This window comes from Pseudomonas sp. P110(2024) (assembly GCF_057480795.1).
Window position 1 is genome coordinate 114,028 of record NZ_JBLIYT010000015.1, and the last position, 45,914, is coordinate 159,941.

45 protein-coding genes and 1 riboswitch (1 of these 46 running past the window's edge) are annotated in these 45,914 nt (G+C 65.5%); of the genes, 18 read left to right on the top strand and 27 right to left on the bottom strand.

Going from position 1 to position 45,914, the window contains the following annotated elements:
• The 6 genes in view from AC25ND_RS22345 to cobO are tightly spaced (each overlapping or abutting the next) and all read right to left on the bottom strand, a layout consistent with a single transcriptional unit that may run on beyond the window.
• Positions 1 to 238, bottom strand: partial view of a cobyric acid synthase gene (locus AC25ND_RS22345; protein WP_186596717.1) — the 5' portion only. Its footprint begins 1,217 nt before the window's first position; only the first 238 of its 1,455 coding nucleotides appear in the window; its start codon is at positions 236 to 238; its stop codon lies beyond the left edge, outside the window.
• A complete protein-coding gene (gene cobD / locus AC25ND_RS22350) occupies positions 235 to 1,227 on the bottom strand; it encodes a threonine-phosphate decarboxylase CobD (RefSeq protein ID WP_088851798.1) in 993 nt (330 codons plus the stop codon). Before cobD ends, AC25ND_RS22345 begins: the two co-directional genes overlap by 4 nt.
• Positions 1,220 to 2,128, bottom strand: coding sequence for an adenosylcobinamide-phosphate synthase CbiB (gene cbiB, locus AC25ND_RS22355; protein ID WP_088851797.1), 909 nt, complete (start codon positions 2,126 to 2,128; stop codon positions 1,220 to 1,222). Before cbiB ends, cobD begins: the two co-directional genes overlap by 8 nt.
• On the bottom strand, positions 2,125 to 2,775 hold the full coding sequence (bluB, locus tag AC25ND_RS22360; RefSeq protein ID WP_028690901.1) for a 5,6-dimethylbenzimidazole synthase: 651 nt from the start codon (positions 2,773 to 2,775) through the stop codon (positions 2,125 to 2,127). The genes cbiB and bluB overlap by 4 nt, the downstream gene beginning before the upstream one ends.
• Positions 2,772 to 4,067: a cobyrinic acid a,c-diamide synthase CobB gene (locus AC25ND_RS22365; protein WP_028690902.1), complete on the bottom strand. Its 1,296-nt coding sequence runs from the start codon at positions 4,065 to 4,067 to the stop codon at positions 2,772 to 2,774. The genes bluB and AC25ND_RS22365 overlap by 4 nt, the downstream gene beginning before the upstream one ends.
• Entirely contained in the window at positions 4,064 to 4,675 is a 612-nt protein-coding gene (gene cobO / locus AC25ND_RS22370; protein WP_028690903.1) for a cob(I)yrinic acid a,c-diamide adenosyltransferase, read from the bottom strand. The genes AC25ND_RS22365 and cobO overlap by 4 nt, the downstream gene beginning before the upstream one ends.
• A 113-nt stretch (positions 4,676 to 4,788) precedes the next feature.
• A riboswitch (cobalamin riboswitch) is annotated at positions 4,789 to 5,007 on the bottom strand.
• Positions 5,008 to 5,157: 150 nt separating this feature from the next.
• Here cobO and AC25ND_RS22375 point away from each other — a divergent pair.
• Positions 5,158 to 5,736 (top strand): hypothetical protein, encoded by a 579-nt coding sequence (locus AC25ND_RS22375; RefSeq protein WP_028690904.1) that lies wholly within the window; start codon positions 5,158 to 5,160, stop codon positions 5,734 to 5,736.
• A gap of 53 nt (positions 5,737 to 5,789) precedes the next feature.
• On the opposite strand, the gene AC25ND_RS22380 is transcribed toward AC25ND_RS22375, so the two are convergent.
• The 5 genes from AC25ND_RS22380 to AC25ND_RS22400 all read right to left on the bottom strand — a co-directional run bounded on the left by AC25ND_RS22380 (position 5,790) and on the right by AC25ND_RS22400 (position 10,284).
• Positions 5,790 to 6,323: a C40 family peptidase gene (locus tag AC25ND_RS22380; protein ID WP_028690905.1), complete on the bottom strand. Its 534-nt coding sequence runs from the start codon at positions 6,321 to 6,323 to the stop codon at positions 5,790 to 5,792.
• Positions 6,324 to 6,469: 146 nt separating this feature from the next.
• Positions 6,470 to 7,105: a C40 family peptidase gene (locus AC25ND_RS22385; protein ID WP_028690906.1), complete on the bottom strand. Its 636-nt coding sequence runs from the start codon at positions 7,103 to 7,105 to the stop codon at positions 6,470 to 6,472.
• A gap of 125 nt (positions 7,106 to 7,230) precedes the next feature.
• Positions 7,231 to 7,935 carry a DnaA regulatory inactivator Hda gene (gene hda / locus AC25ND_RS22390; RefSeq protein ID WP_028690907.1) on the bottom strand — a complete coding sequence of 235 codons (705 nt, stop codon included), beginning with the start codon at positions 7,933 to 7,935 and terminating at the stop codon, positions 7,231 to 7,233.
• Between the two features lie 208 nt (positions 7,936 to 8,143).
• Positions 8,144 to 9,217 carry an AI-2E family transporter gene (locus tag AC25ND_RS22395; RefSeq protein ID WP_028690908.1) on the bottom strand — a complete coding sequence of 358 codons (1,074 nt, stop codon included), beginning with the start codon at positions 9,215 to 9,217 and terminating at the stop codon, positions 8,144 to 8,146.
• Positions 9,218 to 9,228: 11 nt separating this feature from the next.
• Positions 9,229 to 10,284 carry a DUF2066 domain-containing protein gene (locus AC25ND_RS22400; protein ID WP_186596719.1) on the bottom strand — a complete coding sequence of 352 codons (1,056 nt, stop codon included), beginning with the start codon at positions 10,282 to 10,284 and terminating at the stop codon, positions 9,229 to 9,231.
• Between the two features lie 342 nt (positions 10,285 to 10,626).
• Between AC25ND_RS22400 and purM the strand changes: the two genes are divergently transcribed.
• The 4 genes from purM (at position 10,627) to AC25ND_RS22420 (ending at position 13,424) form a co-directional block, all read left to right on the top strand.
• The gene (gene purM / locus AC25ND_RS22405) at positions 10,627 to 11,685 is read left to right on the top strand and encodes a phosphoribosylformylglycinamidine cyclo-ligase (protein WP_028690910.1); all 1,059 of its coding nucleotides are present in this window, start codon (positions 10,627 to 10,629) and stop codon (positions 11,683 to 11,685) included.
• On the top strand, positions 11,685 to 12,329 hold the full coding sequence (purN, locus tag AC25ND_RS22410; protein ID WP_028690911.1) for a phosphoribosylglycinamide formyltransferase: 645 nt from the start codon (positions 11,685 to 11,687) through the stop codon (positions 12,327 to 12,329). Before purM ends, purN begins: the two co-directional genes overlap by 1 nt.
• 8 nt (positions 12,330 to 12,337) lie before the next feature.
• Positions 12,338 to 13,048, top strand: a complete 711-nt coding sequence (locus AC25ND_RS22415; RefSeq protein ID WP_028690912.1) for a DUF3108 domain-containing protein — start codon at positions 12,338 to 12,340, stop codon at positions 13,046 to 13,048.
• 193 nt (positions 13,049 to 13,241) lie between these two features.
• Positions 13,242 to 13,424 (top strand): hypothetical protein, encoded by a 183-nt coding sequence (locus tag AC25ND_RS22420; RefSeq protein ID WP_028690913.1) that lies wholly within the window; start codon positions 13,242 to 13,244, stop codon positions 13,422 to 13,424.
• 46 nt (positions 13,425 to 13,470) lie between these two features.
• On the opposite strand, the gene AC25ND_RS22425 is transcribed toward AC25ND_RS22420, so the two are convergent.
• The 7 genes from AC25ND_RS22425 to AC25ND_RS22455 all read right to left on the bottom strand — a co-directional run bounded on the left by AC25ND_RS22425 (position 13,471) and on the right by AC25ND_RS22455 (position 21,787).
• Entirely contained in the window at positions 13,471 to 14,010 is a 540-nt protein-coding gene (locus AC25ND_RS22425) for a DUF2058 domain-containing protein (RefSeq protein ID WP_028690914.1), read from the bottom strand.
• Between the two features lie 27 nt (positions 14,011 to 14,037).
• Entirely contained in the window at positions 14,038 to 14,871 is an 834-nt protein-coding gene (gene mazG, locus AC25ND_RS22430; protein WP_028690915.1) for a nucleoside triphosphate pyrophosphohydrolase, read from the bottom strand.
• A 122-nt stretch (positions 14,872 to 14,993) separates the two neighbouring features.
• A complete protein-coding gene (gene relA / locus AC25ND_RS22435) occupies positions 14,994 to 17,234 on the bottom strand; it encodes a GTP diphosphokinase (RefSeq protein WP_028690916.1) in 2,241 nt (746 codons plus the stop codon).
• Positions 17,235 to 17,333: 99 nt separating this feature from the next.
• Positions 17,334 to 18,692 (bottom strand): 23S rRNA (uracil(1939)-C(5))-methyltransferase RlmD, encoded by a 1,359-nt coding sequence (rlmD, locus tag AC25ND_RS22440; protein ID WP_028690917.1) that lies wholly within the window; start codon positions 18,690 to 18,692, stop codon positions 17,334 to 17,336.
• Positions 18,692 to 19,591 (bottom strand): cysteine synthase CysM, encoded by a 900-nt coding sequence (gene cysM / locus AC25ND_RS22445; protein ID WP_028690918.1) that lies wholly within the window; start codon positions 19,589 to 19,591, stop codon positions 18,692 to 18,694. The genes rlmD and cysM overlap by 1 nt, the downstream gene beginning before the upstream one ends.
• Positions 19,592 to 19,672: 81 nt before the next feature.
• Entirely contained in the window at positions 19,673 to 21,067 is a 1,395-nt protein-coding gene (locus tag AC25ND_RS22450; protein WP_186597521.1) for a sensor histidine kinase, read from the bottom strand.
• A 3-nt stretch (positions 21,068 to 21,070) separates the two neighbouring features.
• Positions 21,071 to 21,787 (bottom strand): response regulator transcription factor, encoded by a 717-nt coding sequence (locus tag AC25ND_RS22455; RefSeq protein ID WP_088852499.1) that lies wholly within the window; start codon positions 21,785 to 21,787, stop codon positions 21,071 to 21,073.
• Between the two features lie 219 nt (positions 21,788 to 22,006).
• On the opposite strand from AC25ND_RS22455, the gene AC25ND_RS22460 reads away from it, so the two are divergent.
• The 4 genes from AC25ND_RS22460 (at position 22,007) to AC25ND_RS22475 (ending at position 26,692) form a co-directional block, all read left to right on the top strand.
• Positions 22,007 to 24,763, top strand: coding sequence for a response regulator (locus tag AC25ND_RS22460; protein ID WP_062363783.1), 2,757 nt, complete (start codon positions 22,007 to 22,009; stop codon positions 24,761 to 24,763).
• A 68-nt stretch (positions 24,764 to 24,831) separates the two neighbouring features.
• A complete protein-coding gene (locus AC25ND_RS22465; protein WP_062363785.1) occupies positions 24,832 to 25,821 on the top strand; it encodes a 2-hydroxyacid dehydrogenase in 990 nt (329 codons plus the stop codon).
• Positions 25,822 to 25,852: 31 nt separating this feature from the next.
• Positions 25,853 to 26,287: a hypothetical protein gene (locus AC25ND_RS22470; RefSeq protein WP_028690922.1), complete on the top strand. Its 435-nt coding sequence runs from the start codon at positions 25,853 to 25,855 to the stop codon at positions 26,285 to 26,287.
• Positions 26,288 to 26,692 carry an META domain-containing protein gene (locus tag AC25ND_RS22475; protein ID WP_062363787.1) on the top strand — a complete coding sequence of 135 codons (405 nt, stop codon included), beginning with the start codon at positions 26,288 to 26,290 and terminating at the stop codon, positions 26,690 to 26,692. It abuts the gene before it with no gap.
• 34 nt (positions 26,693 to 26,726) lie between these two features.
• Here AC25ND_RS22475 and AC25ND_RS22480 read toward each other — a convergent pair whose 3' ends face one another.
• Entirely contained in the window at positions 26,727 to 27,194 is a 468-nt protein-coding gene (locus AC25ND_RS22480; protein ID WP_062363789.1) for a TlpA disulfide reductase family protein, read from the bottom strand.
• Between the two features lie 86 nt (positions 27,195 to 27,280).
• On the opposite strand from AC25ND_RS22480, the gene arsC reads away from it, so the two are divergent.
• From arsC to AC25ND_RS22495, 3 genes are read left to right on the top strand one after another with little or no spacing between them, the layout of a single operon-like run.
• Entirely contained in the window at positions 27,281 to 27,634 is a 354-nt protein-coding gene (arsC, locus tag AC25ND_RS22485) for an arsenate reductase (glutaredoxin) (protein WP_028690925.1), read from the top strand.
• Complete coding sequence (gene wrbA, locus AC25ND_RS22490; protein ID WP_028690926.1) at positions 27,631 to 28,236, top strand: NAD(P)H:quinone oxidoreductase; 606 nt, start codon at positions 27,631 to 27,633, stop codon at positions 28,234 to 28,236. Before arsC ends, wrbA begins: the two co-directional genes overlap by 4 nt.
• The gene (locus AC25ND_RS22495; RefSeq protein WP_028690927.1) at positions 28,229 to 28,642 is read left to right on the top strand and encodes a DUF2069 domain-containing protein; all 414 of its coding nucleotides are present in this window, start codon (positions 28,229 to 28,231) and stop codon (positions 28,640 to 28,642) included. Before wrbA ends, AC25ND_RS22495 begins: the two co-directional genes overlap by 8 nt.
• Before the next feature lie 30 nt (positions 28,643 to 28,672).
• Here the strand turns inward: AC25ND_RS22495 and AC25ND_RS22500 are convergent, their stop codons facing one another.
• Positions 28,673 to 29,344, bottom strand: a complete 672-nt coding sequence (locus AC25ND_RS22500) for a DNA-3-methyladenine glycosylase I (protein WP_062363792.1) — start codon at positions 29,342 to 29,344, stop codon at positions 28,673 to 28,675.
• A gap of 4 nt (positions 29,345 to 29,348) precedes the next feature.
• The gene (ttcA, locus tag AC25ND_RS22505; protein WP_011532643.1) at positions 29,349 to 30,173 is read right to left on the bottom strand and encodes a tRNA 2-thiocytidine(32) synthetase TtcA; all 825 of its coding nucleotides are present in this window, start codon (positions 30,171 to 30,173) and stop codon (positions 29,349 to 29,351) included.
• A 263-nt stretch (positions 30,174 to 30,436) separates the two neighbouring features.
• Between ttcA and AC25ND_RS22510 the strand changes: the two genes are divergently transcribed.
• Together AC25ND_RS22510 and AC25ND_RS22515 are read left to right on the top strand one after the other, a co-directional pair.
• Positions 30,437 to 31,036, top strand: a complete 600-nt coding sequence (locus AC25ND_RS22510; RefSeq protein ID WP_028690929.1) for a Yip1 family protein — start codon at positions 30,437 to 30,439, stop codon at positions 31,034 to 31,036.
• Positions 31,037 to 31,176: 140 nt separating this feature from the next.
• On the top strand, positions 31,177 to 31,671 hold the full coding sequence (locus AC25ND_RS22515; protein WP_028690930.1) for a SprT family zinc-dependent metalloprotease: 495 nt from the start codon (positions 31,177 to 31,179) through the stop codon (positions 31,669 to 31,671).
• A 107-nt stretch (positions 31,672 to 31,778) separates the two neighbouring features.
• Here AC25ND_RS22515 and AC25ND_RS22520 read toward each other — a convergent pair whose 3' ends face one another.
• The 4 genes from AC25ND_RS22520 to AC25ND_RS22535 form a co-directional block, all read right to left on the bottom strand.
• A complete protein-coding gene (locus AC25ND_RS22520) occupies positions 31,779 to 33,101 on the bottom strand; it encodes a dicarboxylate/amino acid:cation symporter (protein WP_028690931.1) in 1,323 nt (440 codons plus the stop codon).
• Positions 33,102 to 33,520: 419 nt separating this feature from the next.
• On the bottom strand, positions 33,521 to 34,861 hold the full coding sequence (locus AC25ND_RS22525; RefSeq protein ID WP_028690932.1) for an ATP-binding protein: 1,341 nt from the start codon (positions 34,859 to 34,861) through the stop codon (positions 33,521 to 33,523).
• Positions 34,858 to 35,535, bottom strand: a complete 678-nt coding sequence (locus AC25ND_RS22530) for a response regulator (protein ID WP_028690933.1) — start codon at positions 35,533 to 35,535, stop codon at positions 34,858 to 34,860. Before AC25ND_RS22530 ends, AC25ND_RS22525 begins: the two co-directional genes overlap by 4 nt.
• An 84-nt stretch (positions 35,536 to 35,619) precedes the next feature.
• On the bottom strand, positions 35,620 to 36,225 hold the full coding sequence (locus AC25ND_RS22535) for an outer membrane protein (protein ID WP_028690934.1): 606 nt from the start codon (positions 36,223 to 36,225) through the stop codon (positions 35,620 to 35,622).
• Between the two features lie 123 nt (positions 36,226 to 36,348).
• Between AC25ND_RS22535 and AC25ND_RS22540 the strand changes: the two genes are divergently transcribed.
• Both AC25ND_RS22540 and AC25ND_RS22545 read left to right on the top strand, forming a co-directional pair.
• Positions 36,349 to 37,140, top strand: coding sequence for a dienelactone hydrolase family protein (locus AC25ND_RS22540; protein WP_062363794.1), 792 nt, complete (start codon positions 36,349 to 36,351; stop codon positions 37,138 to 37,140).
• Positions 37,141 to 37,264: 124 nt separating this feature from the next.
• A complete protein-coding gene (locus AC25ND_RS22545; RefSeq protein WP_069017431.1) occupies positions 37,265 to 37,966 on the top strand; it encodes a 4'-phosphopantetheinyl transferase family protein in 702 nt (233 codons plus the stop codon).
• Here the strand turns inward: AC25ND_RS22545 and AC25ND_RS22550 are convergent.
• Both AC25ND_RS22550 and AC25ND_RS22555 read right to left on the bottom strand, forming a co-directional pair.
• Positions 37,963 to 39,567: an ATP-binding protein gene (locus AC25ND_RS22550; protein ID WP_028690937.1), complete on the bottom strand. Its 1,605-nt coding sequence runs from the start codon at positions 39,565 to 39,567 to the stop codon at positions 37,963 to 37,965. The genes AC25ND_RS22545 and AC25ND_RS22550 overlap by 4 nt on opposite strands.
• A complete protein-coding gene (locus AC25ND_RS22555; protein WP_028690938.1) occupies positions 39,564 to 40,259 on the bottom strand; it encodes a response regulator in 696 nt (231 codons plus the stop codon). Before AC25ND_RS22555 ends, AC25ND_RS22550 begins: the two co-directional genes overlap by 4 nt.
• A 783-nt stretch (positions 40,260 to 41,042) precedes the next feature.
• On the opposite strand from AC25ND_RS22555, the gene AC25ND_RS22560 reads away from it, so the two are divergent.
• Positions 41,043 to 43,922 (top strand): ribonucleoside-diphosphate reductase subunit alpha, encoded by a 2,880-nt coding sequence (locus AC25ND_RS22560; RefSeq protein ID WP_062363798.1) that lies wholly within the window; start codon positions 41,043 to 41,045, stop codon positions 43,920 to 43,922.
• Between the two features lie 637 nt (positions 43,923 to 44,559).
• Positions 44,560 to 45,810: a ribonucleotide-diphosphate reductase subunit beta gene (locus AC25ND_RS22565; RefSeq protein ID WP_050704266.1), complete on the top strand. Its 1,251-nt coding sequence runs from the start codon at positions 44,560 to 44,562 to the stop codon at positions 45,808 to 45,810.
• Positions 45,811 to 45,914: the final 104 nt, after the last annotated feature.

Below are 45,914 nucleotides of genomic sequence, written 5' to 3' on the forward strand. Positions count from 1 at the left end.
GCTTGAGCAGCACCGGGTTCATGTCGGTGTGCGGCGCCAGCCGGCAGGCCTGGGCCTGCACCGCCTGGGCGCGGCCGATCTCGCCACCGTCGGCGGTCACGGCGCTGTTGAGCGCCATGTTCTGCGGCTTGAACGGCACCACGGCGATGCCCTGGCGCAGCAGCCAGCGGCACAGGGCGGTCACCAGCGTGCTCTTGCCGGCATCGGAGGTGGTGCCTTGCACCATGAGGGTGGTCATGCCGATTCCTTCTGATAGTCCGCCAGGGCCTGGGCCAGGCGTTGTTCGTCAGCGGCCGTGGCGGGCAGGCCGAAACGCAGCGCGGGCGGCTGATCGAACAGGCGCACCAGAATGCCGCGGCGGGCGAGAAAGTCATGCAGGTGCGCGGCGCGCTCATCACGCACGTACTGGAACAGGTCGCAGCCGCCACTGGGTGGCAGGCCCGCGCCGTCGAGCAACGAGGCCAGGCGCTGGCTGGCCTGGGCGCAACGGGCAATCTGCGCCAGGTGCGCCGCGTCGTCGGCGAAACAGGCCTGCCCCAGCACTCGGGTCGGGCCGCTGACGGCCCAGGGCCCGAGTGCCTCGGCCAGACGTCGCAGCACATCCGCCTGGGCGACGACGAAGCCCAACCGCACACCGGCCAGGCCGAAGAACTTGCCGAACGAGCGCAACACGATCAGGCCAGGTTGCCCGGCCTGCTCGACCACGCTGTGTTCGGGCGTATTGTCCATGAAGGCTTCGTCCACCAGCAGCCAGCCACCGCGCTCGGCCAGACGCGCATGCCAGGCCAGCAGGCGTTCGCGGGTTACCCGACGGCCGGTGGGATTGTTGGGGTTGACCAGCACCAGGACGTCAAGACTGTCGAGCACGTCCTCGACCTCGGTCTCGTCCAGTTCGACCAACGTGTGCCCTGCCCGTGCCCAGGCATGCGGATGCTCGGCATAGCACGGCGACAGGACCCCGACCCGCCCGCTCGGGCGCAGGTGCGGCAAGGCCTGGATCGCCGCCTGGGAGCCGGCCACCGCCAGCAACGGCTGCGCGCCATAGTACTTTCGCGCCGCCGTCTCCAGGCCGTCTTCGGTCTCCGGCAGACGGGCCCAGGCCTCCAGCGGAATCGGCGGTATCGGATAGGACCATGGCGCGATACCGCTGGACAGGTCGAGCCACTGCTCCCGTGGAATGGCGTACTGTTTCACCGCCCGCAGCAGGCGGCCACCGTGTTCAAGCATTCAGATAGGCTCCCACGCAGATCAACAGCACCCACAACCACACGCCGCGCTGCACCAGGCTCCAGCCGCGCTCGATGGCCTGGGCGTCGGCCATCGGCCCTTCACCCAGGCGCGGTCGTTCATGCAGCTCGCCGTGATACACCGCCGGGCCGCCCAGCTCCACGCCCAGCGCGCCGGCACCCGCGGCCATCACCGGGCCGGCGTTGGGGCTATCCCACAGCGGCGCCTGGTTGCGCCAGCAGGCCAGGGCCAGGCGGGTCTTGCCCAGCAGCGCATAGGTCAGCGCCACCAGCCTGGCGGGAATATAGTTCAGCCCATCGTCGATGCGCGCCGCGCACCAGCCAAAGCGTTCGAAGCGCTCGTTGCGATAGCCCCACATGGCATCCAGGGTATTGCTCAGGCGGTACAGCACCACCCCCGGCGCACCGGCCACGACAAACCAGAACAGCGCGGCAAACACCGCGTCGCTGCCGTTTTCCAACACCGACTCGGTGGCCGCCCGGGCCACGGCGGGCTCGTCCAGCTCGCGGGTTTCGCGGCTGACCAGGTAACCGACACGCCGCCGCGCCTCGGCCAGGTCCCCCTGGCGCAAGGCCTGGGCCACCGGCAGCACATGCTCGCCCAGGCTGCGCAGGCCCAGGGCGCAGTACAGCGCAAGCACATCCACCAGCCAGCCGATGTACGGCAGCCAGGACAGGATCAGCGCCAGCAGGGTCAGCGGCACCACCGCCAGGAACCACGCGGTGACGCCATGGCTGCGCCAGCCGCACCCACCGGCGTTGAAACGTTGCTCCAGGCGCGATGCGAAGTTGCCGAAGCCCACCAGCGGATGACGCCGGCGCGGCTCGCCCAGCAGCGCATCCAGGGCCACGCCCGCCACGGTCAGCAAGGCCACGCTCATGGACGCTCTCCCCAATGGTTCTCGTACAGCATCTCGCTCAAGGGCCGCTGTTCGGCCCAGTCTTCCAGCACCAGCATCGGCGCCGGATAGAACTCGGTCACCGGCCCCAGGCACAGCACCGCCATGGGCTTGGCGCCCGCGGGCATGCCCAGCAGTTCGGCCAGGGCCTCGGGGTCGAACAGCGATACCCAGCCCATGCCCAACCCTTCGGCGCGTGCCGCCAGCCACAGGTTCTGGATGGCGCAGGCCAGCGAGGCCAAGTCCATCTCGGGCAGGGTGCGGCGGCCGAAGACATGCGCCTCGCGCTTGTCCATCAACGCGGCCACCAGCACTTCGGCGCAGTCGTTGATGCCTTCGACCTTGAGCTTCATGAATTCATCGGAGCGCTCGCCCAGGGCCTCGGCGGTGCGCACCCGCTCCTGCTCCACCAGCGCCTGGATCCGCTCGCGCAAGGCACGCTGGCTGATACGGATGAACCGCCACGGCTGCATCAGGCCCACGCTGGGCGCCTGGTGGGCGGCGGCGAGCAGGCGTCCGAGCAACTCGGGGGCCACCTCGCCCCCGGCAAAATGGCGCATGTCGCGGCGTTCGCCAATGGCCCGGTAGATGGCCTGGCGTTCGGCTTCGCTGTAGGCGTGTCGGCTCATGGTCGCAGCAGCGCCGCCGCCGCGTCGGGGTTGGAGGGGAAGTAGAAGTGCACGTAGGAGGCGGTCAGACGCCCCAGACGATAGACCGCCTCGTTGCCCCGACCGCCGTTGGGGCTCTGGCCGCGGGCGATCGGCGCAAGCTCCGTGCTGGTCAGCGAGTGGTGGTAGGTGTGGCCTCGCAGGGTGCCTTCGGGTAGTTCGACCGCCTGCAGGGCCAGGGCCGCCAGGCGCTTCTGCATGGTCGCCTCGCCCGGCAGCAGGCCCAGCAGCGTGGCGCGCTCGCCCGCCACGTCGGTCAGCGCGTCGAGCAGGTAGAGCATGCCGCCGCACTCGGCCAGCAACGGCTTGCCGGCGGCATGATGGGCGCGGATCGCTTCCAGCATCGGCGCGTTGGCGGCCAGCGCCTGGTGATGCAGTTCGGGGTAGCCGCCGGGCAGGTAGAGACTGTCCACCACGGGTAGCTCGCGGTCATGCACCGGCGAGAAGAATTCCAGGTGCGCACCGAGGCCACGCAGCAAGTCAAGATTGGCGCCATAGGTGAAGGCGAAGGCCTCATCGCGGGCCACACCGATGCGCGCTCCGGCCAGCGACGCAGTCACATTCACAGGCTCAGGCTCGGCAAAACGGACCGGTGGCGGCAGCGCGGCATCGCAACTGGCGCCCAGGGCTTCGGCGGCGGCATCCAGGCGTGCATCCAGGTCGTTCAACTCGCTGGCCTGGACCAGGCCAAGGTGACGGCTGGGCAGTTCGATGCCGCGCTCGCGGGACAACCCGCCGTACCAGCGCAGGCCTTCGGTCAGGCTGCCTTCGAGCAGTTGCGCATGACGCAGGCTGCCGACCCGGTTGGCCAGCACCCCGGCGAACGGCAGGTCGGGCTGGTAGCGCGCCAGGCCTAGAGCCAAGGCACCAAAGGTCTGGGCCATGGCCGTGCCGTCGATCACCGCCAACACCGGCACGCCGAAGTGGCGCGCCAGGTCGGCGCTCGACGGCGTGCCGTCGAACAGGCCCATCACGCCCTCGATCAGGATCAGGTCGGCCTCGCCCGCCGCTTCCCACAACAGGCGGCGACTCTCCTCGGCGCCGATCATCCACAGGTCGAGCTGGTAGACCGGCGCACCGCTGGCGCGCTCGAGGATCATCGGGTCGAGAAAGTCAGGCCCGCACTTGAACACCCGCACCGTGCGCCCGAGGTTGCGGTGCAGGCGGGCCAGGGCGGCAGTGACCGTGGTCTTGCCCTGGCCCGAGGCCGGGGCCGCGATCAGCACGGCGGGACACTGGCGCGACTCACTCACAGTTCGACGCCCTTCTGCGCGCGGATACCGGCCTGGAAGGCGTGCTTGAGCATGCCCATCTCGGTGACGGTGTCGGCCAGTTCGATCATCTCCGGCTTGGCAGCGCGCCCCGTGACGATCACATGCTGCATCGGCGGACGCGCCTGGATATCCGATAGCACCTGGTCGAGGTCCAGGTAGCCGTGCTTGAGGGCGATGTTCAGCTCATCGAGCACGACGAACTGGATAGAGGGGTCCTGCAGCAACTGCCGCGACACCGCCCAGGCGGCCTCGGCAGCGGCGATGTCGCGCTGGCGGTCCTGGGTTTCCCAGGTAAAGCCCTCGCCCATCACGTGATAACGCACCTGCTCGGGAAATCGGCGGAAAAACAGCTCCTCGCCGGTGCTGTTGCGGCCTTTGATGAACTGCACCACGCCGCACTGCATGCCATGGCCAAGGGCGCGGGCAAGCATGCCGAAGGCCGAGCTGCTCTTGCCCTTGCCGTTGCCGGTCAGCACCAGCAGCAGGCCGCATTCATTGGGGGAATTGGCGATGCGCTCGTCGATGATCGCCTTCTTGCGCTGCATGCGCGCCAGGTGACGTTCGTCGCGTTCGATGGATTCGCTCATCAGGGGTCTCCGCAGGCTGTCGCAGCGGCGGCGACAGGTAAAAGGCAGGCAGACGAGGAGCGCGCAGGAGGCATGGCAAGGGCCACATCGCACCGCGCATCACCCTCCGTGATGCCGTTTGGCAGTGACAGGCCGGTCTCCGGGCTCATGAGCGGGCGCAGGCCCTGGCTACGCGCCTTCCCGGACATGGACATCCAGTGGCCTTGCGTAGCCGTCGACTCATCTACCGTTGCGGGGGCAGCGCCGGACTCGCGCCTACTGGCGCCCACCGGCTTCCCAGTTTCACCCTGCCGAACCGTAGCTCGCGGGGCACCTGAAGCACGCCGCGAAGGTTAGAGGGTTGCACCGGGAGCGTCAATCGAGCGAGGGCCGATCTGGCCTGGATCAATGGCCGATTCACCAGCTTGTGCCACACTCAGAGCAGTGATATCACATAGCTATCACCCGGCCGACCCGGATCACAATGACAAGGAGAGCGCAGCATGCAAGGCCTGATGATCAACAACCCGCGCCTGGAGTTCCTGCGCCCGGCCCTCGAGCGCTGGGTCGACTGCATCGACCGCTTCAACCAGTTGCAGGGCGACAACGAGGCGCCCTACTGGCACGGCACAGCCAGCAACGTCGGCCTGCTCGCCGCTGCCGCCTGGCAGGGTGAGTTGGTGGCGCTGGAACGGCACATGAGCAAGAAACAGCGCGACGAGGGCGAGCGCGACGGGCGCTGCGACCTGTCGATCAGCAGCGCCGAGGAGTCGCTGTACCTGCACGCTGGCCAGCGCTGGCCGCGCATCGCTCGCCTCGACCTGACAGCGGCCCTGCAGGAAACCGCCGCCCTGGCCAAGCCGATCGCGTATGGCAGCCAACTCAAGGCCGGGGCACTGTTCGTCACACCGTGGAAGGCCGGCCAGCATGCCAGCCCCGAGGAACTGCAGGACCTGGTGGACGATCTGCAGAAGCACACGGCCTGTGCGCTTGCCTGGTACTTCCCGTATGCCTACCGCAAGCTGCACAACGAACTGGGGCAGTACTATCCCGGAGTGGCGCTTCTGCTCAAACAGGCTTGATGCCAGCCAGGCAATACTGGACCAAGTTCATACCCTGCCCGCGCCGGTAGGTATCAGGGATTCTGCGCCAGATGCCCCGGCGGCAGCACCCGTTTGGCCTGGAGGTAGGCCTTGGCCCAGTAGCTGTTGGACAGGTAGTCCAGGCGCACGGTGCCGCCCGTCGACGGTGCATGCACGAAGCGCCCTTCACCGACGTAGATGCCGGCATGGCTGACCTGCGACCCGCCGCTGGTGGCAAAGAACACCAGATCACCCGACTGCAGCGAATTGATATCCACATTTGGCGCGCGCATGACGATCATCTCGCGAGTCGAGCGTGGCAGACTGATACCCGCCGCATCACGGTAGACATAGCCGATCAGGCCGCTGCAATCGAACCCGGCATCCGGTGTATTGCCACCCCAGCGATACGGTGTGCCCACCAGGCCGATGGCGCGAAACAATACATCGTCGGCCGCAGGCGACGAAGGCGCCTGATTGAACACCATCGGCTGTTTGGGCGTGGGCGCCGGCGCAGGTGCACGGCTGGAGCAGGCCGCAAGCAGGGCCACCAGGGAAAAGAATGCGAAGCGCGCCAACATCGCCATGATGCGAACGTCCTGTCGAAAATCCGACGGCCACGGCCGAAGGTAAAAAGAGTTGAGAATTTAGATTAGACGCTTTCTGTAAATGCGCACGGCGGCGAGCTTTTCAGCTACGCCGCCGTGCGAGGTTACAGCATTTTGATATCAAATCAATTGCGCGAGATCGTGGTCGGCGCCATGGCGAGCGCGCGTTTGGCCTCGATGAAGGTCTTGCTCCAATAGCGATCGCCCAGGCTGTCGATACGCACACCACCGCTGCGGCGGCTGCTGGAGTGGATGAACTGGTTGTCACCCAGGTAGATGCCGGCATGGCTCACGCGGCCACGGCCGTTGGTGCTGAAGAACAGCAGGTCGCCGGGCTTGAGCTTGTTACGGGCGACCTTGGGCGCGTCGACGTTGATCATCTCGCGGGTCGAGCGCGGCAGGTTCATGCCCGCCTCTTCGCGGAACAGGTAGCCGATGAAACCGCTGCAGTCGAAGCCGGACTTCTCGGAGGTGCCGCCAAAGCGGTAGCGGGTGCCGATCAGGGCCATGCCGCGTTCGAGAATGCTGTCGGCCAGCACAGGCAGCTGGTATGGCTTGCCGTTGCTGGAGAAGGCGTCAAGGTCGTCTTCGCTGGCCAGCTCTTCCTCGGTGAATACGGAAGAGGCGGAAGCCTTGGCCTTGACCGATTGCTCGGCGGCCACGCGGTGGTCCTGCGAGGGTGCGACCGGGCCGGTGGAGGCACAGCCGTAAAGAAGGGTGACAAGTGCAAGTGGCACGAGGGGTGCGAAGCGCTTCAGCATGGGCACGACCGTGTCTGTAGTCCTTTAGAAGGGGGAAACTATGCCTTCTATCGGACCCATTTGCAAATTTTATCGAAAAAGATGTGACTTTTCCGTTTTGATGCTCTGGCACCGTGTTCTCAGGGCTACCAGCCGAGGGTTTCCTTGAGGAACGGGATGGTCAGCTTGCGCTGGGCCTGCAGGGAGGCCTGGTCGAGGCGTTCGAGGAGGTCGAACAACGCGCTCATGCTGCGCGTACCGCGGGTGAGGATGAAGTGGCCGACCTCGTCGGTCAGGTGCAGGCCACGGCGCGAGGCACGCAGTTGCAGGGCGCGCAGCTTGTCCTCATCGGACATCCCACGCATCTGGAAGATCAGCGCCAGGGTCAGCCGCGACTTGAGGTCGGCCAGTTTGATCGGCAGTTCCCGTGGCGAACTGGACGCCGCCAGCAGCAGGCGCCGGCCGCTGTCGCGCAGGCGGTTGAACAGGTGAAACATCGCCTCTTCCCAGTCCGCCTTGCCGGCAATCACATGCAGGTCGTCGATGCACACCAGCTCGTACTGTTCGAGGTAGTCGAGCAGTTCGACGCCGCGATCAAGCAGTTGCGCCAGGGGCAGGTAGACAGCGGGTTGGCCCAACTGCTGGAAACGCTGGGTGGCGGCCTGCAACAGGTGGGTGCGGCCCACGCCCTGCTTGCCCCACAGGTAGATGAGGCTTTCGGTCCAGCCGGCGTCGGCTTCGCACAGCCGCTCGACATAGCCCAGTGCCGCGGCATTGGCGCCGGGGTAGTAGTTGATGAAGGTGGCGTCGTCGCGCAGACGCACACCCAGGGGCAACTGGATCGGTTTCATGCTCGCGGGCGGTCGCGGGGACCACAGGGGGCCTTTGATGAACAGTGTGCAAAGTCTATACCCGCAGCGCGGACGGCACAATCGGCGAGGGAAATAGCGCAAGTAAAATCAAGTAGTTGCACTGTTTCACAAGCATCGCGGGGCAAGCCCGCCCCAACGTTAGAGCCTCTGCCAGGGTAGCGTGGGAGCGGGCTTGCCCCGCGATTGATCATAGGTCGGGGTCGATCTCCCCGGCATACATGTCCGATTCCTTGTACAGGTCATGCACATGCCGCAGCAGCACCATGATCACCGCCGCCACCGGCAACGCCAGCAACACGCCGGTAAAGCCGAACAGCTCGCCGCCGGCCAGGATCGCGAAGATCACCGCCACCGGGTGCAGGCCGATGCGGTCGCCCACCAGCAGCGGTGTCAGCACCATGCCTTCAAGCGCCTGCCCAACCATGAACACCGCGACGATGCCCAGCATCGGGTAGAGCTCGCCGCCGAACTGGAACAACCCGGCGACCAGCGCCGCACCGATGCCGATGATGAAGCCCATGTACGGCACGATCGCCGCCAACCCCGCGAGCATGCCGATCAGCAGGCCCAGCTCCAGGCCCACCAGCATCAGGCCGGTGGAATAGATGACGCCCAGCGCCAGCATCACCAGCAACTGCCCGCGCACGAACGCCCCCAGCACCTCGTGGCACTCGCCGGCCAGTCCCACTACCTGCGGTTCGCGTTGACGTGGCAGCAGGCTGCGCAGCTTGGCCATCATCAGGTCCCAGTCGCGCAGCAGGTAGAAGCCCACCACCGGGATCAGCACCAGGTTGGCCAGCCAGCCAATCAACGCCAGGCTCGAAGCAGTGGCCTGGGACAGCAGCACCCCGACGATGTCGGTGGTCTGGCCCATGTGCTCGCCGATGGCGGCCTTGATCTTGTCGAATTTCCAGAACCCATCGGCCAGGCCCAGGCGGCTCTGCACCCAGGGCAGCGCCACATGCTGCAGCCAGTCGAGCATCTGCGGCGCCAGTTCGTACAGGCGTAGCAACTGCTTGGCCAGCATCGGCACCAGCACCAGCAGCAGGGCCAGGAATATCAGGGTGAACAGGCTGAACACCACCACCACGCCCCAGGTGCGCGACAGGCCGAACCGTTCCAGGCGGTCGACCAGCGGGTCGGCCAGGTAGGCCAGCAGGATGCCCACCAGGAACGGCGAGAGAATGTTGTGCAGGAAGTACAGCAGCACGGCAATCACAAAAGCCGCGCCCAGCCAGATCCAGCGACGCAGGTCAGTCATTCAGCCACTCCTTACCAGCGAAAACGCAAGCCGTCGAACGGCTTGGCGGCGGTGGCCGGCGGCGTGGCGCCGGCCGGGTCCTGCGTGTTTGGCGCAGGTGTCGCGGGCACGGGCTCGGCAGGCAGTTCCTGGAGCTTGGCCAGACTTAACTGCGCGCGCAGTTGCTCACGATTGCCGCTGACGCGGTAGGTCAGGGTGCCGCCATCGGCCATCTGCAGGCGCGCGCCATAGGGCTCCAGGACTCGGCTGAGCTCGGCGTAGCGTTGCAGGTTCATGCCCTGGACCTGCACCTCTAGCTCGCTGCTGGCGCCGGGACGGGTGACGTAACGCGGCGCCAGGCGGTTACTCACCGCCAGCAGCACGGCGTCGGCCAGGGCCGCCTGGTCGGCGCCCTCGGCGCTGCCCTGCTCGCGCTGGTCGCCCAGCCACAACTGCCACTTGCCCTGCCACTTGCCGTCGGCTTCATGGGCATGCACCGCCAGCAGCGCATCGGCGCCATAGCGCTCGGAGGCCTCGCGCAGCGGCGCCGGGTCGTTGCCTTCGAGCAGCTTGGCATTGGCCACCAGTTGCTCCTGCAGGTCGGCTAACGGCAGGCGCAACGGCAGGCCGCGGTGCTGGGCGGCCCGGCGCAGGGGTTCGGCGACAGCCTGGCCATCGCCGACCAGGCTACTGCCCTCGACGCTGTCATTCAGCCACCAGCCAAGAATCGACGGCCGGTTGCTGCCCCACAGCGCCAGGCCAGCTTGGCGCAGGGCGCGCTCGGTGCTGCCGGGGTCGAACTCGACCAGCACCGACTCCGGCGGCCCGGCTTCGGTGCCGACCTGGTTGATGATCTGCTGCGGGTCCTTGCGCAGCGCGGCCAATGCCGGGTTCTGCACCGCCTTGGGATCACCGGTCAGGCGCAGCACCAGGGTATCCAGGGCCTTGCCGGTCGCCTGGGCGCGGGCTTCGCTGCCCTGCCCTTCGACAGGCTCGCGCACCTGATACAAGCCAGAGATGGTTTCGGCCTGGGCCACGGTGCCGGCCACAACCAGGCAGGCGCCAGCGAGGAAATTGAGAAGACGCATTGAGGATTCCTGTCCAGATGACCTTGGGGCGACACGCCCTTGCCTGTCGGCTGTGACCGCGCAACCACGGCAAATACTCCGCGTTGCCGGCCCGTTGCGTGGGTCGCCATGCCTATACCTTATACAGGCACCGGCGCGCCAACCAGTCACAGGGGGTGAAACACGGTTTTTTGCCCAGATTTCCCGCCTGCCCGTCGGCCTGAGGATGGCCGCCTTGGGGCAACCCTGATAAAATCGCGCGCCTTCGCAGACCAGTGACGTACAGGCAGCCGCCGTTTCTGAAACCGGCCTTGGCCGTCCCGGTCGTTTTTCTGAATCCCTCCCTCCTAAAGGCCTGGATCAATGAGCAAGCAACCCTCCCTGAGCTACAAAGACGCCGGTGTAGACATCGACGCCGGCGAAGCACTGGTCGAACGCATCAAGGGCGTCGCCAAGCGCACCGCACGTCCTGAAGTCATGGGTGGCCTGGGCGGCTTCGGCGCCCTCTGCGAGATCCCGGCCGGCTACAAGCAGCCGGTGCTGGTCTCCGGCACCGACGGCGTCGGCACCAAGCTGCGCCTGGCGCTGAACCTGAACAAGCACGACAGCATCGGCCAGGACCTGGTCGCCATGTGCGTCAACGACCTGGTTGTATGCGGCGCCGAGCCGCTGTTCTTCCTCGACTACTACGCCACCGGCAAGCTCAACGTCGACGTGGCCGCCACCGTGGTCACCGGCATCGGCGCCGGTTGCGAACTGGCCGGCTGCTCGCTGGTCGGTGGTGAAACCGCCGAGATGCCTGGCATGTACGAAGGCGAAGACTACGACCTGGCCGGCTTCTGCGTCGGCGTGGTGGAAAAGTCCGAGATCATCGACGGCTCGAAAGTGGTCACCGGCGACGCCCTGATCGCGCTGCCATCCTCCGGCCCGCACTCCAACGGCTACTCGCTGATCCGCAAGATCCTCGAGGTTTCCGGCACCGACATCGACAACACCCAGCTCGACGGCAAGCCGCTGGCCGACCTGCTGATGGCGCCTACCCGCATCTACGTCAAGCCGCTGCTGCAACTGATCAAGCAGACCGGCGCTGTCAAGGCCATGGCCCACATCACCGGTGGCGGCCTGCTGGACAACATCCCGCGCGTACTGCCAAAGGGCGCCCAGGCCGTGGTCGACGTGGCCAGCTGGCAACGTCCGGCGGTGTTCGACTTCCTGCAGGAAAAAGGCAACGTCGACGAGCATGAAATGCACCGCGTGCTGAACTGCGGCGTGGGCATGGTCATCTGCGTGGCTCAGGACCAGGTCGACAATGCCCTCAACGTGCTGCGCGCCGAAGGCGAGCAACCGTGGGTGATTGGCCGTATCGACGTGGCCGCCGAAGGCGCCGCCCAGGTCGAGCTGCAGAACCTCAAGGCACACTGATGCCCTGCAATGTAGTCGTGTTGCTGTCGGGCTCCGGCAGCAACCTGCAGGCACTGATCGACAGCAACAGCGCCAGCGACAGCCCGGCACGCATCCGCGCGGTCATCTCGAACCGTGCCGATGCTTACGGCCTGGAACGTGCCAAGGCCGCCGGCATCGAAACCGCCGTGTTGTCGCACACCGGGTTCGACGGGCGCGAAGCCTTCGACGCGGCGCTGATGGCGCTGATCGACGGCTTCCAGCCCGACCTGGTGGTGCTGGCCGGTTTCATGCGCATCCTCAGTGGCGATTTCGTGCGCCACTACCAGGGCCGCCTGCTGAACATCCACCCGTCACTGTTGCCCAGGTACAAAGGCCTGCACACACACCAGCGCGCGCTGGAGGCGGGCGACGTCGAGCATGGCTGCAGCGTGCACTTCGTCACCGAGGAACTCGATGGCGGGCCTCTGGTCGTACAGGCTGTGGTGCCCGTGGCAACGGATGACACCGCGCAGACGCTCGCCCAGCGCGTGCACCTGCAGGAACACCAGATCTACCCGCTGGCGGTGCGCTGGTTCGCCGAAGGACGCTTGCGTCTGGGCGGACAGGGTGCATTACTGGATGGCCAGCCGCTGGCGGCCAGCGGTCACTTGATTCGATCCTAGGAGAATTTATGCGTCGCGCCCTGCTCTTGGCTCTCGCCGTGCTCGCCCTGCCCCTCCAGGCAGCTGATCTGAAGCCTTTCGCGGCCAGCTACACCGCCGACTGGAAACAGCTGCCGATGAGCGGCACCGCCGCGCGCAGCCTGGAAAAGAACGCCAACGGCACCTGGAGCCTGAACTTCAAGGCTTCGATGATGATCGCCAGCCTGACGGAGCAAAGCACCCTCAAGTTCGACAACGACACCCTGCTGCCGCAGCAGTATCACTTCGAACGTGGCGGCCTGGGCAAGGCAAAGAAGGTCGACCTGAACTTCGACTGGGCCGGCAAGAAGATCACCGGCAGCGACCGTGGCGATGCCATCAACCTGCCGCTCAACCGCGGCGTGCTGGACAAGTCGTCCTACCAGCTGGCCCTGCAGCATGACGTGGCCGCCGGCAAGAAGAGCATGACCTACCAGGTGGTCGACGGTGACGAGATCGACACCTACGACTTCCGCGTGCTGGGCACCGAGAAAGTGACCACCAAGACTGGCCAGGTCGACGCGATCAAGGTCGAACGCGTGCGCGACCCGAGCCAGAGCAAGCGCATCACCGAGCTGTGGTTCGCCAAGGACTGGGACTACCTGCTGGTGCAGCTGCGACAGGTTGAGACCGACGGCAAGGAGTACGTGATCGTGCTGCAGGATGGCACGGTCGATGGCAAGGCGGTCAAGGGTAACTGATACCGCTGCCTGCAACGCCCGAAGCCCCGCCTTGTGCGGGGTTTCTTTTTTGCCGCACACCGCTCCCACAGGGATGCGTTGCCCTTGATGAAACTTGTTTCATCGCTGTTTTATTTACTTAGCCTGCTAACAAATTCTATAAAGGAGTCCTGCGACACAGTGCCGCAGCCAACCCAAGCAGTGGAGTTTGACGATGACAGTCCAGGTAACCGAACGCGACGAATCGAAAATGTCCCACGAAGGCCAGGCCGCTGGCCTGCGGATCTGGGACGTGCATCAGCAAGGCCAATTGGTCGGCATGTTCCATGACGAGCAACAGGCTCACCAGTACCGCATGGAGCTTGAATACCTCGAGCGCCAACGCCCGGCGCAGTGACCCGGCCCTGCAACGAAAAACCCCGCCAAGGCGGGGTTTTTCGTGCTTACCACATCAGATCGTCTGGGATCTTGTAGGCTGCGTACGGATCGTCCTCGTCCGCTTCCTCGACATGGGTGTTGAGCAGCAGGATACGGTTGGGGTCACGCTCCTGGATCTTCACCGCCGCCTCGCGCGGGATCACTTCGTAGCCGCCACCATGGGCGACGATGGCCAGCGCGCCATTGCTCAGCTTGCTGCGCATCAGGGCGTTGACGGCGATGCGCTTGACCTTCTTGTCATCGACGAAGTTGTAGTAGTCCTCGGTGGTCAGCTTGGGCAGACGGGTCGCCTCGATCAGTTGCTTGATCTGCGCGGCACGGGCCTTCTGCTCGGCCTTCTCCTGGACCTGGCGGTTCAGCTCCTGGTCCTTCTTGGCCTTCTCGGCCATGGCTTCCTTGGCCAGGCGTTTCTGGCTGTCGTCCACCTCCACCTGGCCCTTGTGTTCCAGGCGTTTCTGTTTTTTCTCGGCTTTGTTGGTCTGCGAGACCTGTTTCTGGTTGACCAGGCCGGCTTTGAGCAATTGGTCGCGAAGGGAAAGGCTCATGGGTGTTCTACTCACTTATGCATCGGCTCAGCCGCAGCTGGGCAGGTTCTTTTCCTGACGCTTGGCCTCGCCCCACAGGGCGTCCAGCTCGTCGAGGGTACGATCTTGGATGTTCAGGCCCTGCGCGCGCAATGCCTGTTCGATGAATCGGAAGCGCCGCTCGAACTTGCGGTTGGCACGGCGCAAGGCATTTTCCGGGTCGTGCTTGAGGTGCCGGGCCAGGTTGACGGTGGCGAACAGCAGGTCACCCAGCTCGTCCTCCAGCGCGTCGCTGTCGCCATCGGCCATGGCCTGCAGCACTTCGTCGAGCTCCTCGCGGACCTTGTCCAGCACCGGCAGCGCCTCAGGCCAGTCGAAGCCGACCGTGGCGGCGCGCTTCTGCAGTTTGGCGGCGCGGGACAGCGCGGGCAAGGCCGCGGGCACATCGTCGAGCAGCGACAACTGCTCGGGCTCGCTTTTTTCGGCGCGCTCCTCGGCCTTGATCTCCTCCCAGCGCGACTTGATCTGCGCCTCGCTCAACGCCGGGGTCTCCAGCGGCGCGTACAGCTCGCCGGTGGGGAACACATGGGGGTGGCGACGGATCAGCTTGCGGGTGATCGAATCGACGACGCCGTCGAACTCGAAGCGCCCTTCTTCACGGGCCAGCTGGCTGTAATAGACCACTTGGAACAGCAGATCGCCGAGCTCGCCCTGCAGGTGCTCGAAGTCGCCGCGTTCGATAGTGTCGGCGACTTCGTAGGCTTCCTCGAGGGTGTGCGGGACGATACTGGCGTAGTCCTGCTTGAGGTCCCAGGGGCAGCCATATTGCGGGTCACGCAGGCGGGCCATGAGGTGCAGCAGGTCTTCAAGGGTGTAGGTCATATCAAGTCTGTTCCTAGGCGAGGGCTTCGCCCTCGATCACCGGCAAGCCGGCTCCCACAGGGTACAGCGCGATCCTGTGGGAGCCGGCTTGCCGGCGATGGGCCGCACAGCGGCCCCGTTTCTCAAGGGGTGCGATTACGCCGCGTCTCGATGATGTTGGGCAACTGCGAGATCCGCCCCAGCAGACGTCCGAGGGCATCCAGGCCGGGGATCTCGATGGTCAGTGACATGAGCGCGGTGTTGTCTTCCTTGTTCGAGCGGGTGTTGACCGCCAACACGTTGATCTTCTCGTTGAGCAGCACCTGCGACACGTCGCGCAACAGCCCCGGGCGGTCGTAGGCACGGATGACGATGTCGACCGGGTAGGTCTGCACCGGGATCGGCCCCCAGCTGACCTGGATCATACGCTCCGGCTCCTTGCCCGCCAGCTGCAGCACCGAGGCACAATCCTGGCGGTGGATGCTCACGCCACGGCCCTGGGTGATATAGCCGACAATGGCATCGCCCGGTAGCGGCTGGCAGCACCCGGCCATCTGCGTGAGCAGGTTGCCGACGCCCTGGATCTGGATGTCACTGCGCTTGCCCGCGCGGATGCCCCGGGCCTGGCGCGGAATCAGCTCGACCGGTTCCAGGCGCTCGGGTTCGAGCAGTTGCTGGGCGGCGTTGACCATGTGCGCCAGGCGCAGGTCGCCGGCGCCAAGGGCGGCGAACATGTCCTCGGCAGTCTTGACGTTGGCCTTTTCCGCCAGGCGTTCGAAGTCCACCTGGGGCAGGCCCAATCGGCTCAGTTCGCGCTCGATCAGGGTCTTGCCGGCGGCCACGTTCTGGTCGCGGGCCTGCAGCTTGAACCAGTGGACGATCTTGGCCCGGGCCCGCGAGGTGGTCACGTAGCCCAGGTTGGAGTTCAGCCAGTCGCGGCTCGGGCTGCCGTGCTTGCTGGTGATGATCTCCACCTGCTCGCCGGTCTGCAGGCTGTAGTTCAACGGCACGATGCGGCCGTTGATCTTGGCGCCCCGGCAGTTGTGGCCGATCTCGGTGTGCACCCGGTAGGCGAAGTCCAGCGGCGTGGCGCCCTTGGGCAGGTCGATGGCGTGACCGTCAGGGGTGAACACGTAGACCCGGTCCGGCTCGATATCGACACGCAGCTGTTCGGCCAGGCCGCCGATGTCGCCCAGTTCCTCGTGCCACTCCAGCACCTGGCGCAGCCAGGAGATCTTCTCTTCGTAGTGGTTGGAGCTGGGCTTGACGTCGGTGCCCTTATAGCGCCAGTGCGCGCACACGCCCAGCTCGGCTTCCTCGTGCATGGCGTGGGTGCGGATCTGCACCTCCAGCACCTTGCCCTCGGGGCCAATCACTGCGGTGTGCAGGGAGCGGTAGCCGTTTTCCTTGGGGTTGGCGATGTAGTCATCGAACTCCTTGGGGATGTGTCGCCACAGGGTGTGCACGATGCCCAGCGCGGTGTAGCAGTCGCGCACTTCCGGCACCAACACGCGCACTGCGCGCACGTCGTAGATCTGGCTGAATTCCAGGCCCTTGCGCTGCATCTTGCGCCAGATCGAATAGATGTGTTTCGCCCGGCCACTGATGTCGGCGTTGACGCCGGTGGCCAGCAGCTCGTTCTGAAGCTGGTTCATCACGTCGCTGATGAAGCGCTCGCGGTCCAGCCGGCGCTCGTGCAGCAGCTTGGCGATCTGCTTGTACTGGTCGGGCTCAAGGTAGCGGAACGACAGGTCCTCGAGTTCCCACTTGATATGACCGATGCCCAGCCGGTGCGCCAGCGGCGCATAGATGTCGAACACCTCACGTGCCACGCGCAGGCGCTTCTCGTCGTCGGCGCCCTTGACCGCACGAATGGCACAGGTACGTTCGGCGAGCTTGATCAGCGCCACGCGCACGTCGTCGACCATGGCCACCAGCATCTTGCGCAGGTTTTCGACCTGCGCCTGGGAACCAAGTACCAACGACTGGCGCGGACTGAGGCTGGCACTGATGGCCGCCATGCGCAGCACGCCGTCGATCAGCTTGGACACCACCGGGCCAAAGCGCTGACCGACTTCAGCCAGGGTCACCTTGCCTTCGCGCACCGAGCGGTAGATCACCGCGGCGACCAGCGAATCCTGGTCGAGCTTGAGGTCGGCGAGGATTTCGGCGATCTCCAGCCCAGCCTGGAAACTGGAGGTGCCGTCGGCCCAGGAATGCTTGGCTGGATTGCCTTTTTTCTCGACCTCATGGGCGAACTCGCAGGCCTCTTTCAGCCCCGGGCGATCGAGCTGCGAATCGACGCTCACCACATGATCGAGCCATGCTTCGAGATTGATACTGCCGTCGTGGTTGACCGGCTGGTGCACTCTCACCTGTACCATCTTTGTTTTACCTTTCCATACAGCGCACCACGCGGGTGCACTGGCTATCACCTGTGCGCCCCTCACTCCTTGAAGGCCGCACCAAGAGGGCCAGCCCGGCTAGCCCACTTCGAATAACGCCATGGCCTCGACATGCGCCGTCTGAGGAAACATGTCGAGAATCCCGGCCCTTTTTAACCGGTACCCCTGCCCGACCAGCACCTGCGCGTCTCGCGCCAGCGTGGCCGGGTTGCACGATACATAGACCAGCCGCTTCGCACCGAGCCGGGCGATGCCTTGCACCACCTCGAATGCCCCGTCGCGCGGTGGATCCAAGAGTACCGCAGAAAAGCCCTCGGCGACCCATCCGGCGCCCGCCAAAGGCTGCGATAAATCGGCCTGAAAAAACCGAGCGTTATGCACATTGTTGCCGTCGGCGTTGGCGGCGGCGCGCTCGACCATGGCCTGCACGCCCTCCACCGCCACCACTTCGCGCGCCTGGCGGGCCAGGGGCAGGGCGAAGTTGCCCAAGCCGCAGAACAGGTCCAGGACCCGCTCGTGCGCCTCGGGCGCCAGCCAGGCCAAGGCCTGCTGAATCATCAAGGTGTTGACCTGGGCGTTGACCTGGACGAAGTCACCCGGCCGCCAGGCCAGTTCCATGCCCCAAGGCTCCAGGGCAAAGCCCAGTTGCGCCGCGGCATCCACCGGTGCCGGCTCGCCCTCGCCCTGCAGCCACAGCTGGGCGCCGGCCTCGCGGCAGAACGCCTCGAGCCGCGCCAGGTCTTCACTGGACAAGGGCGCCACATGCCGTACCAGCACCGCCTCGGCGGTGCCGCTGAACAGCTCCACGTGCCCCAGCGCCTGCGGCTTGGCCAGGCTGCGCAGCACGGTCGGCAGGTGGCGCATGATCGACTGCAAGGGTTGTACCAGCACCGCGCATTCGTCGATGCCGACGATGTCCTGGCTGGCCTCGGCGCGGAACCCCACGTCCAGTTGGCGCGCCTTGGTGTCCCAGCGTACCGCGACCCGCGCCCGGCGGCGGTAGCCGAATTCCGGTCCGCTCAGGGGAACAGCCCACTCCTCGGGCTGCACGCCGGCCACCCGTTGCAGCTGCTCGGCAAGCAGGCGCTGCTTGAGCGCCAGCTGCCCTTCATGAGGCAGGTGCTGGAGGTTGCAGCCGCCGCAGCGGGCGTAGTGCCGGCAAGGCGCTTCACGGCGCTCGGGGCTGGCCTGGAACACACGCTCCAGGCGCGCCTCTACCACCTTGCCACGCGCCGCGAGCACCCGCGCCTCGACGTCTTCGCCAGCCAGTGCGCCGCTGACGAACCAGGTACGTCCTTCGATGAAAGCGATGCCGCGACCGTCACCGGCCACGCGCTCGATCGACAGGCGCTGCTTCTTGCCCACGGGTACCTGTGCGGCACGGTTGCCGCCGGCCGGCTGGAAACGCAGGCCGGTATTGGTTTTCTTTCTGGACATCAGGTTGGATCGAACAGGCCGGTGGAGAGGTAACGGTCGCCGCGGTCGCAGATGATGGCGACCATCACCGCGTTCTCGACTTCGCGGGACAGGCGTAGCATCGCCGCCACGGCACCGCCGGAGGATACGCCACAGAAAATGCCCTCTTCGCGGGCCAGGCGACGGGTGGTCTGCTCGGCCTCCTGCTGGGACATGTCGACCACGCGATCGACCCGGGTGGCGTCGAAGATCTTCGGCAGGTACTCGTGGGGCCAGCGGCGAATGCCGGGGATGGCCGAGCCTTCCATCGGCTGCAGGCCGACGACCTGTACCGCCGGGTTCTGCTCCTTGAGGTACTGCGAGCAGCCCATGATGGTGCCGGTGGTGCCCATGGAGCTGATGAAATGGGTGATGGTGCCCTGGGTCTGCTGCCAGATTTCCGGGCCGGTGCTGTTGTAGTGGGCGATCGGATTATCGCCATTGGCGAACTGATCGAGGACCAGGCCGCGGCCTTCGGCCTGCATCTTCTCGGCGAGGTCGCGCGCGCCCTCCATGCCCTCTTCCTTGGTCACCAGGATAAGCTCGGCGCCATAGGCAGTCATCGCCGCCTTGCGTTCGGCGGTGGAGTTGTCCGGCATGATCAGGATCATCTTGTAGCCCTTGATCGCCGCGGCCATGGCCAAGGCGATGCCGGTGTTGCCGGAGGTGGCTTCGATGAGGGTGTCGCCGGGCTTGATCTGGCCACGGAGCTCGGCGCGGGTGATCATCGACAGCGCCGGGCGGTCCTTGACCGAACCTGCCGGATTGTTGCCTTCGAGCTTGAGCAGCAAGGTGTTGCTGGTGTCCCCGGCGATGCGCTGCAGGCGAACCAGTGGCGTATGGCCGATGCACTCGGCGATGGTTGGGTACTGCAGGGTCATGGGCGTTTTCGCAATCCGGACGGCAGGGGCACCTATCATACCGGCAAACCCAGCGCGGCCATATCACGCAATTGCTGGATGTTATAACGGGTGGCTATAAGTGCCTGGAGCGGGCTTGTCCCGCGATGGGCTCGACTCCCCCGCAGCCAGGCGCAGGCACAAGCGCAGGCCGCGCTCGCCATTGACCGCCCACACGCGCCCACCCTGGCGGCGGATCGCATTGCGGGCGATGCTCAAGCCCAAGCCGAAACCACCGTCCCCTGGCCGCGAACCCTCCAGCCGGGAAAACGGCGCGAAGATCCGCTCCAGGTCTTCCTCGGCCACGCCACCGCCCTCGTCCTCCAGGTCGATACGCCAATACCCGCCCTCCCGCCAACCGCTCAGGCGCACCACACCCGCCTCGGGTGAATGACGGATGGCATTGCGCAACATGTTCTCCAGCGCCTGGGCCAGGTCATTGAGGCTGCCTTGCACCCAGCAGTCAGCCGGCAGCTCGCAGCGCAGCCGTCGCGGCGCCCAGCCGCTTTCATAGCAGGCGTTCTCGCTGAGCAGATCCCACAGCGCCGCCACCTGGATCGGCTCGAGGTTTACCGGCGCGCGCTCGGCGTCCTGCCAGGCCAGTTGCAAGGTGTCCTCGACCAGTTGCTGCATGCCATCCACCTCACGGTGCAGGCGTTCGCGCAGGCGCTGCAGGTCGGTCTCGCCATCGCAGGCCACGCGCAGGCGGCTGAGCGGCGTGCGCAGCTCGTGGGACAGGTCGCGCAGCAACTGCTGCTGCAGGGCCACGGTACCCTGCAGGCGTTCGGCCATCTGGTCGAAGGCGCGGGCCAGTTCGCCCAGCTCGTCCTTGCGCCGAGTGGTGCGCGAGTCCAGGCGCGCCGCCAACTGGTCGGCACGCCAAGCATTGGCCTGCTCACGCAGTTGGTTGAGCGGCACGATCAGCATGCGGTACAGGCCGACGCACAGCAGCAAGGTGAACAGCCCGGGGATGATGCCGTTGGTGACGATGCGCCAGAACAACCGGTATTGGCCGGGGTTGAAGCGCTCCGGCAGCTCGATCACCAACATGCCCTGCTCCGGCGCGCCGGGGAACGGCAGGCGCAACCAGGGCTGGCCGATGGTGCGCCGACTCATGGGCCAGTCGACGCCACGCAGGCGGGTCAGGCGCTGGGCCTGGCCTGCGCTCAGGTCGGCGCTGCCCAGCGGCTGCAGATCGCCATCGAGCACGCCCACCCAGCCCTGTTCGCGCTCGCGCATCGTGGCCAGCCAGGCATCCACCCCCTCGCGGTCGCCGCTGCGCCAGGCTTGCTCGGCCTCGGCCGCGTAACCGCGCAGGACCTGCCGCGCCGGCTCGGACAGGAAGGCATCCTGGGTTTCCATGTGCCGGCCCCAACTGTAGCTCAGGCCGATCATCAACAGGCAGAAGCCCACCAGCAGGACGGTGAGTTTCCAGAACAACGAGTGACGGTCGAGCATGGTTCAGTCGGCCTCGCCCACGCCGAACACATAGCCTTTGCCCCACACGGTACGCACCTGCCGCTCGTGGTAGCCGATGGCCTTGAGCTTGCGGCGGATCTGGCTGACGTGCATGTCCAGGCTGCGGTCATGCCGCGAGTAACCGCGCTGCAGGACGTGCTGGTAGAGGAAGGGCTTGCTCAGCACCTCATCCTGGCTGCGGTGCAGGGTGTCGAGCAGGCGGTATTCACTGGGAGTCAGACCGGCACAGGCTCCGGCGAAGCTGACATCGGTGGTCTGCTCGTCGAAATGCAGCTGCCCGGTGTCCGCCTCCCGCGGCGCCCGAGCGCGTCGCTCGAAGGCCACCCGACGCAGGATCGCCTCGATTCGCACGCGCAGCTCGGCAAAGCTGAACGGCTTGGGCAGGTAGTCGTCCGCGCCGCGCTCGAAGCCGCTGATGCGGTCGGCCTCGGCGCCCAGCGCCGACATCAGGATCACCGGCGTGGCGCTGCGCCGACGCAGGCTGACCAGGGCGTCCAGGCCGTTGAGGCCGGGCAGCAGGATGTCCATCAGCACCAAGTCGAACACCTGCCGGCCCGCCGCCTCCAGGCCTTCGAGGGCATCGCGGCACCAGGTCACCTGGAAGCCGCCGCGCTGCAGCTCGTCGTGCAGGTAGGCGCCCAGCACGGGGTCGTCCTCGATGGCGAGGATGTTGGTCGCGCGAATAGCTTCAGGATGCATTGGCAACTGCCATCAATTCTCAATTGCGCGATTATTGGACAAGCGGTCCGAACAAGGCAACCGTCGCCCGACTGGCGCGAGGTCAGAGCGGTCGCACCGGCACTGCCATCTGAGAAAAGCAAAAACCATTACAAATCCTGTGCATTCCCCCTCAGCGCAGAGTAACGTTCCCGCTGATGCGCGAACTGCGCCTTTAACAGCACATGACAGGAGACAGGTGTGCTCGACCGTTTGGGAATCCGCAGCCGCGTCCTGCTGCTGGCCTTGCTGCCCGCCAGCCTGATGGCCCTGGTGCTGGGCAGTTACTTCACCTGGCTGCAACAGAACGACCTGCGTACGCAATTGCTGCAGCGCGGCAAGATGATCGCCGAGCAACTGGCACCCCTGGCGGCACCGGCCCTCGCCCGGCAGGCCCCGGCGCAACTGGAGCGTATCGCCACCCAGGCGTTGGAGCAGGCCGATGTGCGCGCCGTGGCGTTCCTCGCCGCCGACCGCACGCGCCTGGCCCACGCAGGTCCGAGCATGCTCAACCAGCCGCCCAGCGGCGGCACCGGCACGCAACTGCTGCAACGCACCGGCAACGACGCCACCCGCTACCTGATGCCGGTGTTCGGCCATCACCGCGACCTGGCCACCGACGCCGTTCCCGCCGAGGCCGAGCGCCTGCTCGGCTGGGTGGAGATCGAGCTGTCCCACGACGGCACCTTGCTGCGCGGCTACCGCAACCTGTTCACCAGCCTGCTGCTGATCCTCGCCTGCCTGAGCCTGACCGCGCTGCTGGCCCTGCGCATGAGCCGTACCATCAACAACCCGATCAACCGCATCAAGCACGCGGTCAACCAGCTCAAGGACGGGCACCTGGACGAACGCCTGCCGGCCATGGGCAGCCATGAACTCGACGAGCTGGCCGCCGGCATCAACCGCATGGCCGAGACCCTGCACAGCGCCCACGAAGAACTGCAGCACAGCATCGACCAAGCCACCGAGGATGTGCGCCAGAATCTGGAGACCATCGAGATCCAGAACATCGAGCTGGACATGGCGCGCAAGGAGGCCCTGGAGGCCAGCCGGATCAAGTCCGAGTTCCTCGCCAACATGAGCCATGAGATCCGTACCCCGCTCAACGGCATCCTCGGCTTCACCCACCTGTTGCAGAAGAGCGAGCTGACCCCGCGCCAGCTTGACTACCTCGGCACCATCGAGAAGTCCGCCGACAACCTGCTGGGGATCATCAACGAGATCCTCGACTTCTCCAAGATCGAGGCCGGCAAGCTGGTGCTCGATAGCATCCCGCTGAACCTGCGCGACCTGATTCAGGACACCCTGACCATCCTTGCCCCGGCCGCCCACGCCAAGCAGCTGGAGCTGCTCAGCCTGGTCTACCGCGACACGCCGCTGTCGCTGGTGGGCGACCCGCTGCGGCTCAAGCAGATCCTCACCAACCTGGTGAGCAACGCCATCAAGTTTACCCGCGAAGGCACCATCGTCGTACGCGCCATGCTTGAGGACGAGCAGGAAGACAGCGTGCAACTGCGCATTAGCGTTCAGGACACCGGCATCGGCCTCTCGCCCCAGGATGTGCGCACCCTGTTCCAGGCCTTCAGCCAGGCCGACAACTCGTTGTCGCGCCAGCCCGGCGGTACCGGCCTGGGGCTGGTGATCTCCAAGCGCCTGATCGAGCAGATGGGTGGCGAGATCGGTGTCGACAGCACGCCCGGCGAAGGCTCGCAGTTCTGGATCAGCCTCAACCTGCCCAAGGCTCACGACGACGCCGAGGAGCAGCCCGCCCAGGCCCTGCTCGGCCGCCGCGTGGCCATCGTCGACAGCCACGACTTGGCACGACAGGCGCTGGAACACCAACTGGAGGACTGCGGCCTGGCGGTCAGCGTGTTCGCGTCCTGCGACCAACTGCTGCAAGGCGCGCAGGCCGCCAGCCAGGCCGGACAACCCTTCGAGTTCGCCGTGCTCGGGGTCAACCTGGGCAGCCTGTCGCCGGAACAGCTGGGCCATTACCACCAGCAGCTTGAGCGCCTAGGCTGCCAGTGCGTGGTGCTCTGCCCGACCACCGAACAGCCGCTCTACCACCCCTACCTGCCCAACGCCCACGGCCAATTGCTGGCCAAGCCGACCTGCACCCGCAAGCTGCGCCGCCTGCTGCTAGAACTGGTGCAACCGCGCCGCCCGGTGTGCGAGCAGCGCAACCACACGGGCCAGCGCATGCCGAAAATCCTCTGCGTCGACGACAACCCGGCCAACCTGCTGCTGGTGCAGACCCTGCTCGAAGGCATGGGCGCCGAGGTGCTGGCGGTGGACAATGGCTACGGCGCGGTACAGGCCGTGCAGGACGAACCGTTCGACCTGGTGCTGATGGATGTGCAGATGCCCGGCATGGATGGCCGCGCCTGCACCGAGCAGATCCGCCAGTGGGAAAGCAGCCAGAGCGGCCCGCCCCTGCCGATCGTGGCCCTCACCGCCCACGCCATGGCCAACGAAAAGCGCGCCCTGCTGCACAGCGGCATGGACGACTACCTGACCAAGCCGATCAGCGAGCGCCAGCTGGCCCAGGTGGTGATGAAGTGGACCGGCCTGAGCCTGGGCGCGCCGCCACCGGAACGCGCCAGCGAACGCCTGGCCGACAGCAGCGAGCTGAAGGTGCTCGACCCGGAGGAAGGCCTGCGTCTGGCTGCCGGCAAGGCGGACTTGGCGGCGGACATGCTGGCCATGCTGCTGGCCTCGCTGGAGTCCGACCGCGAAGCCATCCGGGCCGCGCGCAAAGCCGCCGACCGCACAGCGATGATCGAGCGCGTGCACCGGCTAAACGGTGCCTCGCGCTATTGCGGCGTGCCGCAGTTGCGGGCGGCCTGCCAGCGCAGCGAGACCTTGCTCAAGCAGGATAGCCCCCAGGCATTGCAGGCCTTGGACGAACTGGACCAGGCCATCAACCGCTTGGCCGAACAGGCGCGCCAGAGCGCGTAGGCGACACAGGTCAACGCCCAGGCCAACCATTTGGCTAGACTGGTGGCATTTCAGACAGGACCCCAACCATGCGCGCTCTGTTGTTCAGCAGCCAGCACTACGACCAGGAAAGCTTCACCCGCGCCGCCAGCGCGGGCCCCCTGGAGCTGCACTACCAGCCCGCCCGCCTGACTCTGGACACCGCGCCGCTGGCCCAGGGTTTCGAGGTGGTCTGCGCCTTCATCAACGACGAGCTCGACGCCCCGGTGCTGGAACGCCTGGCCGCCGGCGGCACGCGCCTGATCGCCCTGCGCTCGGCCGGCTACAACCATGTCGACCTGGCTGCGGCACAGCGCCTTGGCCTGACCGTGGTCCGCGTCCCGGCCTATTCGCCCCACGCCGTCGCCGAGCACGCCGTGGCCCTGATCCTGGCCCTCAACCGCCGTTTGCACCGGGCCTACAACCGCACTCGCGAGGGCGATTTCACCCTCCACGGACTGACCGGCTTCGACCTGCACGGCAAGACCGTCGGCGTGGTCGGCACCGGCCAGATCGGCGCCGCCTTCGCCCGCATCATGGCCGGCTTCGGCTGCCAGTTGCTGGCCTACGACCCTTATCCCAACCCCGAGCTGGTCGCCCTCGGCGCGCGCTACCTTGAGCTGCCCGAGCTGCTGCGCCAGGCACGCATCATCAGCCTGCACTGCCCGCTGACCGAGCACACCCGCCACCTGATCAACGCCCGGAGCCTGGCCCAGCTGCAGCCCGGCGCCATGCTGATCAACACCGGCCGCGGCGCGCTGGTCGATACCCCGGCGCTGATCGACGCGCTCAAGAGCGGCCAGCTCGGCTACTTGGGGCTGGATGTGTATGAAGAGGAGGCACAGCTGTTCTTCGAGGACCGCTCCGACCTGCCGCTGCAGGACGACGTGCTGGCACGCCTGCTGACCTTCCCCAACGTGATCGTCACCGCCCACCAGGCCTTCCTTACCCGCGAGGCCCTGGACGCCATCGCCGCGACCACCCTGGACAACATCAACCGCTGGGCGGCAGGCAATCCGCACAATCTTGTAAACGGTTGATGCTAGGATACGCGGCAATTTTGGAGGACCCATGGTCGAACACGATTTCCGCTACACCCTTTTCAACCCGCAACACACCCTGATCGAGTGCCGCGCACTGGTGCCGGGCCGCTACCAGGTCACCGGCAACGGCGGCTCGATCCAAAAAGGCGACGTCCTGCTGGTCACCCTCAAGGGCAGCAAGGACCTGTCCATGCGACTGACCGTCGAGACCGTGCGCCACCTGATCAACCCGCACGGCCAGTGGGTCGCCGTGGCCCAGGGCCCGGCGTTCAACGAGCTTGAGATCCTCAACTGGCAGGTCAAGTGCGACAGCTGCGACGCGGTGCTGGACTTCGAGTTCGCCAACGACGCCAAGCTAGGCAAGAAGGGCCAGGCCCCGGCCGCCAGCGCGCGCATCCAGGAACTGGGCTGGGCGAGCAAGGGCGACAAGCACCTGTGCCCACAGTGCCGGGAGCGTGGTTGAGTGAAACAGCTGCTGACCGGCGCGCTGATCGCCTGCGGCCTGATAGGCTGCGCCGCACAACCCTCGAAGCTGCAGCAGGAGCAGAGCTACGTGCTGGAGTGGATTGGTGAGCGCCCGCTGATCGACTACAGCCACCTGACGCTGACCCTGGCCAGCGATGGTCGCGCCTACGGCAACGGCGGCTGCAACCACTGGTTCGCGCCCTACACGCTGGAGGGCGAGCGCATCAGTTTCGGCAAGGTTGGCAAGACCCGCAAGCTGTGCGCGCCGGCGCTGATGGAGCAGGAAAAACGCTTCCTGCAGGCGCTGGAAACGGTGCAACGCTGGGATGTGTCGCCGATCGAGCAGATCCGTTTCTGGCCGGTTGAAGGCAAGCCACTGCGGTTCTGGCCAGAGGAAGGCTGAAGTATCTGGGGCCGCTGCGCGGCCCCAAGATCGATCAGGCGCCGCCTTTCAAAGCCTTGATCTTCGCCTGCAGCCCTTCGAGCGTCTGCTCGCCCATCAGTTGCTCACGCACCTTGCCCTTGTCGTCGATGATGTAGGTCACCGGCAGCGCCTCGCTGCGCGGCAGCTCGTAACGCTCGGCCGGGTCCTGGGCCAGCACGGTGAAACCGATGCCCAAGGTATCGGCGGCGGCTTTCAGGTCCGGCCCTTGCAGCCCATCGAAGTTCACCCCCACCACGCGAATGCCCTGGGCCTCCCACTGCTTGGCAGCGGCATTGAGTTCAGGGATTTCCGTGCGGCACGGGCCGCACCATTCGGCCCAGTAGTTGAGCACCAGCCAGTGCCCGTCGATCTGTTCGGCCTTTACCGTGTTGCCGTGCTGGTCCACGCCGTAGTCCGCACCGCAGCCGCCGAGCAACAGGCTCGCGGTGATGGCCAGTGCAGCTGCCAAACGCCTTGCCATGGGTCAATCCTTCTCGAAGTTTTCAAGCATTGAAGTCGGTCGCTGTGGTTAGAATAGCCGCCACACCCAGCTGGATGCGACCCGTCATGACCGATCTGACCCTCTATCATAACCCGCGCTGCTCGAAATCCCGCGGCGCCCTGGAACTGCTCGAGGCACGCGGCCTGACGCCGAACGTCGTGCGCTACCTCGAAACCCCGCCAGACGCCGCCACCCTCGAACAGCTGCTTGGCAAGCTGGGCATCAACGCGCGCCAGCTGCTGCGCACCGGCGAAGACGAATACAAGGCCCTGGAGCTGGCCAACCCAGCCCTGAGCGACGACCAACTGATCAAGGCGATGGTCGAGCATCCCAAGCTGATCGAGCGGCCGATCCTGGTGGCCGGTGACAAGGCCGTGGTCGGCCGCCCACCGGAGAAGGTCCTGGAGATCCTGCCGTGAGCGAACCCTACATCCTGGTGCTGTACTACAGCCGCCACGGCTCGACCAGCGAGATGGCCCGGCATATTGCCCGCGGCGTCGAGATGGCCGGCCTGGAGGCGCGCCTGCGCACCGTGCCGGCGATCTCCACCGAGTGCGAAGCCGTGGCCCCGGACATCCCCGCCAGCGGCGCGCTGTACGCCACCCTCGACGACCTGCGCCACTGCGCGGGCCTGGCCATGGGCAGCCCGACCCGCTTCGGCAACATGGCCGCGCCGCTCAAGTACTTCCTCGACGGCACCAGCAGCCTGTGGCTGGGTGGCGAGCTGGTGGGCAAGCCGGCGGCGGTGTTCACCTCCACCGCCAGCCTGCATGGCGGCCAGGAGACCACCCTGCTGTCGATGCTGCTGCCGCTGATGCACCACGGCATGCTGGTCACCGGCCTGCCCTACAGCGAATCGGCGCTGCTGGAGACCCGTGGCGGCGGCACGCCGTACGGCGCCAGCCACCATGCCGGCGCCGACGGCAAGCGCGAGCTGGACCAACACGAGATCGCCCTGTGCCGCGCGCTCGGACAGCGCCTGGCGAAGACGGCCAAGGCCCTGGGTGGCGAACGTGGCTAGAAAGCCCAAGGTCTTGCCGCCACTGGACTGGCTGGCCCCGCGGGTGCGCTTGACCCGCGCCCTGAGCCTGGCCTGCTTCTTCGGCCTGATCGCCCTGCTGGTGGTGAACAACCTGTGGTTCGCCGACCTGCACGGGGCGCGGGTCGAGGTGATCATGGCCATCGAGCTGATCCCCCTGCTGCTGCTGCTGCCGGGCATGCTGATGGGCAGCGCCCGGGCACATGCCTGGACCTGCTTCGTGGTGAACATCTACTTCATCAAGGGCGTGCTGGCGGCGTTCGATCCGGCGCGGGCGCTGTTCGGCTGGGTCGAGGTGCTGGTGAGCCTGGGGTTGTTCGTGGCCGGGCTACTGTATGTGCGCTGGAAGTTTCAGTTCGAGCGGCGCATGGCCGGCGAAGGAAGCTGATTCCGGGGCTGCTTTGCAGCCCCAACGATCTCAGTGGTTGACGGTATGCGCCAGCATCACCGACAACTGGCACAACGGCCGCCCGCTCTCGGCATGCCACTGGTTGAACGCCTGCTGCACCAGCGCCAGGTCACGCTGACTGGTCGGCGGCTTGTCGATGATCTTCTGCGCGATCAGCGCCGCCGCCATATCGTCGGTGGGAATGAAGGTATCCTTGCCGACCATCCGCAGGAACCGCGGCGCCGACAGCCCGCCCAGCTGGCTGCCATGCTTGGCCAGGTACTTCCACAGCCCGACGATATCGGTCGCTGGCCAGTCGGCGATGAACGCGCCGAAACTGCCCTTCTCCTTGACCACGTCCAGCACCATCTGCGCATTGCGCGGCACGCTCTTGAGCTTGCCCAGGTGGCGGATGATGCGCTCGTCGTGCATCAACCGCTCCAGGTGCTCGGCGCCCATCAGCACCACCTTTTCCGGATCGAAACCGAAGAACACCTGCTCGAACGCCGGCCACTTGGCGTCCACCAGGCTGTGCTTGAGCCCGGCGCGGAATACGCGCAGGGCCAGGGTCGACAGGTAGCGGTCGTCAGGGATGTCGCGCAACTGCGCGGGCGTGCGCGGCTGCGGCAGGAAGGCTTCCAGCGCCTGGGCCGAACCGAAGCGGTTCAGGCAGTACTCATGCAACCACTGATAGTCGCGCATGGGCTCAAATGTTCAGCACGTCGAGGAAACGCGGGGTGGCGCTTTCGTCGATCTTCAGGCTGGTGAAGTCGAACAGGTTGCGGTCGGCCAGCTGCGACGGCGCAACGTTCTGCAAGGCGCGGAAGATGCTCTCGGTACGGCCCGGGTGCTTGCGCTCCCACTCCACCAGCATGTCCTTGACCACCTGGCGCTGCAGGTTTTCCTGCGAGCCGCACAGGTTGCATGGGATGATCGGGAATTCCTTCATGTCCGAATAGGCCTGGATGTCCTTCTCGCTGCAGTAGGCCAGCGGGCGGATCACCACGTTGCGGCCGTCGTCGGCGCGCAGCTTCGGCGGCATGCCCTTGAGCGCGCCGTTGAAGAACATGTTGAGGAAGAAGGTCTCGACGATGTCGTCGCGGTGGTGACCCAGGGCCATCTTGGTCGCGCCGATCTCGTCGGCGAAGGTGTACAGGGTGCCGCGACGCAGGCGCGAGCACAGCGAGCAGGTGGTCTTGCCCTCGGGCACCAGCTCCTTGACCACCGAGTAGGTATCCTTCTCGACGATGTGGTACTCGACGCCCAGTTCCTTGAGGTAGGCCGGCAGCACGTGCTCGGGAAAGCCCGGCTGCTTCTGGTCCATGTTCACCGCGACGATGTCGAACTTGATCGGCGCCACCTTCTGCAGGTGCAACAGAACGTCGAGCATGGTGTAGCTGTCCTTGCCGCCGGACAGGCAGACCATGACCTTGTCGCCATCCTCGATCATGTTGTAGTCGGTGATGGCTTCGCCGGCGAGACGACGCAGGCGTTTTTGCAGTTTGTTCTGGTTGACCGAGAGGGTGCCCATAGCGCTTGGATCCGCGAGGTGTGACAAAAGCCGGCTATTTTACGCACAAACCGCACGGCGCAGTAGGTGAATCCGATAAAGACTTCAAGGGAATCAGCACCGCGCCTGACAGCGCGATTTGCTCTAAAAACGCGGTTTTATGCGGGGAACGGCTTCCTATACTGCGACATAAGGCCACATTGGCGCAGCACTTGGTGTCCTGGCCTCGGGCCATAGGCGCTCCATCCGGGGGGCGTTTGGCAACGACGATAGGAGTGACCCGTATGATTCATCACGTTGTTGGGCTGTTCACCCACCCTGACCAGGAGTGGCGGGAGATCCGTGGCGAGGAAGAAAGCATCAGCCACATGTACCTGACGCATACCCTGATCCTGGCGGCGATCCCCGCCGTCTCGGCGTTCATCGGCACCACCCAGGTCGGCTGGGTGATCGGCGAACGGCCGGCGGTGATGCTGACCATGGAAAGCGCGCTGTGGATGAGCATCATGTCGTACCTGGCGATGCTTGCCGGGGTCGCGGTGATGGGCGCCTTCATCCACTGGATGGCGCGCACCTACGACGCCAACCCGAGCATGGCGCAGTGCATCGCCTTCGCCACCTACACCGCCACCCCGCTGTTCATCGGCGGACTCGCGGCGCTGTACCCGCACTTGTGGCTGGGCATGCTGATCGGCACGGCGGCCATCTGCTACACCGTGTACCTGTTGTATGTCGGCTTGCCGACGTTCATGAACATACCGTCGGATGAAGGCTTCCTGTTCTCCAGCTCGGTGCTGGCGGTGGGCCTGGTGGTACTGGTGGCGATCATGGCGGCGACCGTGATCATCTGGGGACTGGGCGTGGGGCCCGTCTACACCAACTGACGCATACCTATCAGATCCAACCAGCACTGGGGCATCACCCGAGGCCGCCGCAAGGCGGCTTCGTTTCGTGTGCCTGACCGGCGGCTCGGCAGCCAGCCTGAGCCTGCGGCATAATACCCGGTCAGGAGAACCATCCCGCCATGCCCGAGCTGCTCAGACAACGCGTCGAAACCTGTTACCAGCAAGCCGAAACCTTCTTCAAACGCCCTTTTCCGCGCCCGCAGGTCAGTTTCAAGCTACGCGGCCAGAAAGCCGGTGTCGCCCACCTGCACGAGAACCTGCTGCGCTTCAACCTGCAGCTGTACCGCGAGAACCAGGAAGACTTCCTGCGCCAGACCGTGGCCCACGAGGTCGCCCATCTGGTGGCCCACCAGCTGTTCGGTGACCGCATCCAGGCCCATGGCGAGGAGTGGCAGTTGATCATGCGCGGGGTGTACGAGCTGCCGCCGAACCGTTGCCACAACTACGAGGTGCAGCGGCGGGTAGCGACGCGCTACATCTACCGCTGTCCGTGCCCGGAGAGCGACTTTCCGTTCACCGCCCAGCGGCACAAGCTGGTGCGCCAGGGGCGCAGGTACCTGTGCCGGCGGTGTCGGGGGATCCTGGTGTACAGCGGCGAGACCCGGGTCGAGTAGATGCCGGGCCGAACGCCCCCACAGGGGTAGGCGTACTATCCCGGGCATTCTGCCAGTTGGCACAAAAAAGCGACCCGAAGGTCGCCTTTTTGCATTTCACACGTCGATCAACGCGCCGGACCTTCGGCCACGCCCAGGTCGTCGGTCGGACGGGTGTCGACCAGGGGCGAGCCACCGGACGCCAGTTCCGCCTGCAGGGTGTCGGTGTCCAGCTCCTTGACCCACTTGGCCACGACCACGGTGGCCACGGCGTTGCCGATCAGGTTGGTCAGGGCGCGGGCCTCGGACATGAAGCGGTCGATACCCAGGATCAGCGCCAGGCCCGCCACCGGCAGGTGGCCGACAGCCGACAGGGTCGCGGCCAGCACGATGAAGCCGGAACCGGTGACGCCCGCGGCACCTTTGGAGGCCACCAGCAGCACCAGCAGCAGGGTGATCTGGTGGGTGATGTCCATGGTGGTGTCGGTGGCCTGGGCGATGAACACCGCAGCCATGGTCAGGTAGATCGAGGTGCCGTCCAGGTTGAACGAATAGCCGGTCGGGATCACCAGGCCAACCACGGATTTCTTCGCGCCCAGGCGCTCCATCTTGGCCAGCATGCGCGGCAGGGCCGATTCGGACGACGAGGTGCCCAGCACGATCAGCAGTTCTTCACGGATGTAGCGGATCAGCTTGATCACGCTGAAACCGTGGGCGCGGCAAATACCGCCCAGCACCACCAGGATGAACAGCACGCAGGTGATGTAGAAGCAGGCCATCAGGTAGCCCAGCTGCACCAGCGAGCCCACGCCGTATTGGCCGATGGTGAAGGCCATGGCACCGAAGGCGCCGATCGGGGCCAGCTTCATGATCATGTTGATGATGTTGAACATCACATGGGCAAAGCGATCGATCAGGTCGAGCACAGGCTTGCCGTAGCTGCCCAGGCGGTGCAGGGCGAAGCCGAACAGCACCGAGAACATCAGCACTTGCAGGATGTCGCCGTTGGCGAAGGCGCCGACCACGGTGTTGGGGATGACGTTGAGCAGGAAGCCCACGGTGGTCTGCTGCGCGCCGGCGGCGGCGTAGGCGGCCACGCTGCTGGCGTTCAGGGTGCTGACGTCGACGTGCATGCCGGCGCCCGGCTGGACCACGTTGACCACGACCAGGCCGATGATCAGGGCGATGGTGGAGACGATCTCGAAGTACAGCAGCGCGTAACCGCCGGTCTTGCCGACCGACTTCATGCTCTGCATGCCGGCGATGCCACTGACCACGGTGCAGAAGATGATCGGGGCAATGACCATCTTGATCAGCTTGACGAAGCCGTCACCCAAGGGTTTGAGGGCTACACCGGTTTCCGGGTAGTAGTGGCCGAGCAGAATACCGATGGTGATGGCGACGATCACCTGGACATACAGCGATTTGTACAGCGGCTGACGAGTCGTCATGGCTAGTTTTTCCTCAAGTGGGCCGGCGCATCCTTCCCAGGATGTCGGGGCACCTGAATCGCGAACCCTCCTGTACCCGGAGGGATTTGTCGTTGTGGGCGAGTGCCTGGGCAGGCCTCTGCCAGCTGAATAGCAAGGGCGATGCCAAAGTGCCCGCTTGAGGTGCACAGCCAATGATTACAGGGTGTGAATGCCCCGGGACGGGGCGCAAAAGCCGGTAGGAAATGGCGGATTTCCGCCCGATGGCGGAAATCGTACAGGGTAGGTTGGCGGGAATCCGCCTCGGAGGTATCCAGTGGTACTACCCGGTGGGAGCGGGCTTGCCCCGCGATCAGGACCGCGCCGGATGGCACCGGCTTCACCGGTATCGCGGGGCTAGCCCGCTCTCACGCACCGCCCCCTGCACTGGAAAGGCAGAATCAATCGAGCCGGAAAGCGATGCGGAACGCAGCCCCGCCCAACGCCGAATCGCCCAGGCTTAGCTCGGCGTCATAGCTGTCGATGATGTCCTTGACCACCGCCAGCCCGATCCCCTGCCCCGGGTGCTGGCGGTCCAGCCGCTCGCCGCGCTCGAGAATCCGCTCGCGTTGATCCGGTGGCACGCCCGGCCCGTCGTCCTCGACGCACAGCTCCAGCAGCCCCGGCGACTGACGCAGGCTCACCCGCACCTGCCCCAGGCACAACCGGTAGGCGTTTTCCAGCAAGTTACCCAAGAGCTCAAGCAAGGCGCCCTGCTCCATCGGTACCCGCGCCAGGGCCGGGATGTCGAGACTGACCTCGACGCGCTTGTCGCGATAGACCTTGGCCAAAGTGCTGCACAGGCTGTCGAGCAATGGTTTGAGCTCGACCTGGTACTTCACCAGGCCGCTCTTGCGCAGACTGGCGCGCTGCAACTGGTAGTCGATCTGCTGGCTCATGCGCTCGATCTGGCTTTGCAACACCCGCGCCTGTTCGCGGTCGCCCTGCTCCATGCTCTCGCCAACGCCCTGCAGCACCGCCAGCGGGGTCTTGAGGCTGTGGGCCAGGTCGTCGAGCGAGTCGCGGTAGCGCTGGCGCTGCTCGCGCTCGCTGCGCAGCAGGCGGTTGAGCGAACCGGTCAGGCGCAGCAGCTCGCGTGGGTGCTCGCGGCTGAGGCCATCCCGCGCTCCGCTCTCCACGTCGTCCAGCTCGGAGCTGAGCCGGCGCAATGAACGCAGGCCCCAGGTCAGGCCAGCCCAGAGCAGCACCATCAGCGCCAGCAGCGCCGCGCCGAAGCCCAGATAGAGTTTCTCGCGCAGGCCATTGAGGGTGTCCTGGTATTCGCGTACCGGCTGCAGGGCGACGATGCTGAACGCCGCGCTCTTGCCGCCGAGCAGCTTGACCTCGACGTCATAGACGAAGAATTCGTCGCCGTCGTCCTGATGGATACGGGCGAACTCGTTGCCGCGCCCGTCATAGCGGGGGTGGTAGTTGATATTGCGGTTACGGGTGGCCCGCGACTGCCACACCAGCGTGCCCTGGCGGTCGAAGATATAGCCGAGCAGGCCGGTGTAGGGCAGGTTGTAGCGCTCGTCAGGCAGCAGTGCCGGCATCTGCAACTGGCCGCGCTCGATGCGCGCGGCCGAGATCAGGGTGGTCACGTCCGAGGCCAGGCGCTGCTCGATCGATTCCTGCAACGCCAGGCTGAAGGCCTTCTGCAATGCCGGCAGCAGCGCCAGCATGAACAGCAGCGCCAGCAAGGCCGCCGCCAGCATCAGGCGCACCCGCAGCGAACGAATCATCGGCAGCGCTCAGTGAACAGGTAGCCCAGGCCACGCACGGTGTCGATCGGCTTGAAGCCGTTGTCGCCCTCGAGTTTGCGGCGCAGGCGGCCGACCAGCACCTCGATGACGTTCGGGTCGCGCTCCTCGTCGTCCGGGTACAGCTGCTCCATCAGCCGGTCCTTGGCCACCACCTGCTGGTGATGGCGCATGAGGTACTCGAGGATGCGGTATTCGTAGGCGGTCAGCGCCAAGGGCTGCTCGTCCAGGGTCGCCTGCTTGCGGTTGAGGTCGAGCACCAAGGGCCCGGCGGCAATGGTCGACTGGGTGAAGCCGCTGGAGCGGCGCAGCAAGGCGTTCAGGCGGGCTTCCAGCTCTTCGAACTGGAACGGTTTGACCACATAGTCGTCGGCGCCGGCGGCCAGGCCTTCGACCTTGTCCTGCCAGTTGCCGCGGGCGGTGAGGATGAGGATCGGGAAGGTCTGGCCGAGGCTGCGCAGTTGGCGGATCAGGTCCAGCCCGCTCATGCCCGGCAGGCCCAGGTCGATCACCGCCAGGTCGTGGTTGTACTGCTCGGCCTGGTACAAGGCTTCCTCCGCGTTGGCCACCGCCTGCACCACGTGACCGCCTTCGCCCAGGCGGGTGAACAGGTGATGACGCAGCAGCGCCTCGTCCTCGACCACCAGCAATTTCATGCGGATCTCCTTCTATGGGAATGCCCTGTGCAGGCCTTTTCGCGGGTTTACCCGCGAAAAGGCCTGCACAGGATAACAGCGACCTCAGAACTTGTAGGTAGCCGCCAGGTAGGTCTGCGCGCTGCTGGTCAGGCGCAGGGTACCGTCCTTCGGCCCGCCGTGGGCGCCGATCTCGGTGGCGGCGTTGCTGCGCAGGTAACGGTAGCCCAGCTCCACCGAGGTGTTGTCGGTCACTTCCTGAATCACACCGGCCTGCAGGCCGACGGCGTAACCGTAGTCGGTGTCGCGGCGGGCGCCCGGCGAATCCTGGGTCAGCTTGGTCATGCCCAGGCTGCCGCCGCCGAACAGCTTGGTGGTATCCCCCACCGGCAGGAACAGGTCGTAACTGCCCAGCAGGTTCTCCTGGCGCAGCTTGACGCCGCTGTGGTCGCCCGAGACGTTGTCGTAGGTCACGTAGTAGCGGCCCTGGTCGTTGATCTTGCCCAGGCGCGCGCCCCAGGTGCTGTCCTTGCCGATGATGCCGTCGGCGTTCAGGCCGTCGGTGTTGCGTTGCAGCAGGCCGGACTTGCGCACTTTGTCGCTGGTCTGGCCGTAGGTCAGGCTGGCGAAGTTGTCATCGGCCTGGGCAACGCTGGTGAGGCCGGCTGCGCAAACCGCCATGGCGGCAATCAGGGTGTTGAGGGTTTTCATGGTTCAGTTACTCCGGGTTGGATGCGTTGTTGCTGTCTGGGGGCTAGAGTAGGGAGGGCGCCCTGAACCCCTGCTGAACCCGGCCTGAACCTTGGCTGAACGAACCGAACAAGGAGCTCGACCATGCGTACCCTGCTTGCCCTGGCCTTGTTGTGCAGCGCCAGCCTTGCCCAGGCGGCGGTGCAGACCCGCGAGATTCCCTACCAGGATGCCGACGGCAACCGCCTGATCGGCTACTACGCCTACGACGACGCCCTCGAGGGCAAGCGCCCGGGCGTGGTGGTGGTGCACGAATGGTGGGGGCTGAACGACTACGCCAAACGCCGCGCCCGCGACCTCGCGGCGCTGGGCTACAACGCCCTGGCCATCGATATGTATGGCGACGGCAAGAACACCGAGCACCCGGCCGACGCCCAGGCGTTCATGGCGGCGGCGATGAAGGATCCGAAAGCCGCTGCCCGGCGCTTCGACGCCGGGCTTGAGCTATTGAAGATCCAGCCCAACACCAACAAGCACCAATTGGCGGCCATCGGTTACTGCTTTGGCGGCAAGGTGGTGCTGGATGCGGCGCGCCGGGGCGAGAAGCTCGATGGCGTGGTGAGCTTCCATGGCGCGCTGGTGACCCAGACGCCGGCCAAGCCGGGGGTGATCCGGGCGAAGATCCTGGTGGAGCACGGCGAGGCCGACAGCATGGTCACCCCGGAGCAGGTGGCGGCGTTCAAGGCAGAGATGGATGCGGCCAAGGCCGACTACCAGTTCGTCGGGATTCCGGGGGCCAAGCATGGGTTTACCAACCCGGATGCGGATCGGTTGGGGCATGGGGGGCATGGCGGGCCGGATATCGGCTATGACAAGGCGGCGGATGAAAGCTCTTGGAAGGATATGCAGGCGTTCTTGAAGAGCGCGTTTGACTGAAGGGCCCATCGCGGGGCAAGCCCGCTCCCACGCCGGAAAACAACGCCATTCGTGGGAGCGGGCTTGCCCCGCGATGACGTCCCGGTGATTTGCGCCAGCTATCGCGACTGGCACAATACCGACCATGAACAGACTCCCGACCTGCTGCGCCCCGCTCCAGCACCACTGGCCCCTGCCCCGCCCGGTCCCCGGCGCGGTGCTGGTCAGCTGCGCCTTCGACCCGGCCCGCCTGGCCGCCGACGACTTCCAGCGCGCCGGCATCGAGCAGACCGCCAGCCTGCAACGCTCGGTGGCCAAGCGCCAGGCCGAGTACCTGGCCGGTCGGGTCTGCGCCCGCGAGGCACTGCAACGCCTGGATGGCCGCGATTATGTACCGGCCACCCACGAGGACCGCTCACCGATCTGGCCCGCCGACATCCGTGGCTCGATCACCCACGGCCAAGGCTGGGCCGCCGCGGTTGTCGCCGCCGACGGCCACTGTCGTGGCCTGGGCCTGGACCAGGAAACCCTGCTCAGCGAAGAGCGCGCCGAACGCCTGGCCGGGGAAATCCTCACCCCCGCCGAACTGGAGCGCCTGGACCGCAGCCAGCAGGCCCTGGCCGTGACCCTGACCTTCTCGCTCAAGGAAAGTCTGTTCAAGACCCTCTACCCGCTCACCCGGCAGCGCTTCTATTTCGAACACGCCGAACTGCTGGCCTGGTCCGCCGACGGCCATGCCCGCCTGCGCCTGCTCACCGACCTGTCGGCCGAGTGGCACCACGGCGTCGAGCTCGATGGCCAGTTCTGCCTGCAGGACGGCCATCTGCTCAGCCTGATCAGCGTCTAGTCGCGCGGCTGCTCACGCGGCCAGCTCAGGCTGAAACACGCCCCGCCCAGCTGCTCGCTGTGCCCGACCAGGGCGCGGCCGCCGTGCCAGTAGATGATCCGCCGCACGATCGACAGCCCCAGCCCATGCCCGCCCGAAGCCCGGGTGCGGCTGTCGTCGAGGCGGGTGAACGGGGTGAAGATGCGGTGCCACACCCCTTCGGGAATCCCGGGGCCGTCGTCCTCCACATCGATGCGGCAACGCTGCTGGCCGATCTGATAGCTCAGGCGCACTTGCGATTCGGCATGGCGCATGGCATTGCGCACCAGGTTCTGCAAGGCCCGGTGCAGGTAGCGCGGTTCGGCCTCGACGCGGGCATCGCTACCGTCGAGCCCGTGGCACACTCCGCGTACCACCCGCACTTCGGCCCGCAGCGGCGCCAGCTCCTCGATCACCCGCGCCAGCAGCTCGTCCAGGTCCACCACCTGGAAATGCAGGGCCGGCGCGCCCTGCTCCAGGCGGGCGTAGGTCAGCATCTCGTCGACCAGCTTGTCCAGGTCCTGGATATCGCCGTCCATGCCCGCCAGGTGCTTGGCCCGGGCCTCGTCACTGCCGGCGCTCTCGATCATCTCCAGGCCGAAGCGCAGCCGCGCCACCGGCGTGCGCAATTCGTGGGACACCGCCCGCACCAGCTCGCGCTGCATGGTCAAGGAACGTTGCAGGTGTTCGGCCATGCCGTTGAAGGCCTCGGCCAGACGCCCTACTGAGTCGGCATCCCCGGCCGGCACGCGGGTGTCGAGGCTGCCCTGGGCGATGCGCGTGGCCGCCACCTCCAGGCCCGACACGCGCCGCTCCAGCTGACGCACCAGCAGGTAAACCACCAGCCCGATCAGGCACAGGCCGAGGAAGGCGATCAGGATCAGCAACTGCGGCGGATAGGGGTTGAGCTGGTACAGCGGGCCGATCTCCAGGACCCAGGGCGAGCCGGACAGCCCCGAGAACACGCGGATCGAATCTCCGTCCCGGCCCAGGGCCATCACCGTGTCGCCCTCCTCCACCCGGCGGCGCTGGTCGTCGTCCAGGGCGGCGCGCTCGATACGCTGCAGGGCGATGTCGAAGCCGAAGCCCTTGCTCTGGCGCAGCTGCGCCAGGCGCGCCTGCTGCTCGGTCACCGGATAGCGCACCAGTTCGTCGGCCAACAGGTAAAGCGTGGCGCGGGCCAACTGCTCGCTGATCTGCTTGACCTCGGCCACCAGCAGCAGGTCCTCGTGACCAACCCGGCGCAACACCCGGGCGGCATGCGGGCCGGTCTTCTCCACCACCACCAAATCGCGGTACAGCCGCGCCCGCTGCCCACCGTCGAGGGTGAATGCCGACAGCGGCTGCAGGTCCAGCGGCACGCCGAGCAGGCGCTCCCAGATCACCAGCGAACGGGTGCGCTCCACTGCGTTCTGTTGCGCCAGGTTGTCGGCCATCAGGCTGAAGGTGCCCTGGGCCAGACGCTCGCGGTGCTGGCCAGCACGGATCTCGTTGACCAGGTGCAGGCTCAGCACGCCGAGCACGGCCACCAGCACCAGCACCGCGAGCATGCCGCCATAGATACGCAGGAAGATCGAGTTCATGGCGCCTCGCCGACGAACAGGTAGCCCTTGCTGCGCAGGGTCTTGATCAGCCGCGGGGTGATCGGGTCGTCGCCGATCTTGGGGCGGATCTTGGAAATGCGCACATCGATGGAGCGGTCCTGGCCGTCGTAGCCGACGCCGCGCAGCGAGGTGAAGATCTCCTCGCGGGACAGCACCCGCCCGGCGTTGCTGGCCAGCAGCCAGAGCAGGTCGAACTCGGCGCCGGTCAGCTCGATCAGTTGGCCGCTCAGACGCGCCTCGCGCTGGCGGCTGTCTATATGCAGCGGGCCGAACGTCAGCTCCTGTCGTCGCTCCGGGGCCTCGCTGCGGCGCAGCAGGGCGTTGATGCGCGCCAGCAGCACGCGCGGGCGCACCGGCTTGCAGACATAGTCGTCGGCGCCCAGGTCCAGGCCCTGGATCTGGTCCAGTTCGTCGCTGCGGGCGGTGAGCATGAGGATGGGGCCGGCGTACTGGCCGCGCACCCGGCGGCAGATGCTCAGGCCGTCCTCGCCGGGCAGCATCAGGTCGAGGATCACCAGGTCCGGCTGGCTGTCGATGATACGCCGGGCGGCACGGCCGCCGTCGCCCTCCACCGCCACCTCGAAGCCATTGGCCTGGAGGTACTCGGCGGTGAGCTCGGCGAGGCGCTGGTCGTCCTCGACGATGAGGATGCGGTTGATTGGCTGGTCCATGGCCTTACCCTTCTTCTGTTTTTGTCGGGCCTTGCTGTTGGCTGTAGCGGCCTCATCGCGGGGCAAGCCAGTACAACCCTTTGATTCCAGCGAAAATCCACCTTCACCAAAGCGCAACATCAGCCCCGGATACTACGTCCCGCCCCCACCCCTGCCAACCACCCCAGAACGTCCCATAACTGAACCGTTTTTTGTGATAGGGTTCGCGCCCGAAAAAAATCTGCGCGGCGACGTAGCACAGCCAAAAAATAGTGCAAACCTCTTGGGACAAGGCCTACAGCGAATACCCACGGATCACTCACAAAGTACCCACAAGTTATCCACAGACGCTCACCTTGCAAAGCCCCCAAGACCGCATTATCTTGTATCCCTGTCGCAGCGAACCACTAGATATTGGGTTTCGCGCAAAATCACAAACACAAGTCGCCTGGCAAATTCAAGCGAATTTACCGACTGAACTTAACGTGATTCCAACAGCCAAACCGCTCCTGCGGAGGGCGACCGAGGCAAGCCGCAGATGGCCTTGTTCGGGTATGAGTGTTGCAGGCAGGGCCTCGCCACTCATCAGCAACAGATTTTGGGTACGCCCAGAACCTTTGACTTCGGCCAGGGAGCGGCAGGTTATTGCCCCTTATTCCTGAGTCTGTCCCGAAGTCGGTAAGCCCGAGCGGGCGTATGCGCGTGCATGACGCCTCCCCGCCCGGGCCATCGAGCAAGTGGACGGAACGGTGGGCGCCCCAACAAGGCGCCTGAACAAACTAGAAACTGTGGAGACACCCACCCATGCAAACCGACACAACTCGCGAGAACCCGCAGGGCAAAGCGCCGCAGGCCGCCGATTCCAATCAGGATCTGGCAGCCACCGCGCCTGGCCAACTGCGCGTGATCAAGCGCAACGGCACTGTCGTCCCCTACACCGACGACAAGATCACCGTTGCCATCACCAAGGCGTTCCTCGCAGTTGAAGGCGGCACCGCCGCCGCCTCGTCGCGCATCCACGACACCGTCGCGCGCCTGACCGAGCAGGTCACCGCCACGTTCAAGCGTCGCATGCCATCGGGTGGCACCATCCACATCGAAGAAATCCAGGACCAGGTCGAACTGGCCCTGATGCGCGCCGGCGAGCAGAAAGTCGCCCGCGACTACGTGATCTACCGCGACCAGCGTGCCAAAGAGCGCGCCACCCGTGCCAACACCGACGCCGTGGTCGAGCCGCACCCAAGCATCCGCATCACCCTGGCCGACGGCAGCCTGGCGCCTCTGGACATGGCCCGCCTGAACACCATCATCAGCGAAGCCTGCGAAGGCCTGGCCGAAGTCGATGGCGAGCTGATCCAGCGCGAAACCCTGAAGAACCTGTACGACGGCGTGGCCCTGAAAGACGTCAACACCGCCCTGGTGATGACCGCCCGTACCCTGGTCGAGCGCGAGCCGAACTACTCGTTCGTCACCGCCCGCCTGCTGATGGACACCCTGCGCGCCGAAGGCCTCGGCTTCCTGGGCGTGGCCGACAGCGCCACCCACCACGAGATGGCCGACCTGTACGCCAAGGCCCTGCCGGCCTACGTCGAGAAAGGCGTCGAGTTCGAACTGCTCGACCCGGCGCTGAAAGGCTACGACCTGGAGCGCATGGGCAAGGCGATCAACCACGAGCGTGACCAGCAGTTCACCTACCTGGGCCTGCAGACCCTGTACGACCGCTACTTCATCCACAAGGATGGCGTGCGCTTCGAGCTGCCGCAGGTGTTCTTCATGCGTGTGGCCATGGGCCTGGCGCTGGAAGAGAAAGACAAGGAAGCCCGTGCGATCGAGTTCTACAACCTGTTGTCGTCCTTCGACTACATGGCCTCGACCCCGACCCTGTTCAACGCCGGTACCCTGCGTCCGCAGCTGTCCAGCTGCTACCTGACCACCGTGCCGGACGACCTGTCGGGCATCTACCACGCGATCCACGACAACGCCATGCTGTCGAAATTCGCCGGTGGCCTGGGCAACGACTGGACCCCGGTACGTGCGCTGGGCTCGTACATCAAGGGCACCAACGGCAAGTCGCAAGGCGTCGTGCCGTTCCTGAAAGTGGTCAACGACACCGCCGTTGCCGTGAACCAGGGTGGCAAGCGCAAGGGCGCCGTGTGTGCCTACCTGGAAACCTGGCACCTCGACATCGAAGAATTCATCGAGCTGCGCAAGAACACCGGTGATGACCGTCGTCGTACCCACGACATGAACACCGCCAACTGGATCCCTGACCTGTTCATGAAGCGCGTCTTCGATGACGGCAAGTGGACCCTGTTCTCGCCATCGGAAGTGCCTGACCTGCACGACCTGACCGGCAAGGCCTTCGAAGAGCGCTACGAGTACTACGAAGCCCTGACCGAGTACAACAAGATCAAGGTGTTCAAGACCATCCAGGCCAAAGACCTGTGGCGCAAGATGCTGTCGATGCTGTTCGAGACCGGCCACCCATGGCTGACCTTCAAGGACCCGTGCAACCTGCGCAGCCCGCAGCAGCACGTGGGCGTGGTCCACAGCTCGAACCTGTGCACCGAGATCACCCTGAACACCAACAAGGACGAGATCGCGGTCTGCAACCTGGGCTCGATCAACCTGCCGAACCACATCGTCGATGGCAAGCTGGACACCGCCAAGCTGCAACGCACCGTGAACACCGCCGTGCGCATGCTCGACAACGTGATCGACATCAACTACTACTCGGTGCCGCAAGCGCGCAACTCGAACTTCAAGCACCGCCCGGTCGGCCTGGGCATCATGGGCTTCCAGGACGCGCTGTACCTGCAGCACATCCCGTACGGTTCGGACGCTGCCGTCGAGTTCGCCGACAAGTCGATGGAAGCGGTCAGCTACTACGCGATCCAGGCTTCCTGCGACCTGGCCGACGAGCGCGGCGCCTACGAGACCTTCCAGGGTTCGCTGTGGTCCAAGGGCATCCTGCCGCTGGACAGCCAGCAGATCCTGATCGAGGCCCGTGGCCAGAAGTACATCGACGTCGACCTGACCGAGAGCCTGGACTGGGCACCGGTGCGCGAGCGCGTCAAGAAAGGTATTCGTAACTCGAACATCATGGCCATCGCGCCGACCGCGACCATCGCCAACATCACCGGCGTGTCGCAGTCCATCGAGCCGACCTACCAGAACCTGTACGTGAAATCGAACCTGTCGGGCGAATTCACCGTGATCAACCCGTACCTGGTCCGCGACCTCAAGGCCCGCGGCCTGTGGGACTCGGTGATGATCAACGACCTGAAGTACTACGACGGTTCGGTGCAGCAGATCGAGCGTATCCCGCAAGAGCTGAAGGACCTGTACGCCACCGCGTTCGAAGTCGAGACCAAGTGGATCGTCGATGCCGCCTCCCGTCGCCAGAAGTGGATCGACCAGGCCCAGTCGCTGAACCTGTACATCGCCGGCGCCTCGGGCAAGAAACTGGACGTGACCTACCGCATGGCCTGGTACCGTGGTCTGAAGACCACCTACTACCTCCGTGCCCTGGCCGCGACCAGCACCGAGAAGTCGACCATCAACACCGGCAAGCTCAACGCCGTGTCGAGCGGCGGCGACAGCGCCCCGGTCCAGGCCGCGGGCCCTGCCCCGGTACCGAAGGCCTGCGCCATCGACGAGCCGGATTGCGAAGCCTGCCAATAAGGCCTTCGCAGCGCTGAGCTGAACATGCCGCCTCAATCGCCCTCACGGGTGGCTGAGGCGGCATTTTTTTGCGCCCCGACATCCCCCTGCGGGAGCGGTGCGTGGGAACGGCACGTGGGAGCGGGCTTGCCCCGCGATAGGGCCCCTACAGGCAATACACCCCCTAGGCCCTGATCAAGATCAAAACACCATATGTAGCGCCAAACAAAAAAAATCACACTACATATAGGATCTAATCCCATTTAGGGCTAGACTCTTACCCCGTGACTAACCACCGGTATCCAGTGAACGGAAGCACGTAATGCAGGTCGAAAATTTACCGCCCTGCGCCCCCTGCGCCGCCCCGATCCAAAGTGATTTCCGGTATACTTCGCGGCCCCAAAAAGGGATGAGCCAATGATCGACTGCGTGAAGCAAGCCCCCGGGGCCACACCGCAGGTTTTATCGTTGCCGTACAGCTTCCAGGTGCCCTGCCCCCTCGCCCGAGTGCAGGCCAGGCGCCGACCCGAACACCTTCAAACGTGACGAGAGCCCGCTCTCACTGCCTGCCGCAGCGCCCGTTGGCGTAGCGCCGTACAGGCATCACTTCAAAATCCAACCGGTTGCCCCGCGCAACCCTCTAGCAGGAGCCAGGACCATGCTGAGCTGGGACGAATTCGACAAAGAAGACGGTGAAGTCGCCGCCAAAGGCAACACCCCCGCGCAGGCCGCAGCCGCCACCACCCTCGACAAGCTCGACAGCGCCGGCGGTGCCGCCGCCCTGGAAGCTCGCGCCGCCACCGCCGCCGACTCCGACGCCGTAAAGCGCGCCAAGGCTGCGCTGGACGCCCTGGACATCGCGGAAGGCCTGGCCGAGCTGGAAGGCTCCTCGGCCCGCGTCGCGGTCGATGAAAAGCGCATGATCAACTGCCGCGCCGACCTCAACCAGTTGGTACCGTTCAAGTACGACTGGGCCTGGCAGAAGTACCTCGACGGCTGCGCCAACCACTGGATGCCGCAAGAGGTCAACATGACCGCCGACATCGCCCTGTGGAAGAGCATGGACGGCCTGACCGAAGACGAGCGCCGCATCGTGATGCGCAACCTCGGCTTCTTCTCCACCGCCGACTCCCTGGTGGCCAACAACCTGGCCCTGGCCGTATACCGCCTGATCACCAACCCGGAGTGCCGCCAGTACATCCTGCGCCAGGCCTTCGAAGAGGCGATCCACACCCACGCCTACCAGTACTGCATCGAGTCGCTGGGCATGGATGAAGGCGAGATCTTCAACATGTACCACGAGATCCCGTCGGTCGCCAAAAAGGCAGCCTGGGGCCTGAAGTACACCCGCGCCATCTCGGATCCGGAGTTCAACACCGGCACCGTCGAGACCGACAAAGAGCTGCTGCGCAACCTGATCGCCTACTACTGCGTCCTGGAAGGCATCTTCTTCTACTGCGGCTTCACCCAGATCCTGTCGATGGGCCGCCGCAACAAGATGACCGGCGTCGCCGAGCAGTTCCAGTACATCCTGCGCGACGAGTCCATGCACCTGAACTTCGGCATCGACGTGATCAACCAGATCAAGATCGAGAACCCGCACCTGTGGGATGCCGCGATGAAGGAAGAGGCTACCCAGATGATCCTGCAGGGTACCCAGCTGGAGATCGAATACGCCCGTGACACCATGCCACGCGGCGTGCTGGGCATGAACGCGGCGATGATGGAGGATTACCTCAAGTTCATTGCCAACCGTCGACTGACTCAGATTGGGTTGAAGGAAGAGTATCCGGGGACTACCAACCCGTTCCCTTGGATGAGCGAGATCATGGACTTGAAGAAGGAGAAGAACTTCTTTGAGACTCGGGTTATTGAGTATCAGACTGGTGGTGCTCTGAGCTGGGATTGATCGTCGGAGGGTGTCAGAAATTTTGTGTTCGGGCATAACATGAGTAAGAGGTGCATGTATGCCAACCAAAAAGAAACCCTTGCGTGACCTGCCCAAAATCCCCA

Bases quoted from the DNA above. Each gene is read 5' to 3' on its own strand.
- relA (WP_028690916.1), bottom strand. From the start codon at position 17,234: ATGGTACAGGTGAGAGTGCACCAGCCGGTCAACCACGACGGCAGTATC.
- AC25ND_RS22380 (WP_028690905.1), bottom strand. From the start codon at position 6,323: ATGGCGATGTTGGCGCGCTTCGCATTCTTTTCCCTGGTGGCCCTGCTT.
- AC25ND_RS22375 (WP_028690904.1), top strand. From the start codon at position 5,158: ATGCAAGGCCTGATGATCAACAACCCGCGCCTGGAGTTCCTGCGCCCG.
- AC25ND_RS22395 (WP_028690908.1), bottom strand. From the start codon at position 9,217: ATGACTGACCTGCGTCGCTGGATCTGGCTGGGCGCGGCTTTTGTGATT.
- purM (WP_028690910.1), top strand. From the start codon at position 10,627: ATGAGCAAGCAACCCTCCCTGAGCTACAAAGACGCCGGTGTAGACATC.
- AC25ND_RS22450 (WP_186597521.1), bottom strand. From the start codon at position 21,067: ATGCTCGACCGTCACTCGTTGTTCTGGAAACTCACCGTCCTGCTGGTG.
- bluB (WP_028690901.1), bottom strand. From the start codon at position 2,775: ATGAGCCGACACGCCTACAGCGAAGCCGAACGCCAGGCCATCTACCGG.
- AC25ND_RS22515 (WP_028690930.1), top strand. From the start codon at position 31,177: ATGCCCGAGCTGCTCAGACAACGCGTCGAAACCTGTTACCAGCAAGCC.
- AC25ND_RS22525 (WP_028690932.1), bottom strand. From the start codon at position 34,861: ATGATTCGTTCGCTGCGGGTGCGCCTGATGCTGGCGGCGGCCTTGCTG.
- cysM (WP_028690918.1), bottom strand. From the start codon at position 19,591: ATGACCCTGCAGTACCCAACCATCGCCGAGTGCATCGGCCATACGCCA.
- ttcA (WP_011532643.1), bottom strand. From the start codon at position 30,173: ATGGGCACCCTCTCGGTCAACCAGAACAAACTGCAAAAACGCCTGCGT.
- AC25ND_RS22530 (WP_028690933.1), bottom strand. From the start codon at position 35,535: ATGAAATTGCTGGTGGTCGAGGACGAGGCGCTGCTGCGTCATCACCTG.
- AC25ND_RS22500 (WP_062363792.1), bottom strand. From the start codon at position 29,344: ATGCGCGACTATCAGTGGTTGCATGAGTACTGCCTGAACCGCTTCGGT.
- rlmD (WP_028690917.1), bottom strand. From the start codon at position 18,692: ATGTCCAGAAAGAAAACCAATACCGGCCTGCGTTTCCAGCCGGCCGGC.
- AC25ND_RS22425 (WP_028690914.1), bottom strand. From the start codon at position 14,010: ATGAGCCTTTCCCTTCGCGACCAATTGCTCAAAGCCGGCCTGGTCAAC.
- AC25ND_RS22385 (WP_028690906.1), bottom strand. From the start codon at position 7,105: ATGCTGAAGCGCTTCGCACCCCTCGTGCCACTTGCACTTGTCACCCTT.
- AC25ND_RS22535 (WP_028690934.1), bottom strand. From the start codon at position 36,225: ATGAAAACCCTCAACACCCTGATTGCCGCCATGGCGGTTTGCGCAGCC.
- cbiB (WP_088851797.1), bottom strand. From the start codon at position 2,128: ATGAGCGTGGCCTTGCTGACCGTGGCGGGCGTGGCCCTGGATGCGCTG.
- AC25ND_RS22560 (WP_062363798.1), top strand. From the start codon at position 41,043: ATGCAAACCGACACAACTCGCGAGAACCCGCAGGGCAAAGCGCCGCAG.
- AC25ND_RS22455 (WP_088852499.1), bottom strand. From the start codon at position 21,787: ATGCATCCTGAAGCTATTCGCGCGACCAACATCCTCGCCATCGAGGAC.
- AC25ND_RS22470 (WP_028690922.1), top strand. From the start codon at position 25,853: ATGGTCGAACACGATTTCCGCTACACCCTTTTCAACCCGCAACACACC.
- AC25ND_RS22400 (WP_186596719.1), bottom strand. From the start codon at position 10,284: ATGCGTCTTCTCAATTTCCTCGCTGGCGCCTGCCTGGTTGTGGCCGGC.
- AC25ND_RS22520 (WP_028690931.1), bottom strand. From the start codon at position 33,101: ATGACGACTCGTCAGCCGCTGTACAAATCGCTGTATGTCCAGGTGATC.
- mazG (WP_028690915.1), bottom strand. From the start codon at position 14,871: ATGACCTACACCCTTGAAGACCTGCTGCACCTCATGGCCCGCCTGCGT.
- cobO (WP_028690903.1), bottom strand. From the start codon at position 4,675: ATGAGCGAATCCATCGAACGCGACGAACGTCACCTGGCGCGCATGCAG.
- purN (WP_028690911.1), top strand. From the start codon at position 11,685: ATGCCCTGCAATGTAGTCGTGTTGCTGTCGGGCTCCGGCAGCAACCTG.
- AC25ND_RS22540 (WP_062363794.1), top strand. From the start codon at position 36,349: ATGCGTACCCTGCTTGCCCTGGCCTTGTTGTGCAGCGCCAGCCTTGCC.
- AC25ND_RS22510 (WP_028690929.1), top strand. From the start codon at position 30,437: ATGATTCATCACGTTGTTGGGCTGTTCACCCACCCTGACCAGGAGTGG.
- hda (WP_028690907.1), bottom strand. From the start codon at position 7,935: ATGAAACCGATCCAGTTGCCCCTGGGTGTGCGTCTGCGCGACGACGCC.
- AC25ND_RS22480 (WP_062363789.1), bottom strand. From the start codon at position 27,194: ATGGCAAGGCGTTTGGCAGCTGCACTGGCCATCACCGCGAGCCTGTTG.
- AC25ND_RS22565 (WP_050704266.1), top strand. From the start codon at position 44,560: ATGCTGAGCTGGGACGAATTCGACAAAGAAGACGGTGAAGTCGCCGCC.
- AC25ND_RS22545 (WP_069017431.1), top strand. From the start codon at position 37,265: ATGAACAGACTCCCGACCTGCTGCGCCCCGCTCCAGCACCACTGGCCC.
- arsC (WP_028690925.1), top strand. From the start codon at position 27,281: ATGACCGATCTGACCCTCTATCATAACCCGCGCTGCTCGAAATCCCGC.
- AC25ND_RS22550 (WP_028690937.1), bottom strand. From the start codon at position 39,567: ATGAACTCGATCTTCCTGCGTATCTATGGCGGCATGCTCGCGGTGCTG.
- cobD (WP_088851798.1), bottom strand. From the start codon at position 1,227: ATGCTTGAACACGGTGGCCGCCTGCTGCGGGCGGTGAAACAGTACGCC.
- AC25ND_RS22555 (WP_028690938.1), bottom strand. From the start codon at position 40,259: ATGGACCAGCCAATCAACCGCATCCTCATCGTCGAGGACGACCAGCGC.
- AC25ND_RS22415 (WP_028690912.1), top strand. From the start codon at position 12,338: ATGCGTCGCGCCCTGCTCTTGGCTCTCGCCGTGCTCGCCCTGCCCCTC.
- AC25ND_RS22420 (WP_028690913.1), top strand. From the start codon at position 13,242: ATGACAGTCCAGGTAACCGAACGCGACGAATCGAAAATGTCCCACGAA.
- AC25ND_RS22465 (WP_062363785.1), top strand. From the start codon at position 24,832: ATGCGCGCTCTGTTGTTCAGCAGCCAGCACTACGACCAGGAAAGCTTC.